Origin of the sequence: Enterococcus sp. AZ119, assembly GCF_050546175.1 — a bacterium.
In the GTDB taxonomy this organism is placed as follows: Bacteria; Bacillota; Bacilli; order Lactobacillales; family Enterococcaceae; genus Enterococcus; species Enterococcus faecalis.
Genome location: NZ_CP172951.1, coordinates 2131983 through 2189653, shown reverse-complemented (window position 1 = coordinate 2189653; position 57671 = coordinate 2131983). Strand labels below are relative to the sequence as shown.

56 protein-coding genes (1 of these 56 only partly in view) are annotated in these 57671 nt (G+C 37.2%); 40 read left to right on the top strand and 16 right to left on the bottom strand.

All coding sequences use genetic code 11. The features are described 5' to 3' along the window. The 5 genes from elrA to elrE form a co-directional block, all read left to right on the top strand. Window positions 1-770: the 3' portion of an enterococcal leucine-rich protein ElrA gene (gene elrA, locus IGL37_RS10635; RefSeq protein WP_033917837.1), read on the top strand. The gene continues 1402 nt to the left of window position 1, outside the view; the window shows 770 of its 2172 coding nt (coding positions 1403-2172); its start codon lies off the left edge, out of view; the stop codon is at window positions 768-770. A gap of 3 nt (window positions 771-773) precedes the next feature. Then, on the top strand, window positions 774-1142 hold the full coding sequence (gene elrB / locus IGL37_RS10630; protein ID WP_002356469.1) for an LPXTG anchor domain-containing protein ElrB: 369 nt from the start codon (window positions 774-776) through the stop codon (window positions 1140-1142). Between the two features lies 1 nt (window position 1143). Then, entirely contained in the window at window positions 1144-1926 is a 783-nt protein-coding gene (gene elrC, locus IGL37_RS10625) for a WxL domain-containing protein ElrC (protein ID WP_002385709.1), read from the top strand. Between the two features lie 39 nt (window positions 1927-1965). After that, complete coding sequence (elrD, locus tag IGL37_RS10620) at window positions 1966-2742, top strand: WxL domain-containing protein ElrD (RefSeq protein ID WP_002362542.1); 777 nt, start codon at window positions 1966-1968, stop codon at window positions 2740-2742. Window positions 2743-2816: 74 nt separating this feature from the next. Next, window positions 2817-3842: a transmembrane protein ElrE gene (gene elrE / locus IGL37_RS10615; RefSeq protein WP_002362291.1), complete on the top strand. Its 1026-nt coding sequence runs from the start codon at window positions 2817-2819 to the stop codon at window positions 3840-3842. A 38-nt stretch (window positions 3843-3880) separates the two neighbouring features. Here elrE and IGL37_RS10610 read toward each other — a convergent pair whose 3' ends face one another. Next, window positions 3881-4594 (bottom strand): HAD family hydrolase, encoded by a 714-nt coding sequence (locus IGL37_RS10610; RefSeq protein WP_002356474.1) that lies wholly within the window; start codon window positions 4592-4594, stop codon window positions 3881-3883. A gap of 327 nt (window positions 4595-4921) precedes the next feature. Between IGL37_RS10610 and IGL37_RS10605 the strand changes: the two genes are divergently transcribed. Further along, window positions 4922-6637, top strand: a complete 1716-nt coding sequence (locus IGL37_RS10605) for an ABC transporter ATP-binding protein (RefSeq protein ID WP_002385712.1) — start codon at window positions 4922-4924, stop codon at window positions 6635-6637. A 43-nt stretch (window positions 6638-6680) separates the two neighbouring features. On the opposite strand, the gene trpS is transcribed toward IGL37_RS10605, so the two are convergent. Then, window positions 6681-7691, bottom strand: a complete 1011-nt coding sequence (gene trpS, locus IGL37_RS10600; protein ID WP_002356476.1) for a tryptophan--tRNA ligase — start codon at window positions 7689-7691, stop codon at window positions 6681-6683. Between the two features lie 359 nt (window positions 7692-8050). On the opposite strand from trpS, the gene spxA reads away from it, so the two are divergent. From spxA to pepF, 4 genes are all read left to right on the top strand, one after another. Then, window positions 8051-8449 (top strand): transcriptional regulator SpxA, encoded by a 399-nt coding sequence (spxA, locus tag IGL37_RS10595; protein WP_002356477.1) that lies wholly within the window; start codon window positions 8051-8053, stop codon window positions 8447-8449. A 342-nt stretch (window positions 8450-8791) separates the two neighbouring features. Next, a complete protein-coding gene (locus tag IGL37_RS10590; protein WP_002356478.1) occupies window positions 8792-9454 on the top strand; it encodes an adaptor protein MecA in 663 nt (220 codons plus the stop codon). An 88-nt stretch (window positions 9455-9542) separates the two neighbouring features. After that, window positions 9543-10721, top strand: a complete 1179-nt coding sequence (locus tag IGL37_RS10585; RefSeq protein ID WP_002356479.1) for a competence protein CoiA — start codon at window positions 9543-9545, stop codon at window positions 10719-10721. A gap of 47 nt (window positions 10722-10768) precedes the next feature. Further along, complete coding sequence (gene pepF / locus IGL37_RS10580; RefSeq protein ID WP_002380671.1) at window positions 10769-12580, top strand: oligoendopeptidase F; 1812 nt, start codon at window positions 10769-10771, stop codon at window positions 12578-12580. 91 nt (window positions 12581-12671) lie between these two features. Here pepF and IGL37_RS10575 read toward each other — a convergent pair whose 3' ends face one another. Together IGL37_RS10575 and IGL37_RS10570 are read right to left on the bottom strand one after the other, a co-directional pair. Then, on the bottom strand, window positions 12672-13331 hold the full coding sequence (locus tag IGL37_RS10575; protein WP_002370511.1) for a ClpXP adapter SpxH family protein: 660 nt from the start codon (window positions 13329-13331) through the stop codon (window positions 12672-12674). Between the two features lie 63 nt (window positions 13332-13394). Then, complete coding sequence (locus IGL37_RS10570) at window positions 13395-13973, bottom strand: CYTH domain-containing protein (protein ID WP_002356483.1); 579 nt, start codon at window positions 13971-13973, stop codon at window positions 13395-13397. A 196-nt stretch (window positions 13974-14169) separates the two neighbouring features. Between IGL37_RS10570 and IGL37_RS10565 the strand changes: the two genes are divergently transcribed. From IGL37_RS10565 to mgtE, 4 genes are read left to right on the top strand one after another with little or no spacing between them, the layout of a single operon-like run. Next, window positions 14170-14844 carry a GTP pyrophosphokinase gene (locus tag IGL37_RS10565; RefSeq protein ID WP_002356484.1) on the top strand — a complete coding sequence of 225 codons (675 nt, stop codon included), beginning with the start codon at window positions 14170-14172 and terminating at the stop codon, window positions 14842-14844. A gap of 12 nt (window positions 14845-14856) precedes the next feature. Further along, on the top strand, window positions 14857-15654 hold the full coding sequence (locus tag IGL37_RS10560) for an NAD kinase (RefSeq protein ID WP_002356486.1): 798 nt from the start codon (window positions 14857-14859) through the stop codon (window positions 15652-15654). Window positions 15655-15661: 7 nt separating this feature from the next. Further along, entirely contained in the window at window positions 15662-16555 is an 894-nt protein-coding gene (locus IGL37_RS10555; RefSeq protein WP_002362281.1) for an RluA family pseudouridine synthase, read from the top strand. A gap of 30 nt (window positions 16556-16585) precedes the next feature. Further along, window positions 16586-17947, top strand: a complete 1362-nt coding sequence (mgtE, locus tag IGL37_RS10550; RefSeq protein WP_002362548.1) for a magnesium transporter — start codon at window positions 16586-16588, stop codon at window positions 17945-17947. Between the two features lie 117 nt (window positions 17948-18064). Here mgtE and cutC read toward each other — a convergent pair whose 3' ends face one another. Then, window positions 18065-18694 carry a copper homeostasis protein CutC gene (cutC, locus tag IGL37_RS10545; protein WP_002359565.1) on the bottom strand — a complete coding sequence of 210 codons (630 nt, stop codon included), beginning with the start codon at window positions 18692-18694 and terminating at the stop codon, window positions 18065-18067. Between the two features lie 129 nt (window positions 18695-18823). Between cutC and IGL37_RS10540 the strand changes: the two genes are divergently transcribed. From IGL37_RS10540 to recD2, 4 genes are all read left to right on the top strand, one after another. Next, the gene (locus tag IGL37_RS10540) at window positions 18824-19669 is read left to right on the top strand and encodes a methyltransferase domain-containing protein (protein ID WP_002372268.1); all 846 of its coding nucleotides are present in this window, start codon (window positions 18824-18826) and stop codon (window positions 19667-19669) included. 311 nt (window positions 19670-19980) lie between these two features. Continuing rightward, on the top strand, window positions 19981-20487 hold the full coding sequence (gene trmL, locus IGL37_RS10535; protein WP_002356493.1) for a tRNA (uridine(34)/cytosine(34)/5-carboxymethylaminomethyluridine(34)-2'-O)-methyltransferase TrmL: 507 nt from the start codon (window positions 19981-19983) through the stop codon (window positions 20485-20487). A gap of 216 nt (window positions 20488-20703) precedes the next feature. Then, entirely contained in the window at window positions 20704-21348 is a 645-nt protein-coding gene (locus IGL37_RS10530; protein ID WP_002365042.1) for a histidine phosphatase family protein, read from the top strand. 26 nt (window positions 21349-21374) lie between these two features. Next, a complete protein-coding gene (gene recD2 / locus IGL37_RS10525; protein WP_002397079.1) occupies window positions 21375-23984 on the top strand; it encodes an SF1B family DNA helicase RecD2 in 2610 nt (869 codons plus the stop codon). A gap of 66 nt (window positions 23985-24050) precedes the next feature. On the opposite strand, the gene IGL37_RS10520 is transcribed toward recD2, so the two are convergent. Then, on the bottom strand, window positions 24051-25010 hold the full coding sequence (locus IGL37_RS10520; protein ID WP_002356498.1) for a diacylglycerol/lipid kinase family protein: 960 nt from the start codon (window positions 25008-25010) through the stop codon (window positions 24051-24053). A 262-nt stretch (window positions 25011-25272) separates the two neighbouring features. Here IGL37_RS10520 and IGL37_RS10515 point away from each other — a divergent pair, with 262 nt between their 5' ends. Both IGL37_RS10515 and IGL37_RS10510 read left to right on the top strand, forming a co-directional pair. Beyond that, entirely contained in the window at window positions 25273-25779 is a 507-nt protein-coding gene (locus IGL37_RS10515) for a QueT transporter family protein (RefSeq protein WP_002356499.1), read from the top strand. 237 nt (window positions 25780-26016) lie between these two features. Continuing rightward, window positions 26017-27243, top strand: coding sequence for an aminoacyltransferase (locus IGL37_RS10510; protein WP_033917838.1), 1227 nt, complete (start codon window positions 26017-26019; stop codon window positions 27241-27243). A gap of 35 nt (window positions 27244-27278) precedes the next feature. On the opposite strand, the gene IGL37_RS10505 is transcribed toward IGL37_RS10510, so the two are convergent. Genes IGL37_RS10505 through IGL37_RS10490 form a run of 4 tightly spaced genes read right to left on the bottom strand, consistent with a single transcriptional unit; the run spans window position 27279 to window position 30250 of the window. Next, window positions 27279-27914 (bottom strand): ECF transporter S component, encoded by a 636-nt coding sequence (locus IGL37_RS10505; protein ID WP_002356501.1) that lies wholly within the window; start codon window positions 27912-27914, stop codon window positions 27279-27281. A gap of 3 nt (window positions 27915-27917) precedes the next feature. Continuing rightward, window positions 27918-28472, bottom strand: coding sequence for a phosphopantothenoylcysteine decarboxylase (gene coaC / locus IGL37_RS10500; RefSeq protein ID WP_002365039.1), 555 nt, complete (start codon window positions 28470-28472; stop codon window positions 27918-27920). Next, window positions 28469-29242: a phosphopantothenate--cysteine ligase gene (gene coaB, locus IGL37_RS10495; RefSeq protein WP_002359575.1), complete on the bottom strand. Its 774-nt coding sequence runs from the start codon at window positions 29240-29242 to the stop codon at window positions 28469-28471. Before coaB ends, coaC begins: the two co-directional genes overlap by 4 nt. Window positions 29243-29257: 15 nt before the next feature. Further along, window positions 29258-30250, bottom strand: coding sequence for a YhdH/YhfP family quinone oxidoreductase (locus IGL37_RS10490; RefSeq protein WP_002356506.1), 993 nt, complete (start codon window positions 30248-30250; stop codon window positions 29258-29260). A 263-nt stretch (window positions 30251-30513) separates the two neighbouring features. Here IGL37_RS10490 and IGL37_RS10485 point away from each other — a divergent pair, with 263 nt between their 5' ends. The 11 genes from IGL37_RS10485 (at window position 30514) to IGL37_RS10435 (ending at window position 41336) form a co-directional block, all read left to right on the top strand. Beyond that, complete coding sequence (locus tag IGL37_RS10485; RefSeq protein WP_002356507.1) at window positions 30514-31056, top strand: helix-turn-helix domain-containing protein; 543 nt, start codon at window positions 30514-30516, stop codon at window positions 31054-31056. 25 nt (window positions 31057-31081) lie between these two features. Continuing rightward, window positions 31082-32167: an ABC transporter ATP-binding protein gene (locus IGL37_RS10480; RefSeq protein ID WP_002356508.1), complete on the top strand. Its 1086-nt coding sequence runs from the start codon at window positions 31082-31084 to the stop codon at window positions 32165-32167. A gap of 18 nt (window positions 32168-32185) precedes the next feature. After that, window positions 32186-32992, top strand: coding sequence for an ABC transporter permease (locus IGL37_RS10475; RefSeq protein WP_002356510.1), 807 nt, complete (start codon window positions 32186-32188; stop codon window positions 32990-32992). Beyond that, window positions 32992-33828 (top strand): ABC transporter permease, encoded by an 837-nt coding sequence (locus IGL37_RS10470; protein ID WP_002356512.1) that lies wholly within the window; start codon window positions 32992-32994, stop codon window positions 33826-33828. The genes IGL37_RS10475 and IGL37_RS10470 overlap by 1 nt, the downstream gene beginning before the upstream one ends. Then, entirely contained in the window at window positions 33825-34898 is a 1074-nt protein-coding gene (locus IGL37_RS10465) for an ABC transporter substrate-binding protein (RefSeq protein WP_002359578.1), read from the top strand. The genes IGL37_RS10470 and IGL37_RS10465 overlap by 4 nt, the downstream gene beginning before the upstream one ends. Before the next feature lie 148 nt (window positions 34899-35046). Further along, window positions 35047-35730: a TVP38/TMEM64 family protein gene (locus IGL37_RS10460; protein WP_033917839.1), complete on the top strand. Its 684-nt coding sequence runs from the start codon at window positions 35047-35049 to the stop codon at window positions 35728-35730. 109 nt (window positions 35731-35839) lie between these two features. Beyond that, window positions 35840-37132, top strand: coding sequence for a GntP family permease (locus IGL37_RS10455; protein ID WP_002359581.1), 1293 nt, complete (start codon window positions 35840-35842; stop codon window positions 37130-37132). Window positions 37133-37153: 21 nt separating this feature from the next. Then, on the top strand, window positions 37154-38302 hold the full coding sequence (locus tag IGL37_RS10450; protein ID WP_002370503.1) for a glycerate kinase: 1149 nt from the start codon (window positions 37154-37156) through the stop codon (window positions 38300-38302). Window positions 38303-38443: 141 nt separating this feature from the next. Next, window positions 38444-39457 carry a CdaR family transcriptional regulator gene (locus tag IGL37_RS10445; RefSeq protein ID WP_002359587.1) on the top strand — a complete coding sequence of 338 codons (1014 nt, stop codon included), beginning with the start codon at window positions 38444-38446 and terminating at the stop codon, window positions 39455-39457. 122 nt (window positions 39458-39579) lie between these two features. Further along, window positions 39580-40482: a diacylglycerol/lipid kinase family protein gene (locus IGL37_RS10440; RefSeq protein ID WP_010713166.1), complete on the top strand. Its 903-nt coding sequence runs from the start codon at window positions 39580-39582 to the stop codon at window positions 40480-40482. A gap of 119 nt (window positions 40483-40601) precedes the next feature. Next, on the top strand, window positions 40602-41336 hold the full coding sequence (locus IGL37_RS10435; RefSeq protein ID WP_002384134.1) for a YcjF family protein: 735 nt from the start codon (window positions 40602-40604) through the stop codon (window positions 41334-41336). Between the two features lie 283 nt (window positions 41337-41619). Here IGL37_RS10435 and IGL37_RS10430 read toward each other — a convergent pair whose 3' ends face one another. The 4 genes from IGL37_RS10430 to IGL37_RS10415 form a co-directional block, all read right to left on the bottom strand. After that, a complete protein-coding gene (locus tag IGL37_RS10430) occupies window positions 41620-43329 on the bottom strand; it encodes an ABC transporter permease/substrate binding protein (protein ID WP_002356521.1) in 1710 nt (569 codons plus the stop codon). Continuing rightward, window positions 43322-44512, bottom strand: coding sequence for a quaternary amine ABC transporter ATP-binding protein (locus IGL37_RS10425; protein WP_002388977.1), 1191 nt, complete (start codon window positions 44510-44512; stop codon window positions 43322-43324). The genes IGL37_RS10430 and IGL37_RS10425 overlap by 8 nt, the downstream gene beginning before the upstream one ends. A 200-nt stretch (window positions 44513-44712) precedes the next feature. Then, entirely contained in the window at window positions 44713-45345 is a 633-nt protein-coding gene (locus IGL37_RS10420) for a GntR family transcriptional regulator (RefSeq protein ID WP_002356525.1), read from the bottom strand. Window positions 45346-45359: 14 nt separating this feature from the next. Continuing rightward, complete coding sequence (locus IGL37_RS10415; protein ID WP_002362558.1) at window positions 45360-47306, bottom strand: ABC-F family ATP-binding cassette domain-containing protein; 1947 nt, start codon at window positions 47304-47306, stop codon at window positions 45360-45362. A 213-nt stretch (window positions 47307-47519) separates the two neighbouring features. Here IGL37_RS10415 and IGL37_RS10410 point away from each other — a divergent pair, with 213 nt between their 5' ends. Next, window positions 47520-48170: a redox-sensing transcriptional repressor Rex gene (locus IGL37_RS10410; RefSeq protein WP_002356528.1), complete on the top strand. Its 651-nt coding sequence runs from the start codon at window positions 47520-47522 to the stop codon at window positions 48168-48170. A gap of 42 nt (window positions 48171-48212) precedes the next feature. Here the strand turns inward: IGL37_RS10410 and IGL37_RS10405 are convergent, their stop codons facing one another. After that, complete coding sequence (locus IGL37_RS10405) at window positions 48213-48866, bottom strand: CPBP family intramembrane glutamic endopeptidase (protein ID WP_010709849.1); 654 nt, start codon at window positions 48864-48866, stop codon at window positions 48213-48215. 18 nt (window positions 48867-48884) lie between these two features. Beyond that, on the bottom strand, window positions 48885-49061 hold the full coding sequence (locus IGL37_RS10400) for a hypothetical protein (protein WP_002356530.1): 177 nt from the start codon (window positions 49059-49061) through the stop codon (window positions 48885-48887). Between the two features lie 232 nt (window positions 49062-49293). Here IGL37_RS10400 and groES point away from each other — a divergent pair, with 232 nt between their 5' ends. The 8 genes from groES (at window position 49294) to nadE (ending at window position 57602) form a co-directional block, all read left to right on the top strand. Next, window positions 49294-49578 carry a co-chaperone GroES gene (groES, locus tag IGL37_RS10395; RefSeq protein ID WP_002356531.1) on the top strand — a complete coding sequence of 95 codons (285 nt, stop codon included), beginning with the start codon at window positions 49294-49296 and terminating at the stop codon, window positions 49576-49578. 57 nt (window positions 49579-49635) lie between these two features. Next, on the top strand, window positions 49636-51261 hold the full coding sequence (gene groL / locus IGL37_RS10390) for a chaperonin GroEL (RefSeq protein ID WP_002362559.1): 1626 nt from the start codon (window positions 49636-49638) through the stop codon (window positions 51259-51261). A gap of 302 nt (window positions 51262-51563) precedes the next feature. Next, window positions 51564-52283 carry a response regulator transcription factor gene (locus tag IGL37_RS10385; protein ID WP_002356534.1) on the top strand — a complete coding sequence of 240 codons (720 nt, stop codon included), beginning with the start codon at window positions 51564-51566 and terminating at the stop codon, window positions 52281-52283. A 23-nt stretch (window positions 52284-52306) separates the two neighbouring features. Beyond that, window positions 52307-53017 (top strand): hypothetical protein, encoded by a 711-nt coding sequence (locus IGL37_RS10380; RefSeq protein ID WP_033917840.1) that lies wholly within the window; start codon window positions 52307-52309, stop codon window positions 53015-53017. Between the two features lie 16 nt (window positions 53018-53033). Continuing rightward, window positions 53034-54581 (top strand): glucosaminidase domain-containing protein, encoded by a 1548-nt coding sequence (locus IGL37_RS10375; protein ID WP_033917841.1) that lies wholly within the window; start codon window positions 53034-53036, stop codon window positions 54579-54581. 218 nt (window positions 54582-54799) lie between these two features. Continuing rightward, window positions 54800-55210 carry a GtrA family protein gene (locus IGL37_RS10370; protein WP_002356537.1) on the top strand — a complete coding sequence of 137 codons (411 nt, stop codon included), beginning with the start codon at window positions 54800-54802 and terminating at the stop codon, window positions 55208-55210. Window positions 55211-55287: 77 nt separating this feature from the next. Next, complete coding sequence (locus IGL37_RS10365; protein ID WP_002397088.1) at window positions 55288-56772, top strand: nicotinate phosphoribosyltransferase; 1485 nt, start codon at window positions 55288-55290, stop codon at window positions 56770-56772. Window positions 56773-56774: 2 nt separating this feature from the next. After that, on the top strand, window positions 56775-57602 hold the full coding sequence (nadE, locus tag IGL37_RS10360; protein ID WP_002356540.1) for an ammonia-dependent NAD(+) synthetase: 828 nt from the start codon (window positions 56775-56777) through the stop codon (window positions 57600-57602). Window positions 57603-57671 lie beyond the last annotated feature (69 nt).

The window sequence follows — 57671 nt, the reverse complement described above, 5'->3', positions numbered from 1 at the left end:
CTGTCAAAGAAGTTTTCTTAAGTGAAACGAAACTATCTTGGTCAAAAGAGCGTATAGAAAAGTCGATGGAAAAAACAATCGATATTGATGACTTTCAAAAAACAGCCCTGCCTTTTTATTGGCAAGATGTCGATGCTGGGAATAGATTACAATTTATTGTCAAAAAAGAGGGCCAAGAAATCCAGAAATTAGCAGATGAAACAACCACTAATTCTAAAACATTTAAGGAAAAAGCCTTGTTATTACCAGAACTAACTTATGGAAAACAGCAGTTGGTCGTGGAAGTCTATGATAAAGGCTACAAGATTGATGAATTAGCGCTAACAGTCACTGTGGTTGGCTCTGTCAGGTTCAAAACGGTACCCACAGCGATTTCCTTTGGGAATGAGCTGCAAATCGCTAGTAGCACGACCCAATATTCAATTGTTTCCATGGATCAACCATTAGTGATACGGGATACTCGTCAAACAGGGAATAATTGGTCGCTTGCACTAACCGTTACTTCTGATTTCAAATCTGAATCAGGTGCTACGTTGCCGAATATTTTAAAATTTAGAACCAACCATCGCTTACAGGACATTCCAGAAGGCCAATCGATTCTTGTTCACAACCAAGTCAATGGACATCAAGAAACAAATATTTCTGATCAATGGAAAGAAAATGACCAAGAGTTGTTATTATCTGTTCCTGGAGGGACGGCCAAAGCAGAAGAATACGAAGCAAAACTAACTTGGCACTTGATGGACGTACCTGATGGCAGTGCAAAATAGGGGGTGAGTCTTATCAAAAAAATAGTTAGCGGTGTATTGCTATTAGGATTGATTTCATCAGTTGATGTATTTGCTGAAACAAATGCCTATCCGACAAATGCAGAAGTTTCTTTTTATGGCGAGTATGAACCACCAGCCAACAAAGAAAAACCAGATGGTAAGATACCACAGCGTTTCCCCAAGCAGTCGGAAGCAATACCAGCAGTGAGTGGAGAATCATTGAAGCATTCAACAAGTAAAACGGTTGATCAAAAAGGCTCAGGCTTCTTACCTCGAACTGGTACTAAACAGCAACAAATGTTTAATTATCTCGGAATAATAGTCATCTTTATGGCTAGTTTTATTTTAAAAAAAAGAAAGAAGGAACAATAAAATGAAAAAAATTATCTTAGCAACAATCCCAGCTATCACTTTAGGCGTAGCTATTGCACCAGAAGTGAATGCAGAAGAAAAAAACTATGAATCAAATGCTATCGTTGAATTTACACCGGATGCCTCTATCAACAAACCAGTCGATCCAGTGAATCCAGATACCGAAAAACCTGTTGAACCCTTTGACCCAACGACACCAGACACAGGCAATAAGCCAAATGAAGGAACAACTGGTCCACTAAGTATCGATTATGCTTCTAGTTTAGACTTTGGCAAAAATAAAATTTCAAATAAAGATGAAAAATATTATGCAAATCCACAATACTTTTTCTTGGCAGACGGTTCTGGTCCTGATTTGACTAATCCTAAACCAAATTATGTACAAATTTCCGACAAACGCGGAACGAATGCCGGTTGGGCCTTAACAGTTAAACAAGAAACACAATTAACAGCGACAAAAGAAACATTAAATAAAGTTTTAGACGGTTCAGAAATTAAATTAAGTCAAAACAAAGCAGTGTCTAATTCCAAAGCAGTCACACCAACTGCGCATGAAGTAACTTTAGTAGCTGGCGATTCATCAAATGTGATGTCTGCCGCTGAAGGTCAAGGTTCTGGAACTTGGCTTAGTGCGTTCGGTGGGATTGAAAAAGTGGAAGTTGACGGTGAAAGCGTAGATAAAAATACAGCGATCACATTAACTGTACCAGGAGCAACACCAAAAGATGCTGTTCAATACAAAACTGTTTTAACATGGACAATCGCTGATTTACCAAGCGTATAATTATTGAAACTATAACAATAGAAGAGAAGGAGCACTAACATGAAAAAAATGACCATCGCAAGCAGCTTAATTTTAGCAACCATCGCGGTAGGCACACTACCAGTTCAAGCAGAGGAAGTGGCTAATCGCGACACAGATGCTATTGTAAAATTTAAAGCACCAGATGAAAAAGATCCTAACAGCAAAAATCCTGTAGTGGATCCAGAAGACAAAGACGGCAAAGATCCTGTGACACCTATCGACCCAGTAAATCCTGACAAACCAGTTGATGAAGGTTCTACAGGCCCCTTAACCTTGGACTATGCTTCAAGTTTAAACTTTGGTGAAAATATCATCAGCACAAAAGATGAAATCTATTTTGCATCAGCACAAGTTTTAAAAGATAAAAATAATGTTGAAAAAACGGGTCCATTATTTGCTCAAATTACAGATAATCGTGGAACTTTAGAAGGCTGGACTTTATCTGCAAAACAAAATTCTGCATTTACTTCTGCTACAAAAGGTCAGACGCTTGAAGGAACTGAAATTGTCTTTCAAAACGCTTCAGCTGTGACAGCAGGACAAAGCGCTGCACCAACAAGTTTAGCGAGCGTAACTTTTGGTACAGTTGGTGAAAGTCATAACGTGATGGTAGCTGCAACAGATCAAGGTGCTGGGAAATGGTCATACTTATACGGCAATGCTAGTTCAATTGCTGAAGTTGACGGCCGTCAAGTAATGAAAGATGTTCAATTAAAAGTGCCAGGTAAATCAGTTAAATTAAATGATGCCTACAAAACAACAATTACTTGGACATTAGCTAATACGCCAGTATAAAAAGAACCTTTTTGGAGAAAGGAAGAGGGGAACTCAGCCTTTCTCCTTTACATAGAAATGGAGTGTAGAGCGAAATGAAAAATAGATATTTTATTCTGATGATCCTAAGTTTTTATTTCTTTGCTTTTGGTATTGAAACCTCAGCAGCAGAATTACGATTTAGTGTTGAAACAGAAATTCCAGAAAACCAAATAGATAAAACAAAAACATATTTTGATTTAATGATGAAACCAGACCAAGAACAAATTTTGAAAGTTCGAGCGGCCAATAGTACAGATGAAAATTTAGTGATTGATGTTAGTGTGAAGTCGGCCACAACAAACAGCAACGGAGTGATTGAATATGGTGAGTCGTTGACAGCTTTAGATAAATCTGCACCAGCAGATTTATCAGAAATCATTCAACTGAAAGACGGCGGTGAGAGTGTTGAATTGCCTGCTAAAAGTGAAAAAGTAGTTGAATTGCGAGTGAAGATGCCTAAAGAAGAGTTTTCAGGGCAACTAGCGGGCGGGATCACGTTTAGTGAAAAAGTCGATGAAACGAAAGACAAGCAAAAAGAAAATACAAACGGCTTAGCAATTGAAAATCGCTATGCCTATACAGTAGCTGTTTTACTTCGAGAAAATGAAACAGTTGTACAACCAGAATTGTCTTTAGAGAAAGTTGAACCGACGCAAAGAAATGCGCGCAGTGTTATTTCTGCAACACTGTTAAACCATGAAGCAGCCTATCTTCAATCGATGAAAGTAACGGCAAATGTTAAAAATAAGAAAACAAATAACGTTATTTTAGAGAAAGAACAAGAAGATATGCAAATGGCGCCCAATTCAATTTTTAATTTCCCTATTCCGTATGAAGAAAATGAAATGGAAGCTGGAACGTATGTATTGGCAATGACTGTGGAAGGCTCAGGAAAAAAATGGCAATTTACGAAAGAATTTACAATCTCAAAAGAGGAAGCAAAAACATTTAATGAGAAAGATGTAACCGTCAAAAAAACGGAATCTAAACTTATTTATCTCTTAATCGGTTTATTGCTCCTTTTACTGATAATCTGCCTGTTCATCATTTTACGTCTGAAAAAACAAAAAAATAAATAAAAAAAAGCCGTTCTTCAATTTGAAGAGCGGCTTTTTTTTTAAAGATTAAATAATTTCTCCACAGTCGGACAAAGTTCGGTGAAACAAGTGACTTCTGCAAGGTGTGATGCAGGTTGGCAACTTGGTAGTTCACGAGAGCGGTGGTTAAACCAAAGAGAATGCCAGCCACCATTACGTGCGCCTACAATATCATTGTCATAACTATCACCAACATATAAAGTATGTTCAGGTTCCATACAAAATTGATTACAGGCTAAATCAAAAATTTCCTTTTCAGGTTTTTGAAAACCCGTACTTTGAGAAATAATGATATTTTGGCTTGGAACCCATTTTTCAAGATTCAATTGTTTAACTTTTTTAAATTGATGGTCTGTTGGACCATTTGTAATAATCCCCATCGGAATTTCTTTCTCTTGTAAAGTATCAAGAAGCTTAGTAACTTCTGGATGCATCGTAATATTATCCAATTCTTCTTCATAAACTTGTTGGAAAATTTTTCCTTCTTCTTGTGAAATTCCTGGATAGTTTAGATCCTTTAATGTTTCATTCATCCGGAAAAACCGCATGAAATCTAGGGACCATTCATTGGCTAAAACTTTCGGAAACGTTTCATCGCTGTGGTGTCTAAAACGAAGATACAATTCATGCATATCCTCTGTCGCAACGTTTGGGAAAATTTTAGTCATCGCATTTCGAAAGGGTTGTTGCTGATCGTACAGCGTGTCATCAACATCAAAAACAATGGTTCTCATTTAACAAGTGCACCTCTTAACTTTTTTACAAAACTTTTCATATGTTATATTGTAGCCGATATTTTCACAAATAAATAGAGTATTTTTCACTGTATTTCAAGGTTTTGTACAGAAATCAAAGCCTTGCGGGAAAAGACAATTATAGTTATTTTTACCGAAAAAATGGAAACGATAAATGAAAAAATATTCTGATAATGAAAAGTTTGTGAAAATGATTTTGAGTCAAAGTTACTTAAATAACACGTGTTCTGATATAAGTTAGAATTTTGCAAGAGACAGTCTTTTTCCGTATAATGAATGAGAATGAAGGGGGAGAGTTAGGGAGTTATGTTAAAGCGTTTTTTTGGGTATTATCGGCCGTATCGTCGATTATTTATTTTGGATTTTGGGTGTGCCGTTTTTGCGGGGCTGTTAGAGTTGGCTTTTCCAGTAGCAGTCAACCAAGTAATTGATAAGATTATGCCAAAAGGAGATTTTCGCCTCATTGCATTAGCTAGTGCGGGCTTATTTGCATTTTATATAATCAATACGTTTTTACAATTTATTGTGGTTTATTTTGGTCATATGTTAGGCGTGAATATTGAAACAGATATGCGTGAAGAATTATATCAACATCTTCAAACACAACCGTTTGAGTATTATGATAATCAAAAAACAGGGAAATTAATGAGCCGTTTGACCACTGATCTTTTTGAAATTTCGGAAGTGGCGCATCATGGTCCAGAAGACGTCTTTATTACGATTATGACGTTAGCAGGTTCTTTTCTATTAATGTTAACCATTCACGTGAAATTAGCCATCGCTACGTTTATTTTATTGCCATTTATCACGATTGCGCTAGGCTATTTTAATAAAAAAATGACAAAAGCGAATACGGATATTTACGATAATTTAGGTGAATTTAATGCTGGGATTGAAGCGTCAGTAAGTGGGATACGTGTCACGCAATCTTTTGCAAATGAACCATTTGAACGAAAACAGTTTAATTATTTAAATCAAATGTATCGAAAATCGAAATTATATTTTTATAAGGTGATGGGTGTCAGTTCCGCCTATAATTACTTATTAATTCGTCTGATAAATTTATTTTCATTAATTTTTGGTGCGTACTATACAATTAAAGGAGAAATTACAGAAGGTCAGTTTGTAGGATTTATTTTATTAGCCAATATTTTTATTCGGCCGATTGAAAAAGTCAACAATATGATTGAAAGCTATCCCAAAGGATTTGCTGGCTTTAAACGTTTTACGGAAGAAATGGACAAACAACCGTCCATCAAAGATTTGCCAGGAGCTGTTGCTGTTTCACATTTAGAAGGAACGATTGCCTATAAAGATGTTTCATTTGCTTATGAAGATGGCACAAAAGTTTTAGACCATATCAATTTAAAAATTCAACCTGGTGAAACCGTTGCTTTCGTTGGCCAAAGTGGTTCAGGAAAAACGACCTTGTGCAATCTGTTGCCTCGTTTTTATGAAGTTAGTAGTGGTGAAATTACGATTGACGGTAGAAATATCCAGCAAATGACCTTGGCTTCATTACGTAAGCAGATTGGAATTGTTCAACAAGATGTGTTTTTATTCCCTGGAACATTACGAGAAAATATTGCTTATGGGAATTTAAATGCTACAGAAATAGACATTCAACAAGCGGTGAAATTAGCACATTTAGAACATGTAATTCAGCTAATGCCAGATGGCTTGGACACAATTATTGGCGAACGTGGCGTGAAATTATCGGGCGGTCAAAAGCAGCGAGTGGCAATTGCGCGAATGTTCTTGAAGAACCCGCCGATTTTAATTCTAGATGAAGCGACTTCTGCATTAGATACAGAAACAGAGCAAGTGATTCAAGAGTCATTAAACTCGTTAGCTAACGGGCGAACAACATTAATTATTGCCCACAGACTGGCAACGATTAAACATGCTGATCGAATAATCGTAGTGAGTGACCAAGGAATTTTAGAAGATGGAACACATGAAACTTTGTACGCGCAAAGAGGTCACTATCGTCGGCTGTACGATGCTCAATTTAGAACATAAAAAAACCCGCGAATAAAACTTCGCGGGTTTTTATTATGTTTAGTTAGCGCCGAACTTTTCTTCCCAAACCAACAGCATTTTTCATTCGTTGAAGTGTTTTGTTGGCTACCAGGCGAGCGTTTTCTGCGCCCTCATCTAAAATCATATCTAATTCTTCTGAAGCTAGAAGCTCTTGGTAGCGCACTTGAATAGGTTCTAATAAGGCAACTACTGCTTCTGCTAAATCTGCTTTGAAGTCTCCATAGCCTTTGCCTTCGTATGCTTGAACAAGTTCCTCAACAGTTTGACCTGTCGCAGCAGAATAAATATTTAGTAAGTTAGTAATGCCAGGCTTTTCTTCTTTATTATATTCAATTACACCAGTTGAATCAGTTACGGCAGAGCGGATTTTTTTGCGAATCACTGCTGGCTCATCAAGCATTGAAATAAAGCCCTTCACATTTGTATCGGACTTACTCATCTTTTTCGTTGGTTCCTGTAAGCTCATAATTCGACTACCTTGCTCAGCGATTTTTACTTCAGGCATCGTTAAAATTTCTTGATTTTTTTGGGCGTAACGTTTGTTGAAGCGTTCCACAAAATCACGTGTTAATTCTAAATGTTGTTTTTGATCATCTCCGACTGGCACTAAGTCAGCGTTGTACAACACGATATCACCAACCATTAATGGAGGGTATGTTAAAAGACCAGCGCTTACGCCAGCACGACCATTTTTTTGCGATTTATCTTTAAATTGTGTCATTCGTTCTAACTCACCAATAGAAGTATTGCACTGAATGATCCAACCAGCTTCTGCATGGGCACTCACTTCAGACTGTATGAAAATTGTTGCCTTTTGTGGGTCTAAACCAACCGCTAGGTAAAGAGCTGCTAAGCTACGAATTTGCTGGCGTAGCTTTTGCGGTTCTTGGGGAACGGTAATGGCATGTTCATCCACAATACAAAAATAACAATTGTATTCGTTTTGTAATTCGATAAATTGTTTCATCGCACCAATGTAATTTCCGATTGTCGGAGTACCACTGGGCTGAATACCAGAAAAAATTGTTTTCATTAAATAACCACCTGACTTTAGACTTAAGATAGTGAATAGTTCTATTATACATTTTATTAGAAAAAAATACATGGGAACTTCTTGAAAAATCACCAAGAGAAGTAAATTATAACAGCAACCATAAAAATAGAAAACTGTATTACTTTTTTACAGAATCATAACGAATATCCATAAAATTTCATAAAAATTAACCCTAATTTTACACGGATGTAATGAAGGAAAAATAAACAAAGTTAATAAAAAATGTTTAAAAACCCCTAGTATTTTTATTAGAAATTAGGTATACTGGTTTTAAATAGAGGAACAGTACAGTTCCCTGTTTCAGAAACGCGATGATTCGCGAAAAGGAGTGATGCACAATGTTGACACTTTATACTTCCCCAAGTTGCACGTCATGTCGTAAGGCTAGAGCCTGGTTGCAAGAGCACGAAATTCCTTTTAAAGAAAGAAATATTTTTTCTGAACCTTTAAATATTGAGGAATTAAAAGCAATTTTAATCATGACAGAAGATGGAACAGAAGAGATTATCTCTACTCGCTCTAAAGTTTTCCAAAAATTAAATATGGATTTGGACGAGCTTCCACTTCAAGATTTATTAGAGTTGGTTCAAGAAAACCCTGGATTGTTGCGTCGGCCAATTATGATTGATGAGAAAAGATTACAAGTCGGTTTTAACGAAGATGAAATTCGCCGATTCTTACCAAGAGATGTTCGACAACTGGAATTGCGCCAAGCACAATTAATGGCAGGTTTATAAAAAATATAAAATTTTGTTCTTTATTTGTTAATTGTAATAAAGAACGATTCATATGAATTTAGGGCCAGGGATTTTTATCTCTGGCTTTTTAATACATATTTAGAACTTGTATTCATTTGATTTGGCAGAACGTGGTCAAGGAAAAATAGTATCTTTTTTGGAGAGACTGCGTTAAGATGAAGAGGTAGAAGGAGCGAAAAACCAATCGTTAAAAAAGTTCAAAGTTTATAAAACGTTCGCTAGTTTTCGAGGATTTATAGACTTTCCACTTTACTTTTGTGTAGTTTTCGCTACAATGAACGTAAGAAGTTTCCTGATTGAAGCAAAGAGAGGTGTAGCGCTATGGAAATGGAACATATTAATGAAAATACGATTCGTGTGTTAATTGGCAACGAAGACCTGGCGGATAGAGGGATTACTTTTCTTGACTTACTAGGAAACCACAAAGATGTTGAAAATTTCTTTTATAGTATTTTAGAAGAAGTTGATGTCGAAGATGAATTCCAAGGTAGTGAAGCAGTCACTTTCCAAGTCTTGCCTAAAAATGATGGTTTAGAACTGTTTATTAGTAAAAATGTCGCTATGGACGACTTGTCTTCCTTAGAAGGTCTGAGCGAAGTCAATGCAGATGTTAGCGAATTAATTCGCAAACAAATTGAAGCAGACAAAGCAGCCGCCGATGAACTTGACGAGATGGAAGCCACAGATGAAACAAACAGAAATGTAATCTTTGAATTAGATAATTTTGAAGCGATGATCCAATTATCCAAAGAAGTCTTCATGCAATCTGTTTTGACTAACTTATACACGTACAACGATCGTTATTACTTACAAGTTTTGTTCTTAACCGATGAATTAGAAAAAACAAATGTTGACAATGAAATTGCACAGATTTTAGAATTTGCTCATAAAACAACTGTCACTCAGGATACTTTAGTCGAATATGGCACTTGTATTATGGAACGCAGTGCGTTGGAATTAACACGTTATTACTTTAATGATTAAGCAAAAAAGCAAAAACTTTCGAGTTTTTGCTTTTTTTTTGATGAAAATTAAGAAACTTTGCGTAGTTTATTTATGAGAGGTGAAAATCATGTTAACAGCTTTAACGGCAGACAACCAAGAGTTATTTTCTTTAATCGATTGCTCGATTGATGAATTAACACAGATACGAAGCGAACAAGCTTTTGTGTGTCCAATGTGTCATCAATCGGTCATTTTGAAGGCAGGCCCCATTAAAATACCCCATTTTGCTCATCGTAAAAAGAATAGTTGTTGGTACGAAGCAGAAGCTGAAACAGAAGAACACCTCCGCTTGAAGCAGCTTTTTGCGGAAAAGTGTTTACGCGAAAAGCTGTCTTTTCAAGTTGAGGCATACTTACCCGCCTTGAAGCAACGCCCAGATTTACTCATTGGGAAGATAGCCATTGAAATTCAATGTAGTCCATTGCCAATTAAACGTTTGGTGGAACGGACGGAGACTTATCAAACTCATGGCTATCAAGTTGTTTGGATTTTAGGTGAACGATTAGTGCCTAAAGACAAGCTCACGCAATTAACGAAACAATTCCTTTATTTTTCGGAGTCCTTGGGATTTTATTTATGGTCGGCCAATAAGAAACAAGAACGAATAGAGTTACTTTGTCATATTGAAGAGAGTCAATGTCAACAATTTTATAGAAGAAAACAATCATGGGATTTTTACGAAAAAAAATTACTAGAAATCTTCCGACTCCCGACCGCTAATTTAAATTTACTGCCAGATAGACGGCACACTGGCCAATTGATGCATGATTATTATCAAAAATTGACTCAACAACTTGGTTACAGAAATGCTCAGTTGCTTAGGACACAGAGCTTTTTATATACGAAAGGTTGTCACCTTCTCCAGTTACCTCCTTGGTTTTACTATCCTGGATTGAAGCTATTACCTTCTTCTGAAGAAGATATTCATTTAAAAATGCTTGTTTGGGAAGCACTAAAAACCAAAGAAGGGCGTTTAGTGACCAAACAGGAACTATGGCGTATCTTGGAAGCTGTTTTTTTTAAAGAAGGGAACTTTGTTTGGCAACCGCTACCGAATATTGGCTTAAAAAAGCTTTTTAAAATTGTGGGAAATAACTTATTGAGATGGTTACAAGAATGTTATGTGTTAATTAAAGTAAACAATAAGTACCTAATAACTAGTATTTTCCTAAGAGAAGATCCTGAAAAGCTCATTCATTGGCTAAAAAAAGTGAAAAAACAACATTTTTTTAGTCACACGTGTTAAATTATGATAGTATAATGAGTAAAACGTTTCTTAAAGGAGAGTAAACTATGAGCGAAATTAAACAATTACCAACACGTGATGAAGTTCCAACTCCATTAACTTGGGATTTAACCAAAATTTTTAAAGATGATGCTGCTTTTGATGTTGCGTATAATCAGTTGACAGAAGAGCTAAATCAAGCAGAATCATTTAAAGGAACCTTAGGGAATGGTGCAGAAGCTTTTCTAGCTGCGCTAGAATACGTTTTAGATGTCTATAGAAAAGTGGAAACATTATATGTCTATTCTCATTTAAAAAATGATCAAGACACTACAAATACAGCTTACCAAGCTTTATATGCCAGAGCTAGTTCTTTATATGCACAAGTTAGTGAAGCTGTTTCTTGGTTTGATCCAGAGGTTTTAACATTAAGTGATGAACAAATTTGGGGATATTTTGAAGAGCAGCCGAAATTAGCTGTTTATCGTCACTATATTCAAAATATTTTAGATGAACGTCCCCATGTTTTATCGATGGAACAAGAAGCTTTACTGGCGGGGGCTAGTGAAATTTTTGGGGCCTCAAGTAATACATTTTCAATTTTAAATAATGCAGACTTAGAATTTCCAACTGTGCAAAATGCTGAAGGCGAAACGATTCAACTTTCTCATGGCGTTTATGGTCAATTAATGGAAAGTGTCGATCCATCTGTTCGTGAAGCAGCATTTAAAGGGTTGTACAAAGTGTACAAACAATTTAGAAATACCTTAGCCTCAACTTTAGGTGCACATGTTAAAACGCATAATTATAAAGCAAAAATTAGAAATTATGATTCTGCTCGGGCAGCATCTTTAGCAAGTAATCATATCCCTGAAAGTGTTCACGAAACATTAGTAGCTGTAGTAAATAAACATTTACCTTTGCTACATCGTTATGTAAAATTAAGAAAAAAATTATTAAACGTAGAAGAATTACACATGTACGACTTGTATGCGCCTTTGCTAGGTGAAGCACCAATTCGTTACAGCTATGAAGAAGCAAAAGAAAAAGCAATTGAGGCTTTAAAACCACTAGGTGAAGACTATTTATCTATTGTTAAAGAAGCTTTTTCAAGTCGCTGGATTGATGTGATTGAAAATCAAGGAAAACGAAGCGGCGCATATTCTTCAGGAGCTTATGACACAGCCCCATACATTTTAATGAATTGGCATGATAGTTTGGATCAACTATTTACATTAGTCCATGAGATGGGCCATAGTGTTCATAGTTACTATACAAGAAATAATCAGCCGTATGTTTATGGCGACTATTCAATTTTCTTAGCTGAGATTGCTTCAACCACAAATGAAAATATTTTAACAGAATATTTATTACAAACAGAAACAGATCCTAAAGTACGTGCGTATGTCTTAAATCACTATTTAGACGGCTTTAAGGGAACCATTTTCCGTCAAACGCAATTTGCGGAATTTGAACATTTTATTCACACGGAAGATGCTAAAGGCACGCCATTAACGAGTGAATATTTGAGTGAGTATTATGGCGAGCTCAATGCTAAATATTATGGACCAGAAGTAGTTAGAGACGAAGAAATCAGTTACGAATGGGCGAGAATTCCACATTTTTATTACAATTACTATGTTTATCAATATGCAACTGGCTTCTCAGCCGCTTCGGCATTGTCTAAACATATTTTAGCTGGAGAAGAAGGAGCTTTAGAGAAGTACCTTAACTACTTGAAAGCAGGAAGTAGTGACTTCCCAATTGAAGTGATGAAAAAAGCGGGCGTGGATATGACACAAGCCGCGTATATCGAAGATGCAATGAAAGTTTTTGAAGAACGTTTAACGGAATTAGAAGCTTTGGTTGAAAAATTATAGACAAAAAAGTGGGATATAAGTCCAGATGACTTATATCCCACTTTTTAACTCTTAAGATAATTGGTTAACAGCTTTCGTCGCAGCATCTTTTTTATAATAAATGTAAATGTCCATTTGGAAAATGATAATTGGAGCGACATTTAAATTCAAAGGTTGCGTCACCTTGGTCCAGCAACGGTTCGTTATGTGGATGGACACGACAAAGTTGTTTAATTTCATCCATGTTTTCAAAATTTTCGACTAAAATGCCGAAATCGTTCTCGCAAGTATAGTTGTAAACGACTGCGGTAGGATGTTGTTTAATCCCCATTTCTCGAGCAACTTTTTGGTCGGTTTGGAAAGATTCTTTGACAAAATCTGATTGTCGGTCTTTACGATACATATCAATATCCCCGCCGGCCGCTAGAAGTAGTTCTTCTGATAACTCAGGAGAGTAAGCTAGACCGTCTTCAGCTACTGCTTTTTGTAAGCCAATCAACAATTGTCGGCCTTTTTTTCGGCCTTGTAACTGTGCTGCTTTATAGTCAAGAGCGGCTGAGTATAAATCTTCAAAAATTCGATTCCGTCGTTTAATGTCATTAATCGGAATATGTTGACGACTTAAAAATTCATTGATCGTTTTCATGTTTAATAAAGGAATAAAGCGCAATTGTATTTTCTTCTTGTCGTTAACAGACAATTGTATAATTTCTTTTTCAATTTCTAAACAGACGCCGCCTAAAGGATTGACGAACAAATAAATTTCAACCATTCATACTTCCTCCAATGCCATGCTTTTTCAAATACAGGTGCCAGAACGTCAGTGCTTCGAATACTAAGGGGCAGTGGTCCGCATCATGCGTTGAATCTTGTTAGGTGCAAGCGTAATGGGAATGTTCAAATCAGCCATTAATGTTTGAAACGCTTGCTTGCCGCTTTCAGCTTCAGTAACTTCTAACTCTAATTCAAAATCGTGCTGTTGGTTATACCAACTTTCGTCTAACGCAAGTAGTCCTTGAGGAATTTGTTTTTCTGCACGTGCTGTTTTTAATGAACCAATTAAATGGATCGAGGCGATTTCAATACCTAATTCTTGTAATTTCTTCGCCACAGCCCCCTCAGTAGGGAGGTGATTCCTTTTGATAAAGTGGTTCGCCGTCTCAAGCGATAAAGGGTCATTGATTTCTAATAATCCTTCTGGCGCAGGAACTTTTAAGGTTAACTCACCACGATCTGCTAATACGCGAATTCTTAAGCCCATTCGTTGTGCTTTTAATTGAAAATCGTCCGTATCAAAATAATGATTTGTTTGCGTAAAAAAGTCCGTTTTTTGAATAGCAAAATGGTCGATTAATCGTTTGAAATCTTGCGGACTAACTAATGTTTTAAATTCAATTTCTAAGTGCTCACTCATGGGGTTCTCTCTCTTTCTTAAATCACTCCAATTTTCACATATTATATAGGTTTCCGTCAAGAAAAGTGGTCTTCTCTGTGAAAAATTTTTCTAATGAAAGGCGTTTGGAAATCAAATAGCGAATAACACCCTATTTTAGGGAGGACTGTGGTAAAATAATCAGTGAATGAAATTCAAGGAAATTGAGGGATCTACCATGGAACGAGAGTGGGAGCTGTTTTTAGCGCCATATGAACAGGCGGTCAGCGAATTAAAAGTAAAACTACGAGGTATTCGTAAACAATTTCGGGAGCAAGATAAACACATACCAATTGAATTCGTTACAGGACGTGTGAAACCAGTAGATAGTATTTTGACAAAGACGGCAATTCGGCATATTCCTTTAAATCGGATTGAAGAAGAAATGCAAGACATTGCTGGTTTGCGGATTATGTGCCAATTTGTGGAAGACATTTACCAGGTAGTCGCACTTTTAAGAAATCGTAAAGACTTAAAAATTGTGGAAGAACGGGACTACATTGAAAATAAAAAAGAAAGTGGCTATCGTTCGTACCATGTGGTGGTGGAATATCCTGTGCAATTAGTCACCGGGGAAAAGATTATTTTGGCCGAAATCCAAATTCGGACACTCTCCATGAATTTTTGGGCAACGATTGAACATTCTTTGAATTATAAATATCAAGGTGTCTTTCCTGAAGAAATGAAAGAACGCCTTCAGCGAGCGGCAGAGGCAGCCTATTTATTAGATGAAGAGATGTCATCTATTCGTGAAGAAATTCAAGAAGCACAACATTACTTCTCTCATGGCCGTGGATTGCTAGAAAACGAATACTATAAGCAAATTAAAAACGAAACACCAGAAAATCAGTAAAGGAGTCTGCTTATGAAAGTGGCGATTGTTCATAACTCGGAAGAAAAATCGAAACAAGTCACAAAACAACTGACAACACTATTAGAGCAAAACCAAATTCAAATAGACAATCGTCAACCTGAACTTGTGATTTCAGTCGGCGGAGATGGTACGCTTCTTTCCGCTTTTCATCGATTTAATCATCTGTTAAACGAAGTAAGTTTCTTAGGTGTACATACCGGACACTTGGGTTTCTATACAGATTGGCGTGATTATGAATTAAAAGAACTAGTTGAAAGTTTGTGTATTCATCGTGAAAAAAGTACGAGTTATCCATTATTAGATGTGCGGATTCGGTTTAGAGATGGGAAACCGGATAAACATTTTTTAGCATTAAATGAATCGACAATTAAACGAGGAAACCGGACGATGGTGGGCGATGTGTTTATTAAAGACGAACTGTTTGAACGATTTCGTGGTGATGGGTTGTCGATTTCGACCCCAACCGGCTCGACTGCGTATAATAAAAGTATTGGTGGGGCTGTTTTGCATCCTAGCATTAATGCGTTTCAGTTAACCGAAATCGCCTCCTTAAACAATCGTGTCTTTCGAACATTGGGGTCACCGATTGTAATCGCACATACGGAGTGGCTGGAGATTAAATTACAGGAAAGTGATGATTATTTTGTCACGGTGGACCAATTAGATATTTATCAAGAAAATATCGCTTCTGTCTGCTATCGAATTGCAGACGAACGGATTCATTTTGCCTCTTATCGGCACATGCATTTTTGGCATCGAGTGAAAGATGCCTTTATTGGTGAGGATTAATTAAACGATGGAATTTCAATGGACATATGACAAAGAAACAACACAACAAGTGAAATATTTTTTAAAGGAACAAGGCGTTTCAAAAGGGTTATTAGCTAAGGTTAAATTTCAGGGTGGTAAAATTCAAGTGAATGGGACCGTTCAAAATGCCATCTATCCTTTACAAACTGGCGATGTCGTTAAAATGACGATTCCAGATGAAGCGGAACATGAGACATTATTAACAGATGATGAACCGATTGAAATTGTGTTTGAAGATGATCATTTTTTAGTAGTTAATAAGCCCGCTGGCATTGCCTCAATACCTGCTCAGTATCATCCTTCAGGAACGATGGCGAATCGTGTTAAGGGGTATTACAAGCGACAAAATTACGTGAATCAAGTTATTCATGTCGTGACTCGTTTAGATCGAGATACTTCTGGGCTGATGTTATTTGCGAAACACGGCTTTGCTCATGCTTTAATTGACCAAGAATTACGAGAAAAAAAGGTGACAAAAATTTATTATGCCCTTGTTGGTGGAGCGATTGAGCAGTTAAACGAGCATCAATTGATTGAAAAGCCAATTGGGCGCGACTTGTCCTCTTTATTAAAACGCCAAGTTATCGAAACAGGTCAATTTGCTAGTACAGAATATTGGCTCGCAAAAAGAGGAGCCCAAGCAGCAGCTGTGCGCATTCAGCTCCATACAGGACGAACACATCAAATTCGGGTACATTTTGAAGCAATTGGCTGTTCATTGTTAGGGGATGAGATGTATCATGGAAAGATGGATCAAGGAATTGAGCGGCAAGCGTTGCATTGCATGGAACTAATTTTTACTCATCCTTTTACCAAAGAAACGGTTCATCTGATTTCCCCACTAGCGGAGGATATGAAAAGTGTAGATGATACGTTATAATAATAAAGAGGCAGGAGGGGAAAGTGTAAGATGAATGAAGGCCAAGAAATGGAAGAGCAATTTGCCCTTCTTTTAGAAACGCTAAAAAATCAACAAATGAACGAATTTCGTGAGCTATTTTTAGCGTTACACATTTATGAACAAGGACAATTTTACCAATCGTTAGATGAAAAAGACCGACAACATTTATACAATTACCTATCTCCGAAAGAACTAGCGGATATGTTTGATGTTATCGAAGAAGATAATGAGAATATGAAAGATTATTTAGCTGAAATGCGTCCAAGTTATGCAGCCGATATGTTAGCTGAGATGTATACCGATAATGCGGTGGATTTACTAAATATGTTAGATAAGAGTCAAAAGGCGAAATATCTTAGTTTGTTAAGTAGTGAAGAAGCAGGCGAAATTAAAGAGTTACTTCATTACGAAGATGAAACTGCTGGGGCGATTATGACCACCGAATTTGTTTCGATTGTGGCGAATCAAACAGTGCGTTCTGCGATGTACGTCTTAAAGAATCAAGCGGACATGGCGGAAACAATCTATTACGTTTACGTAGTCGACCAAGAAAATCATTTAGTCGGCGTTATTTCGTTGCGGGATTTAATTGTTAATGATGATGATACCTTGATTGCTGATATTTTGAATGAACGGGTTATTTCAGTTCATGTTGGCGATGACCAAGAAGATGTCGCGCAAACAATTCGTGACTATGACTTCTTAGCTGTGCCAGTTACAGATTATGATGATCATTTGTTGGGGATTGTAACAGTTGATGATATTATTGATGTTATCGATGATGAGGCCGCTAGCGACTACTCTGGTTTAGCCGGGGTCGACGTTGAAGAAGTTAGTGAGAACCCTTTAAAAGCCGCTTCTAAACGATTACCTTGGTTAATTACGCTATTGTTTTTAGGAATGTCTACGGCCTCGTTAATCAGTAATTATGAGTCGTTAGTTAGCGAAGCGAGTATTTTAGCCGTTTTTATTTCTTTAATTACCGGAACAGCCGGCAATGCCGGGACACAATCATTGGCGGTCGCGGTACGCCGTTTGGCTATGAAAGATGAAAAGGATAGTAATTTTGGTCGCTTAATCTTAAGTGAAGTACTCACGGGACTAGTGACGGGGGCTGTGACAGGTTTAACCATTATGATTGTGGTTGGCGTGTGGCAACATAATCTTCCGCTTGGATTTGTGATTGGGATGGCAATGCTCTGTGCAATTACTGTGGCGAATTTAGCAGGGAGTTTAATCCCAATGTTAATGGATAAATTAGGGTTTGATCCCGCAGTTGCCAGTGGTCCGTTTATTACTACCTTAAGTGATTTAACCAGTGTATTAATTTATTTCAATATTGCCAGCATGTTTATGCGTTATTTTGTTTAAAAAATTGCACTTATTTATCATGAGACTGAGGTAAAAGGATTCGTTGGTTTGCTTGAAATCAAAAAAGTGAGATAGCCGATAATACGACGGCTACCTCACTTTTTTAGATACAAGAAATTAAACAATTTTTGTGCCATGGACTTCTGTGACTTTTAAAGTGTCCATCACAGTTTGAACGTTTTCTGTGGAAATACCGCCACCTGGTAAAATAAGAATCCGTTGATCTGCGTAGGCAATTAATTCTTTTAAATGATCAAAGTTGTCTTCGATAGGGGTACCAGCTGGCCCGCCATGAGTTAAAATACGTGTCACACCACGCTCAGCTAACCAGTCGATCGCCTTAAATTGGTTTTCTTTCGACAAGGCATCAAAAGCCATATGGAAAGTGATTTGCAAGCCTTCAGCTGTTTCAATGAATAAGTCCAAAGCTTCTTCATCTAACCAACCGTCCTCAGTTAAACAGCCAATAACAATGCCGTCGGTTCCTAATTTCTTTGCTTCGATTAAATCGGTATGCATAATTTTTAATTCAATATCATTATAGACAAAATTGCCGCCACGAGGACGAATGATTGTCATCACTGGTACAGAATGTTCGCCAGCGTATGCTAAGACTTCTTCAATAACACCAGTACTTGGCGTCGTTCCACCCACGGCTAAGTTATCGCATAATTCGATGCGATTCGCACCTTTTTGAATGGCTTGGGGAATCTTAGTGAAATTTTCGGCACAGAATTCTTTAATCATTTCTTATCGCTCCTTGCTTTTTCTTCACAGGCATTGTACCATAATTCTGCTTACTACCATAGCCCTGAAAAAAAGAGTGCAACTTTTTATAAGAGAAAATGTTCATTTGATGAACGTAAGGAGTTTTAAATGTTAAAGAAAATTGAACGAGCACAACAATTATTGAAAAAAGAAGCAGCCGTATTTCGCTGTCCAACTTGTCATGAACCAATGCATGTAGAAGGGGTTGGTCTGATTTGTCAACAGAGGCATCAATTTGATTTATCCAAGAAAGGCACGCTATACTTTCTAAATCATGGCGTTCAGACAGAATATAATAAAAAAATGTTTACTTCTCGGGGAAAAATGATTCAAAGTGGCATGTACGCGCCTGTTTTAAACAAAATTATGCACTATCTTCCTCAAAATAAAACAGTAGTCGATGTTGGTTGTGGTGAAGGGAGTTTTCTTGCTGAGTTAAGTCAAGCAGGCTTATCTGGACTGAAAATCGGGTTTGATTTATCAAAGGAAGGAATCTATTTAGCAAGTAATCAGCCAATTGATGCGTTTTGGTGTGTGGCGGATTTAACGAATTTGCCATTTGCGGATCAAGGGCTTGATACGATTTTAAATATTTTTTCTCCTTCACATTATCAAGAATTTCGGCGAGTACTAAAAGCTGACGGGACTGTGATTAAAATTATTCCTGAAGAGAATTATTTAAAGGAATTACGAGCGGCTTTTTATCCCAATGACGAAAAGAAACAAAGTTATTCCAATCAAAAAGTAGTCCAACGTTTTGCCGAGGAATTAGCAGTGGAAGTAGATGAACGAATAACTTATTGCTTTGACATTCCCGAGGAAAGACGGTTGGATTTATTAGAAATGTCGCCATTAGAGTGGCAAGTTTCTCAAGAAGTTAAAGCCAAACTACAACAGCGACCATTGGAAAAAATCACGATTGACGTCCGCTTGTTAGTAGGTCGTAAAAGATAGACTTTTTTGTGAAGAAAATCCTAAAAAAGTCTTGCAATAAAGTGACATTGGTGTTATATTACTTACAAGTTGTTTTTTCATTGGTTTTTATCAGGGTCCTGTTCTGATAAAAGTTAGTGAAGAGACCTTCACTAACGTAACGACTCGCCGTGCTAGACACCGAGACGGTACGTTTTTTTTATTGGTTAGAATAGCTGCCGCCTGACATCATCGCGTCATGCGGTTTTTTTTGAAAATAAGTATTGTGGGCGCTATTTATTTTGAATTTATGCTAAAATGAACACGATTGATATTTGAGGAGCTGAAGATAGTTGACGAACCATATTGTTTTATTTGAACCACAAATTCCAGCAAATACTGGAAATATTGCACGGACATGTGCAGCGACGAATACACCGTTGCATTTAATTGAACCTTTAGGATTTTCAACAGATGATAAACACTTAAAACGTGCCGGATTAGATTATTGGAATGATGTAAATATTACGTATCATAAAGATTTGGCTGCCTTTTTAGCCCATGTGGCAGGCAAACACTTGCATTTAGTAACCAAATTTGCTCACCAAACGTACAGCGAGGTCAATTATAATGATGGCGAGGACCATTATTTCCTTTTTGGAAAAGAAACAACGGGCTTACCAGAAACGTTTATGCGAGAAAACGAAGAAAAGTGTATCCGAATTCCTATGAATGATGAACATGTGCGCTCATTGAATCTTTCTAACACTGCCGCACTAATTGTTTATGAAGCCTTACGTCAGCAAAATTTTCCGAACTTAGAACTGACGCATCATTATGAAAATGATAAATTGGATTAAAAAAAGTTAAGACAGTAGCGCTTTTTTCAAAAATGTCAGAAGAAAGTGGTTTTATTTTTACTGTTGCCCAATTTTCAAGCCTAGAACAAAAAACAATTTAGATTTTTGTTCTAGGCTTATTTTGCTTGGATTACTAGAAACTTCCATGGATATTTTCGCAGGGAAGTGATAAACTAGAAAGACATATGAAGAGATAAAGAAGTTTGGAGAAGTTACATGAAATTATATTTTACACGACATGGAAAAACTGAATGGAATCAACAGAAACGATTTCAAGGAATGACAGGAGATTCGCCGTTATTACCAACTAGTTATGACGAAATTAAACAATTAGGCCAATATTTACAAGATATTCCGTTTGAAAAAATTTATTCTAGTCCGCTATTACGTGCCAAAAATACTGCGCGGGGAATTCAACAAGAATTGAATCGTCCAGTTGAAATTGTTTATACAGATAGCTTAAAAGAATTAGGTTTAGGTCGTTTAGAAGGACAATATATTGAAGAAATGCGTAATTTTTATGGAGAAGAATTAGATCATTTACGGCATCGTTTAGATTTGTATGATCCAACAATTTTTGATGGTGAACCAATCGAGCAAGCGATTCAACGGATTTCAGAAACAGTTGCTGAAGCGGCGAAGCAGCACGAAGGTCCAGTTCTATTTGTCGGACACGGAGCAGCGCTGACGGCGGCAATCCAAGCGATGGCTGGTAAACCATTATCAGAATTACGGACAATGGGCGGGCTGTTAAACAATAGCCTTTCAATCCTTGAAACCAAAGAGGCATCAAGGAACATGCCGTACGACTTAACGTTATGGAATGATACGTCTTTTTTAGCTAAAGAAAAAGCACAATAAGCGCACAACAGAAAGGAGGGCTTGTAGTGGTAACACTTTTTGGTGAGGACGAAGAAAAAGCCTTTATTGTTGGGACTGTACAAGCAATCTTTTTTGAAAATCCCAGTAATTTTTATAAAGTCGTTCTTGTAAATGTGACCGATACAAATACAGATTATTTAGAAAAAGAAATTGTAGTAACTGGAAGTTTTGGCCAAGTTCAAGAAGAGGAACCCTATCGTTTCTTTGGTCATTTTGTGGACCATCCTCGTTATGGGAGACAGTTTCAGGTGGATAGTTATCAGCAAGAAAGACCGACTTCGGCTAGTGGGGTGGTTAACTATTTATCAAGTGACAAATTTCCTGGCATTGGTAAACGAACCGCTGAAAAAATTGTTGAAGTATTAGGGGAAAGTGCGATTGACCGAATTATTGATGATCCTAGTGTTTTGGAAGAAGTTACTGTTTTAAATGAAAAAAAACGTCAAGTAATCGTCGAAACAATTCGCTTGAATCACGGGATGGAGCAAGTGATTGTGGGACTAAATCGATACGGCTTCGGTAGTCAGTTAGCTTTTTCAATTTATCAAACCTATCAAGAAGAAACCCTTTCTGTGATTCAAGAAAATCCTTATCAGTTAGTTGAAGATATTGAGGGAGTCGGATTTAAACGAGCGGACAATATTGCTGAACAAATCGGCATTCAGGCGGATTCTGCTGTTCGAATTCGAGCGGCGATTTTACATGAAGTGTTTGAACACTCCATTCGTTCAGGCAATACGTATGTTCAAGCAGATGTTTTATTAGAAGAAGCGATTCGGACCTTGGAAGCAAGTCGCCCAGTGGAAATCTCACCTGATCAAGTGGCCAATGAAATCATTACGTTAGTCGAACATGGAAAAATCCAACAAGAAGAGACTAAACTTTTTGAGAACAGTCTCTATTTTTCTGAATGGGGCATTGGTACTTCGATTCAGCGTTTACTTTCTCGTAAAAAAGAAATTCATTATGAGGAAGAAGAAGTCCAAAAAAATATCCGAATGATTGAGAAACGTTTAAATATTCAGTATGGCGACTCGCAACAAGCAGCGATTGAAGAAGCGATTAAATCACCGTTATTTATTTTAACTGGAGGGCCCGGAACAGGGAAAACAACTGTTATTAATGGGATTGTCTCGTTGTTTGCGGAACTAAATGGTCTTTCATTAGATCTCAAAGACTATACGCAGGAGATGTTTCCAATCTTGCTAGCGGCGCCAACTGGGCGAGCAGCGAAACGTATGAACGAAACGACAGGTTTACCTGCAAGTACCATCCACCGTTTGTTAGGCTTGACAGGTCGTGAAAAAAATCCGAGTTTAACCGCCAAAGAATTAGAAGGCGGTTTGCTAATTGTAGATGAAATGTCAATGGTGGATACTTGGTTAGCCAATACGTTATTAAAAGCTATTCCGACAAACATGCAAGTGATTTTTGTTGGTGATAAGGATCAGCTACCGTCTGTCGGTCCAGGTCAAGTCTTACATGACTTATTGCAAATTAACGAAATTCCCAAATGTGAGTTAAACGAAATTTATCGTCAAGGAGACGGTTCAAGTATTATTCCTCTTGCCCATGAAATTAAAGAAGGAAAATTGCCTACTGATTTTCAAAAAAATCAAAAGGATCGCTCGTTCTTTGCAAGTGATATTGGTCATATTGAAGAATACATTCGACAAATCGTCACAAAGGCAAAAGCAAAAGGGTTTACGCCACAAGATATTCAAGTTTTAGCGCCAATGTATCGTGGCGCAGCTGGCATTGATGCCTTGAATAAAATGATGCAAGAAATCTTCAATCCAAATGAGGGGAAGAAAAAAGAAGTCAAGTGGAATGACACCGTCTATCGGATCGGGGACAAAGTTTTGCAACTAGTCAATACGCCAGAATTAAATGTGTTCAATGGAGATATGGGAGAAATCGTCGGAATTACTTTAGCCAAAGACTCAGAGGACAAAGTGGACGAGTTGGTTTTACAGTTTGATAATAATGAAGTAACGTATAAAAGAAATGAATGGAATAAAATTACGCTATCGTATTGTTGTTCGATTCATAAAGCGCAAGGTAGTGAATTCCGCATGGTGTTACTGCCAATGGTTCATCAGTATAGCCGAATGCTGCAACGAAATTTGCTGTATACAGCAGTGACACGTAGTAAAGAATTATTAATTCTACTAGGTGAGGTTTCTGCTTTTGAAACATGTGTCAAAAACGAATCGGCTAGTCGCATGACGATGCTAAAAGAACGAATCGTGAACGCAGAACAAATGACCTTAACGACTAGAACTCAGTTAGAAGCCTATGAAGAAGGTTTAACGGCAGACCATCCATTTACTGAAAAAGAAACAAAAGCTGTCTCTTATGAAAATGAACAGCAATCAACGAAAGCCGATCAGATCAAAGAAACAGACGAGCAATTAGTTGACACAACGGTACAAGAAGTTTCACTATTTGCTGATGAAGGGGAAGAGTCAACCCCAGAAACAGCAAAGAAAGCGACAAAAGTTGTCGAAGAACCATTACCAAAAGAACCACGACTAACAGTCGAAATTATTCAAACAAATGCTGTTGATCCAATGATTGGAATGAAGGATACGACGCCTTATCAATTTATGTGAGAAAAGGAAAGAGTGCCATAAGTCGTTTTGACTTATGGCACTCTTTTTCAACCTTAAGGGACTCAGTTAAAACCAAAACAAACGTTTTTGTGTGGTATAAACCATATCAATACTTCGTTTGCCTAAAATCTCGCCATCTGCGTGAATGGTTTGTGGAATCGTCGAAACAATTCGAATTTTACTTGATTGAAAATGATGAAAATGTTTAGATTTCCCTTGTTTTTGGCGAAGCAATAGGAAAATAAGCCACAAAATTTTAAAAATATTGATTCGTTCCACGACAACTAAGTCCACGACTGCTTTGCGAGGATTGGCCGTCGGCATAATTGATACGCCCCCGCCAAAATAAGGATGATTTGTGACCGTACATAGGAAAGCACGATTAAATGTGTATTGTTTACCATTCATTTCAACTAAAATTGGAAAGCCTTTTTGTTTAAAAAAGACATGAATGATTGAAGAAATATAGGAAAGCGAGCCAAGCTTAAATTTATTTAAGGCTTTTTTTGATGACGATTCGTTGGTTTTTTCCACGATTGCCGCATCTAATCCTAAGCCAACATTATTGGTGGCTAAGCCGATTTCTTCTTGGTTGGCTTCTACATAATGAATCGTTTGAATTTCTTTTGGTCGTCTGGTGCGCAGGATTTGATGCAATGCTTTATCAATATTTCTTGATAATCCCACCCCTCGTGCAAAATCATTTCCAGAGCCGCATGGAATATAGCTTAAAGGAATAGCTGAATCATATGGAAGTAATGAATTAATGACATTATGTAGTGTGCCATCGCCGCCTAGCACGACTAGGATTGGAAAAGTTGAAACGTCTAAGTCTTCAGACCAAGGAAGTAAAGTTGTTTCTGCAAGTTCCTTCGTCAATTCTTTTTCATGTCCAGCGTAATCAGTGTAAAGAGCCGTATATTTAAGTTCTTGTTGCTTGAGTTGTTGAATCACTTTTCTAGCGACTTTTCGGCCATTGCCGCTACTTGCCTGCTCGTTGATAATAAGATAGTAGTGAATGTTCATTGAGCTCCTCCTTTGAATCGCTATTGTCCATTATACCAGAGGGAGGAACTTCTGCGAATAAAGATTGCTTAAAAAAGTAAAAAATGACTAGAAAAAGGCACGAAACAATGCATGAGAGGTGAAAACTGCAAATAAGTGCAAAGTAAAACAGGGCTTTCATTGACTATTTTGACTTTCCATATTAGAATGTGAACTGTTGCAATTGTAACCAAGGTTCATCAACCATCCCTTGTAAAAAAACTCGGAGAAAGAAGGAAAAAGTATGCAAAATTCGTTTCAAGCCAATCGAAAGCTAAGAACAGTCTTAGCCAATGGTATCATTATGGGCTTATATATTGTCCTCTCTTTATTGGTTCGGCCAGTTTCTTCTGGTATGATTCAATTTAGAATTTCAGAAAGTTTGAATCACCTAGTCGTTTTCAATCGCAAATTGATGTGGGGTGTTTTAGGCGGCGTTATCTTTTTTAACTTATTTTTTGGTTTCGGTGTAATGGATGCTCTGTTTGGTGGTGCGCAAACATTATTTGCGTTGAGCTTAACAGCTTTTTTACAAAAAAAGGTACCAAGTATTCCTGTTAGAATGTGTCTAAATAGTCTATTTTTCACTGTAAGTATGTTTTTTATTGCCTTTATGCTAGTACCAAGTGGCGGTCAAGCATTTTGGACAACTTATGGTTGGTTAGCATTAAGTGAAGCGATTATTATGACGATTTCAGCACCAATCATGTATTTTATCAACAAGTCATTAAAATTTGAAACACGTATTTAATTGAAAAGATGTGGATAGAAATGATTCATCCTTTGAATGGCAGTGAAGAAAAGTGTTGTTGCTATTAGTGAACTAAGTGATAGAATGAACTGTTTCTACCTCGTCTTTTTTACATAAAGAATAAGATCTACATTTTTTCTAAAAATTTTCATGTAAAACTTTACTAGTCTGTTGGAATACACTATGATAGTGTAAGATAAACGGACTATTGGAAAGTCACAGCAGAGGAGTTTGAACATGTACACATTTAAAATCGGTATTCCGGCAGAAGTACACGATACATTTGTTAAAAATCACCCATTATGTAATTTACTACAGTCATCTTCATGGGCAAAAGTCAAGGATAACTGGGGTTCTGAAATTGTTGGGGTTTATGAAAAGGATACATTAGTCGCATCAAGTTTAGTTTTAATCAAACCATTACCAGCCGGTTTTACGATGTTATATACACCAAGAGGTCCAGTAATGGACTATACAAATGAACGTTTGGTCAGCTACTTTATGGCTGAATTGAAAAAATTTGGCAAGAAAAAACGAGCTTTATTTATAAAAATGGATCCAGCGGTTCACTATCAAGATTTTCATTTGGGAGAAGAACATCAACCGCATGCTGAAGCGACAGCTATTATTGAGACCTTGAAAAAAGCAGGGGCCAAATATCAAGGACTGACAATGGATATGGGGGCCACCATCCAGCCCCGCTTCCAAGCGAATATTTATCGTGAAGATTTTAGTGAGGAACAATTGTCAAAAAGTACCAAGAAAATGATTAAAACAGCTGAAAAAAAAGGGGTCGTTGTGCAGCAAGGGCATGTTGACTTTGTTGATGAATTTGAAAAAGTCATTCAATCAACCATGGAACGCCAACATATTTCTTTACGGAATAGTGATTACTTTAAGAAGCTGTTGAACATTTACCCAGAAGACTCCTTTATTATGCTGGCGCAAGTCAATTTAAAGGAACGCATAGATAGCACGCGACAACGCTATGACAAAAATCAAAAAGACTTGAGTAATTTGAAAGAAAATCAAGTGAAAAAGCGCCATAATTTAGAAGAATTAGATGCTTCCTTGACTCGGGAACTAAAAGAATTAGAAGAAAATATCGCAGAAGCTGGTGAAATCGTCACGGTTGCTGGCGCTTTGGCTGTGACATTTGGTCCAACAAGTGAAATCCTTTATGCTGGCTTAGATGATCGTTATAAACGCTACATGCCAACATATGTGACTTGGCGAGATGCCATTCAAGAATGTTTTAACCGTGGCTGCGAAAGCTGTAATATGGGCGGCTTAGAAGGTAGTTTAAATGATGGCTTAATTAAGTTTAAAGCGAACTTCAACCCAACGATTAATGAATTTATTGGGGAATTCGATTTACCGGTTAATAAATTATTATTTAAAGCCAGTGAATATGCCTATAAATTACGAAAACAAAAAAACTATAGAAAAAACCACAGGGACTAAAAATCAAACTTGATTTTTAGTCCCTGTGGTTTTTTCTATAGTTTTTGCGTTGCATTCCGCTTCATTAAGCGAAGCAAAACGCTAGCAATTGCTGAAGCAGCTACACCAGCAACAAGAGCTTCTGGCACACCAGAACTGAAAATCGTCGCAATAATAGCTAGGTAAACAGCAGTACCAGCTTTACCAATAATTTCAGCATAAGCTGAATTAAAAAGAAAATAAATCATGTTCATGACTAAAATGGTATTCGTTGCTGAGCCTAAAACACCAGCCACAAATAAGGAGACAGGTTGCGCTTTTTCCTTCGTTAATTTATTTAGCCATTTGTAAGCGAAATAAGGAACGACCCCAATTAAAATCCGCGGAATGAGCACAATTAAAAGTGCCTTCCAACTACCATGATCGGTACCGATCACAGGAATAAATGGAGAAAAAACAAACGACAAAGGTGTTGGTGCTGTCGTATTTTTAATTAAGCTAATGATCCCAAACGTGCCGCCCAACATACTACCGATTTTTGGCCCTAAAACAATGGAACCAATAATTACAGGAATATGCATCGTGGTCGAATTTAAAGGACCTAATGTGATAAATCCTAGTGGGGTTAAAGCCAGTAAAAGTAAGATAGCTAAGAACATTGCTGTTAACGTAAATTTTTTCGTGTTATTCATAAATTACTCCTTGTTATCAGATGCTAAAATTTTCATCACTGTTTGAAGGATATCTTCAACAGTGGCAAGTGCGCCACGACCATAATCGCCACAAGCTAAAAGAGCCTCCCGTGGGATTATTTCTTGATAGCCGACTTCTTTTAAAATGCCAATATTTCGTTGGACAATGGGGTTTTGGTACATATACGTATTCATCGCGGGCGCAATAATTTTGGGTGTTTCAGGATAAAGTGCCAAAGCAACTGTTGATAATAAGTCGTCGGCAATCCCATGGGCTAATTTCCCAATTGTATTGGCCGAAGCAGGTGCTACTAAAAATAAATCCGCTTTTTTAGCTAACTCAATGTGATTAATTTTACTGGGATCAATTTCCATCATGACATCCGTATGCACTGGATTCTTAGAAAGTGATTGTAAGGTAAGCGGAGTGATGAACGCTGTGCTGCTTTTAGTCATTAAAATTTCCACATTGTAGCCAAGCTTAGTTAGTTGACTTGTAATATCTGCTGCTTTATATGCAGAAATGCTGCCAGAGACGCCTAATAAAATAGTTTTCATTGTTGTTCTCTCCATTTCTTTTCAACATTTTTAACGATCATTGAACCAATCCCTTGTTTTGAACAAGCTTCTTGGACAATGCCCGTTTCGTTAATTAATAATCCTTCGTGTTCTGTTTCATGAACGTTCATCAAGTCATTGGCTAAGACAAAGTCACACCGATTTTTAACCAAAGCGGCTTGTGCAACCTGGACAAGTTCTTCTTGTGAAACGTCGACAAGTAATTTAAAGCCCACTAAAACAGTTTGGGGTTGCTTGTCACGAATCATTTGGATGACTTTAGGATTTTTCTTTAGAAAAATTAATAATCGGTCCGTATCAGATGAAATTTTTGTTGCTGTTTGAGGAATATCAGCAATCTGATTCAATGTGTTTTGAACGATAGTTACCAAGGCTTCTTTGGTCTTTGGCAATGTTTGTTCGCTTAATTGTTGCGCAAAAGAATCAATAAATTGTTCTTCCGTTTGCGCGGTTTCCGTCGTAAAATCACTGACTGCCATTGCGTGAACAATCGCATCAAATTGCTTTTCAGCAAAGAGTTGTTCTAACGTAGTAGCTAATTCAACCGTTGTTTCTATTTCTTTAATTGATAAGTCCAATTGTTGGGTTGGACGTAATGCATGTTTGGTTGTTACGTAGGTTACGGTGTGTCCAGCAGCTAAAAAACTTTCAGCAATTGCTTTTCCTAGTCCGCCAGAAGAATGATTGGTAATCGAACGAACATTATCAATCGGTTCTGACGTTCCGCCAGCAGTAACTAAAACATCCATAATCAAAACGCCTCCTTAAGAAATTCGGACAATGGTCCGTCCAATATGTTGGCCTGCTTGTAATGCTTCAAAAACAGGGGGAAGTTCTTCTAAAGTAATCTCTTGATACACAGCTTTTTCAGTGATGTCTAAATCAGTGGCAAGACGTTGCCAAACTATTTTTCGTTTGTCCATACCAACATTAACCGAATCAATGCCCAATAAATGAACGCCCCGTAAAATAAAGGGTAAAACGGTTGTCTCTAATGTAATTCCAGCAGCGCGGCCACAAATGGCTGAACGGCCATCATAACGAAGTTGTGGTAAAACAGCAGAAGTAATTTCCCCACCAGTGGTATCAATTGCAAAAGCAAAACGCTGTTTCATTAATGCTTTAACAGGAGTTGCTAAGAAATCTTCTACTAATAAGCATTCACTAACACCTAACTCTTTTAAAAGCTCAAAAGAATCTGGCTTTCTAGTTAATGCAGTGATTGAAGTGTAGCCTAATTGATGCAACATCGCAATAGACAATGTCGCAACACCGCCTGTCGCACCAGTTACAATAATGGGGGCTTCTTTGTCGTCGCGTAAGCCATCGTCTTCTAAAGCTGTGACAGATAATCCGGCCGTAAAGCCAGCAGTTCCGAAGATCATTGCTTCTTTGAGACTCATTTTTTCAGGAAGTGGAACTACCCAATCGCCAGGAACACGCACATATTCAGAATAACCACCAGTATGACTAACCCCTAATTGATAGCCTGTTACGATCACTTTATCGCCTTCTTTGAAACGAGGATCTTCCGATGTGACAACAGTGCCACTGACATCAATTCCTGGAATCATTGGATAATTGCGAATCACACCGCCGTCTTTTTTTGAAGCTAAAGAGTCTTTAAAGTTAACTGAGGAGTAGGCTGCTTTGATTACTACAGTGCCTTCTGATAAATCGTCTAAAGTAATGGTTTCTAGTTGACCAATAACAGATGTATCTTGTTCTCTTAACGTAAATGCTTGAAATGAATTCATATAAAAACTCTCCTTCCAATTATGTAAAAAAGCAACTCGTCTTATTTTATCATATTCTGATTTTTTCGTATCATTTTTCTTCTTATAAACAGTAAGTTATACAGAAAAGAAAGATTGTGTGACAATTAGACTAGAAAAATAAAGAAAAATGGTTGAAATTTTTCAAAAAGTTCGTATACTAAAAAAGGTAAAACTAAACTGTAAGTTTAGTATTACAAAACTTTTGTTGAAAAGATTAGCTGAAAATAGAAACGAGGTGTGCCATGGAAATTGGTGAGAAGTTGAGAAATTTACGCATTCAGAAAAATTTAACACAAGAAGAATTAGGCGAAAGAACGGATTTATCCAAAGGCTATATTTCCCAATTGGAGCGGGATTTAAGCTCACCATCAATGGAAACATTTTTCTCAATTTTAGAAGTACTAGGCGTGACGCCAGAGCAGTTTTTTAGTCAGCAACCGCTTGAACAGAAAATTGTCTACAATGAAGAAGAAAGTACCCTCTATTATGATGAAGAACATGGCTATGAACTAAAATGGTTAATTCCAGCCTCAAATGAAAAAGAAATGGAACCTGTCATTATTACTTTTGATAAAAATGGCGAATACAAAACGTTTGAACCTTCTCTATCAGAAACATTTATTTATGTGATTGATGGCTCCATTCGTTTGACATTAGGGGAAGCCACGTATATTGCTAAAAAAGGTCAAACCATGTATTACCAAGCAACAGAACCTCACCAAATTAGCAACAATGGTCGAGGAAAAAGTCGTGCGTTAATTGTGGCGACAGAATCGTATTTATAAAGGACGAAATGGAGGAGTTTATCCAGTGAGAAACCATGTGATTTCATTTGAAAATGTTGTCAAACAATTTGACGATGAACCAGTATTAAAAAATGTCAGCTTTGAAATTGAAGAAGGAAAATTTTATACGTTATTAGGACCTTCAGGATGTGGCAAAACAACGATTTTGCGTATTATTGCGGGATTCAATGACGTGACTTCTGGCGATGTTTATTTTGATGGTAAAAGAATAAATGATGTACCTGCCAATAAACGCCAAGTCAATACCGTGTTTCAGGATTATGCTTTGTTTCCTCACATGAATGTTTTTGATAATGTTGCGTTTGGTTTAAAAATCAAAAAACTATCCAAAGCAGAAATTGAAAAAAAAGTGAAAGAGGCATTACGTTTGGTTCAATTACCCGGCTACGAAACACGTGAAATTAGTGAAATGTCTGGGGGCCAGCGTCAGCGGGTCGCAATTGCACGAGCGATTGTCAATGAGCCAAAAGTATTGCTTTTAGATGAGCCGTTATCCGCTTTAGATTTGAAATTACGCACAGCGATGCAATATGAACTACGTGATTTACAACAACGTTTAGGAATTACTTTTATTTTTGTGACCCATGATCAAGAAGAAGCATTAGCGATGAGTGATGAAATTTTTGTCATGAATAAAGGTCATATCGTGCAAAGTGGCACACCAGTCGATATTTATGATGAACCGATTAATCACTTTGTTGCTGACTTTGTGGGGGAAAGTAATATTGTGGATGGCGTGATGCTGGAAGATAATTTAGTTTCATTTGTGGGCAAAAAGTTTGAATGTGTCGATGGCGGCATGCGGAAAAATGAACCTGTAGAAGTCGTTTTACGTCCAGAAGACTTAACGATTACCACGCTTGAAAAAGGCAAGCTAACCGTAACGGTGGACACGCAGTTATTCCGCGGCGTTCATTATGAAATTATTTGTTTTGATGAACAAGGAAACGAATGGATGGTGCATTCCACTCGAAAAGCCAAAGAAGGCGCTCAAGTAGGGCTCTCTTTTGAGCCAGAAGATATTCACGTGATGCGCTTCAATGAATCAGAAGAAGACTTTGATGCCCGTTTAGAAAGTTACGACGAGTAAACGAAAGGGGAAAATAAAATGAAAACAATGCGTCGAATTTATTCGATTCCCTATGTAATGTGGTTACTTTTATTCGTCATTGCGCCAGTGCTAATGATTATTTATCAATCATTTTTCGATATGAATGGCCAGTTTACCTTGGCGAATTACCAAACGTATTTTACATCAGGAACGTATTTAAGTATGACCATTAATTCGGTTTGGTATGCTTTTCTGATTACCATTTTTACGTTATTGGTAAGTTATCCTACGGCTTATTTTTTGACAAAGCTCAAGCATAAACAGTTATGGTTAATGCTCGTTATTTTACCAACATGGGTGAATTTATTATTAAAAGCTTATGCCTTTATTGGGATTTTCAGTATTCATGGGAGTATCAATCAGTTTATGAGTTTTATGGGTTTGGGTACGCACCAGATTCTGTTTACAGATTTTAGTTTTTTATTTGTCGCAACGTATATAGAAATTCCATTTATGATTATGCCGATTTTTAATGCCTTAGAAGAGATGAATCCTTCATTGATTAGTGCTAGTCGGGACTTAGGAGCTAGCAGTGCGGAAACATTCCGCCGTGTCATTTTTCCTCTCTCCCTAAACGGTGTGAAAAGTGGCGTTCAAGCTGTCTTTATTCCTTCGCTCTCGCTCTTTATGTTAACGCGTTTAATTGGCGGCAATCGGGTGATTACGTTGGGAACGGCGATTGAGGAACACTTCTTAGTAACGCAAAACTGGGGCATGGGTTCAACAATTGGTGTGATTTTAATTGTTGCCATGTTTATTGTGATGTTGCTGACGGGTGAGAAGAAGAAAGGGCGTGGCAAATAATGCAAAAGAAAAAGTTTAAATGGTCTTATGTGTATTTATTCGTTGTCTTTGCGCTACTGTACGCACCAATCTTTTATTTGATTTTTTATTCGTTTAACGACACGCAAACGATGAATCAGTTTACTGGTTTTACGTTAGATAATTATCGGAACGTTTTCGAAGACACACGCTTGTTAACCATTGTTCTGAATACGTTTTTGCTAGCTTTCTTATCGGCTTTAATAGCAACCATCATTGGAACATTTGGTGCGATGGGGATTTATTATACAAAACGTCGTAAAAACCGGAACACGTTGCTTAGCTTTAATAACATTTTACTCGTTTCACCAGATGTTATTATTGGAGCCAGTTTCTTAATTTTCTTCACGGCAGTAGGGTTTATCAGTTTAGGTTTTACAAGTGTATTATTGTCGCATATTGCCTTTAGTATTCCAATTGTTGTTTTAATGGTTTTACCAAAACTACAAGAGATGAACGATTCTATGGTAGATGCGGCACGGGATTTAGGGGCCAATAATGTTCAAGTGATTAAAAATATTATTTTGCCTTTTTTAGCGCCAGGAATTATTGCTGGCTACTTTATGGCCTTTACTTATTCGTTGGACGATTTTGCCGTAACATTCTTTGTGACAGGCAATGGTTTTTCAACATTATCTGTTGAAATTTATTCACGAGCACGTCAGGGAATTAGTTTAGAAATCAATGCCTTAAGTGCGTTAGTATTCCTATTCTCAATGATTCTAGTTGTCGGTTATTACTTTATCAGTAAAGACAATACGCCAAAACGTTTAAAGAAAATGCGTCGGGAACAAAGTGAGGTGGCCAAGTTAAAATGAAAAAATTACAGTCACTTTTTATTGGAATTATCGCTATTATTGTCATCTTGTTTTTTGGCGTGCGCCAATTGGAGAAAGCAAGTGGCATGGCAGGAGCAGATACCTTGACCATTTACAATTGGGGGGACTATATAGATCCGGCCTTGATTAAGAAATTTGAAAAAGAAACAGGTTATAAAGTCAATTACGAAACCTTTGATTCTAATGAAGCCATGTATACAAAAATTCAGCAAGGTGGTACAGCCTATGATATTGCCATTCCTTCTGAATATATGATTCAAAAAATGATGAAAGCGAAGATGCTTTTACCACTTGATCACAGCAAATTAAAAGGCTTAGAAAACATTGATGCACGCTTTTTAGATCAATCCTTTGATCCAAAAAATAAGTTTTCCGTTCCATACTTCTGGGGCACGTTGGGGATTATTTATAATGATAAATTTATTGACGGCCGTCAGATCCAACATTGGGATGATTTATGGCGCCCGGAATTAAAAAATAATGTCATGCTGATTGATGGCGCTCGCGAAGTGTTAGGATTATCTTTGAACAGTTTAGGCTATTCGTTAAACAGTAAAAACGACCAACAATTACGTCAGGCTACCGATAAGTTAAACCGATTAACGAACAATGTCAAAGCAATTGTTGCCGATGAAATCAAAATGTACATGGCTAATGAAGAAAGTGCAGTTGCTGTAACTTTCTCTGGTGAAGCTGCTGAAATGCTAGAAAACAATGAACATCTACATTATGTGATTCCCAGTGAAGGCTCTAATCTCTGGTTTGATAACATTGTGATGCCTAAGACAGCCAAAAATAAAGACGGCGCCTATGCATTTATGAACTTTATGTTACGACCAGAAAATGCAGCACAAAATGCAGAATATATTGGTTATTCCACACCAAATAAAGAAGCTAAAAAACTATTACCAAAAGAAGTTGCCGAAGATAAACAATTTTATCCAGATGATGAAACCATCAAACATTTAGAAGTTTACCAAGATTTAGGTCAAGAATACTTAGGAATTTATAACGATCTGTTCTTGGAGTTTAAGATGTATCGGAAATAAAAAAAGTATCTTCGTAACTTTCGAATCGCCCCTAAAAGTTAGATTTTTAGTCTAACTTTTAGGGGCGGCTTTTATTCATACAAGCTTCTAATTGAGGCACGAAGAAACCTGTGCTACACTTTGTATAAAGCATAAAAGGAGCAAAGAAATGAAGAGGAAAACAATCCGAATACTACTAATCAGTAGCGGTCTTATTTTAATCCTGTTGGTTGGTTACCGTTTGTATCTAGAATATCAAACAGATATTCAATTATTTTTGAATCCTAAAGCCAGTAAGACACAATTATTAGAGCGAATTCGTTCACATGGTTTTTCAGCAGCGCTGTGGTTAGTTTTTTTGACAGTAATTATGTGTGCAGTACCAGGGATTCCGACCTCGGTAATCGGTGTGATTGCAGGATTGAGTTTTGGTCCATTTAGTGGCACACTCATTAATGTTTTAGGGAATAGTATGGGAAATTTGGTTGCAATCTTTTTGATGCATCATATAAAATTTTTAGATAAAAAAACGGAGACCAATCATTGGGTCCAGTCCATTCGACGGATGAAGCATCCAAAAATTGGGATTATGGTAGGCTACATGATTCCAATTATTCCTTCTTCTGTGATTAATTTTGCTGCAGATACTATGCAGTTGCCATTAAAAAATTTAATAGCCGCTATATTCATTGGTGTAATTCCTTCCTCAATACTTTACGCATGTGGAGGCGAAGCACTATTTCATGGATATAATAAAACGGCAGTATTGTTAATTGTGAGTGTTCTTTTGTTCGTTGGCTTGGTGGTCATTATTGAGAAAGATAGAAAAAGATTTCAAAAAACTGTTCTTTAAGAACGGTTTTTTTGTGCATTTGAACAATAAATCCTGTTAAATTTACAATTTTAAAAAGAAAGGACTTTGATAAAATGAAAGCGTAAACAATTTAAGGAGCTGATTTTGAATGCCAGATATTACAATATCTTGGGTTGCTGCAATTTTAGGATTAGTTGTAGCGATAGTATTAATTTTGAAAAAATTTAATCCTGTGTATTCCTTGTTTTTTGGTGCAATTGTTGGTTGTCTTATTGGAGGCGCTTCCCTGTCAGATACAGTCGCTGTTCTATTAAACGGAACACAAAGTATTATGGGAACCGCAATCCGTGTCTTAGCAGCCGGCATGTTGGCGGGTGTGATGATGGAATCTGGTGCGGCAGAATCAATTGCCAACGCCATTGTACAAAAGCTTGGCGAGAAAAAAGCTATTTTATCTTTGGCATTATCCACAATGGTAATTACAGCAGTGGGCGTATTCATTCCTGTTGCAGTGTTGATTGTTGCCCCGATTGCTCTATCTGTTGGGAAAAGTACGGGTATCAGTAAGTTATCATTATTGATTGCCTTATCAGGTGGCGGCAAAGCGGGCAATATTATTTCGCCTAATCCAAATACTATTGCAGCGGCGAACGGCTTTGATTTACCTCTAAGTGACGTTATGATTGCTGGCTTTATTCCAGCCGTATTTGGCTTAATTACAGCTGTTGTTCTTGCAAATATCATGAGAAGCAAAGGATCAATGGTCAAAGAAACGGATCTTGTAGAGGAACAAACAAAAGAATTATTACCTTTGAAAAAGGCGTTGATCGCGCCAGTGTTAGCGATTGTCTTATTATTACTTAATCCGATTGGCGCCGTTTTAAATATTTCTTTCATCAAAAGTTTGAATATTGATGCTCTGTATATTTTGCCGTTCGCCTCAGTTGTTGGGACAATTGCGATTGGGCAAACAAAACAACTGGCCTTTTATGCATCTTCTGGCTTGAAGAGAGTAACCGATACCGTTTTAATTTTAATTGGTGCAGGTGCAATTGCTGGATTAATTTCTGTTTCTGATTTATCAACACAAATTGTCCACTTAATTTCTGTTATGGGAATTTCTGGAACCTTCTTGGCACCGATTTCTGGTATTTTAATGGGCTTAGCAGTTGGTTCAACATCCACAGCGGTTATTTTAGCGACAGGTTCTTTTGGACCAGCGATTTTAGATATGGGCACATCTTCACTTTCAGCAGCAGTCATGGTGCATACTGGGGCAACTGTGATTGATAGTGTTCCTCAAGGCAATTATTTCCATATTACGGCACAAAGTATGAATATGACGATTAAAGAAAGAATTCGAGTGATTCCTTATGAAATGTGTGTCGGTGGGGTAATGACGATTGTTGCAACCATTTTATATGGCTTTATTTTAAACTAGTTGGAAAGTAGGCGCGAAAAGATGACGAAAAAATTTGTTTTGGCTCCAGACTCATTTAAAGAAAGTATGAGTGCAAAAGAAGCCTGTCTGGCAATGGAAAAAGGGATTTTAGCTGTATTTAAAGATGCAGACATTCAACATGTCCCGATGGCAGATGGCGGGGAAGGAACGGTGGATTCCTTAGTGGATGCAACAGGAGGCACAAGAATACCAGTGCGTGTGGCAGGACCGCTTCCTGATCAAATCGTTGAAACCTATTACGGCTTATTAGGTGACCAAGAAACGGTGGTCATTGAAATGGCGAAAGCTAACGGAATTGAATTGGTCAAAGCAGCAGAACGTAATCCCTTGATCACTTCTACTTATGGTACAGGAGAAATGATTCAACATGCGCTCAATCATGGGGCAAAAAAAATCATTATCGGCATTGGTGGTAGCGTGACAAATGATGGGGGTGCAGGTATGATTCAGGCACTTGGTGCGCGTTTGTTAGACAAGGAAGGGCAAGAATTGACACGTGGCGGTGGTGCATTAGATAAACTGGCGCAGATCGATTTAACACAGTTTGATCAACGTATTTTTGCTACCGAAGTTCTAGTAGCAAGTGATGTGAATAACCCACTAACAGGGCCAACAGGGGCGTCTCATGTCTTTGGTCCGCAAAAAGGTGCGACAGAAGAAATGGTGGCTCAATTAGATAAAAACTTAGCCCATTATGCAGCGATCATCAAAAAAGAGATCGGCATTGATGTTGAGATGATGCCAGGTGCAGGAGCTGCTGGTGGTTTGGGTGCAGGGTTACTAGCATTCACAAAAGCTCAGTTACGCCCAGGGATTGATATTGTCGTAGAAGTGAATCAATTAGAAGAAAAAATAAAAGCCGCTGATTATGTCTTTACTGGTGAAGGCGGTATGGATTTTCAAACAAAATTCGGCAAAGCCCCTTATGGCGTCTCACGTTTGGCCAAGAAGTATCAAAAACCGGTTTTCGCTTGTGCTGGCTATATCGGCAAAGATGTGGATGTCCTCTATGAAGAAGGGATGACGGCTATTTTTGGAATTTTGGCCAAAGCCGAACCATTGGAAGCAGCATTGAAAAATGGACCAGTTAACTTAGAAAGAACCGTTGAAAATATTGCTCGTACATTACAGCTAGTGCCTTGTGACTAAGAACTAACCATGGTATCATCAGTAATGAAAGCTGAAATAAAAATGTTCAGTCGTTGATCTGAAGAATTAAGCGTTTGGGACATAAGTCATTGCGGCTTATGTCCCAAACGCTACTCGCTTTTTAGAAAGTTGGCGATAGCAATGTTAAAATTAGACAAAATCCAAGCAAATAAAATTGTTGAAAAGTTGATGGCAGATATTCCTTATAACATCAATATTATGGATGAACGAGGAAAAATTATTGCGAGTGGAGATTCTGCTCGAATTGGGGAACGCCATCGTGGTGCAGAAAGAGCCATCAATGAACGAAAAAATATTGAAATTTATAAAGATACTTCTTTAGAGAAAAAAGGCACCAATGAACCGATTATTTTGAATGATCACATTTTAGGTGTCGTAGGCATTTCGGGAGAACCAGACGAGGTGCGCAAATTTACCAAGCTTGTGCGCTCGATTGTTCTTTTACTGACAGAAGAATTAAATACACAACAAGAACGCGAAAAAAAGAAAAAACAAAAAAATCAGTTTATCCAGCACTTAATGCATGTTGATTCTGCTTACTCAGAAGCCTTAAAACTTGAAGCGTTGGAACTATATAACCTTCAATTAGATGACCAGAATCATTGTGTACTGACCAAGGACAAGCGCTTATTATCCAGTTATTATCCTGGCCATGAAATATTTGAATGGGAAAATTGTTATCTGGTGATTACTTCTGAACTACCTCAGATAACAAAGCCAGTAACAGAATACCTTGTGATAAGTTCGGAAAAAGCCACGATTCAACAAATGGTCCAAGAGGCACAAAACACGTATTTACTTCTATCGTTTCTCCAATTAGAAAAGGCTAAGTTTTACCAAGCAGAAGATTTTTTCATTCAAGGAATTTTTAATTTTCCTTTTCATATTGAATTGGATTTTTTTGAAACCATCCAGACGATTTATGATGAATACTATGAAACCGTTATTTTTTTCGCCAATCATAACTTAAACATCAATGAAACCTCACAAGTATTACATATCCATCGAAATACATTGAATTACCGTTTGAAACGAATTCATGAATTGACGGGGATGGATCCAAAAGTTTGGCAAGATTTTTGGAAATTGTTCTATTATTTTGCCTATTGCTTTAAAGAACGTTTTGAAAAGTAGTGAGGAGCAGGAATGCTTGTTTGTTAAGCAAGTGTCAGCATATTTTTCGCCAGAATCAAAAATATCTTTTATAATAATTGTAAGGAATCAAACGATTTAGATATCAATGAGGAGTGGTACCAGTGAAAAAAGCAGTTTTAATTGTTAACCCCAGTTCTGGTGGTGAAAAAGCCAAAGAATTTGAAACGTTAGCAGAAGAAAAATTAAAGCAGTTATTTGATGAAGTTGTAGTGAAACAAACAGAAAAAGGCGGCGATGCAGAACAATTTGCCCGTGAAGCTGCGGAAAGTCACTTCGACAGTGTTTTCGTAATGGGGGGAGATGGAACCGTTAATGAAGGAATTAGCGGGTTGGCAGAACAAGCTTACCGCCCGAAATTTGGCTTTTTTCCTTTAGGAACGGTGAACGATTTAGCGCGAGCCTTGAATTTACCGATGGACCCTGAAGAAGCGATTCAACAATTAGATTTAGAAAAAACCAGTGCTTTAGACGTGGGGAAAATCAATGACGACTACTTTATGAATGTCGTTGCAATTGGGACGATTCCAGAGTCAATTAACGACGTGGACGTTGAACAAAAAACGAAGTTAGGAAAACTCGCTTATTTTATTTCAGGTGCCAAACATTTAGCGAATGCTCAAACGTATCCTTTTCATTTAAGCTTGGATCAAAAAGAACAAACCATTGAAAGTAGTACCGTTTTAGTTGGCTTAACGAATTCAATCGGTGGGTTTGAAACATTATTACCAGAGGCCCAAGTGGATGATGGCAAACTTCATTTAGTTTATTTAAAAGATCAATCATTGTGGGATGCAGTAAAAGCAGTCCCAGATTTGTTAAAAGGCGTCGACCAGTCCACTGATAATTTAGTTTACCTAACCTTTAAAGAAGGAACAATCTCCTTAGAAAACCAAGAAGAATTAACCACTAATGTGGATGGTGATGAAGGAGCTGCTTTGCCAATTACGCTGGAAATTTTGCCTAAACACTTGACGGTCTATTGCGGTGAAGAACAAACAAAATAGCTGATTTTTTGAGAAAAGCTAGAACATTTCTATTTGTTTAAAAAACAGATAAGTTCTGGCTTTTCAAATCATCTAAAAGAGAATCAATCAGGGGCTATGCTATACTTTGTTTCTACATATTGATAGATAAGGGAGTTAATGAGATGAGAAGAAAAAAACATAAAAACAAAAAGAAACAAGAACTTTTTGAAGAGATTGAAAAACAAGAATTAGCAGAACAAGAAACTAAGCAATTGAATGAAGAAATCGAAGACCCAGAATTTCGTTCTTTTTTTCAAGATGTCTTGAAAAAATTTCCACAAAAAACGTCTACGGCCATAATGAATGCTTTCGCAACTTCTAAAGGTAAAGCAGAACAATTAGTGACGAACAGTCAAACACAACTCGACAAAGTATTTGATGAATTTTTGGCTGGTGTTTCACCTGATGTGAAAAAGAAAAGTCATCAAACGATTCATTTTGCTGCATTGTCAGCAGCAATTATTGGGTTTTCACCAATTCCATTTTCGGATGCTTTTTTACTGGTACCTGTTCAATTAACTATGATGTCACGGCTGCATAAAATTTTTGGTCAGTCTTGGTCTGAAAGCTTAGGGAAAAGTTTAACCAAAGAATTAGTAGTGGTTAGTTTAGGTAAGAGCGCAGTCGGGAATATTCTAAAAGTGATTCCTGTTGTCGGAACTGTGACTGGTGGCATGGTCAATGCTTCAGTTGCGGTAGCAATTACGGAAGCGCTTGGCTGGGTGACCGTCAAAATGTTAAACGATGGTGTTGATATCTTTGATGATGTGATGTCTTTCAAAGGACAATTTTCAACATTATTTAAAGCCATCCAAAATGCTAAAAAGAAATAATCACTGTATCGATTAACTAGGGTGAGACACATTTAAACTTTTTTAAGTAATTCGTAGCAAATTTCCAAGGTTTTCGTCACAAATTATTCACAGGTTCTCGTTAATATATAAGCATACCAACAAAACACCCAACATAAACACTTTTCATTTTTACTCCTCAAGTAAAAATAACTCCTTTCCACTCAGTCTACCCAACTGAGTGGTTTTTTTGGCGAAAAAAGAGGGCGTTGAACAATTTGTTCAACGCCCTCTTTTAATAGATGGGGAAGTCATTTGTTAAGAATTATTTTTTCCATTCTGCTACTTGGTCTTTATGTGAATCAACCCAATCGCGTGCAGCTTCTTGTGGGTCTTTGCCTTCGTTAATTTCTAACATGACAGATTCCATATCCTTAGTTGTCCAATGGAAATTATCTAACACTTTGTAAGCTTCTGGTTGATCTTCTTTTAGGCCTTGGCGAGCCATTGTGTGAATCGCTTCTTCGCCGCCCATAGTGCCTTTTGGATCAGCTAAATATTTTAAATCATATTTTGCAAACATCCAGTGAGGAGACCAGCCAGTAATAACGATGTCTTCGTTGTTTTTAATTGCTTGTCCTAAGGCGACAGTCATGGCACCTGATGAAGAAGTTTCAACAGACCAATCTTTCAAATTAGGATAAGCTTCTTTAGTTTTCTCTGCTGCTGCAACAACACCAGCCCCAGGTTCAATTCCAGTAATCTTTTTCCCAGCTTGATCAGATAAATCTTCGATAGAATCAACATCCATATAAGAAGGGACGACAATTCCTAGCTTCGCACCTTTAAGGTTTTCACCAAGGTCGTCTAATTTATCTTTATATTGTTTATATTGCTCTGCGTGTGTTCCTGGCAGCCACGCACCAACCATGGCATCTGTTTCACCTTTAGCTACAGATTCCCACATAATTGCGTTATCTAAAGGAGTCGTTTTAACATCATATCCCATATCTTTTAAGACTTCGGCAACCACATGTGTGGAGGCTACTTCGGTATCCCATTCCACATAAGAAAGGGAAATTTGCTTATCATTTGTTGTTGTAAAAATTGAAGCACCAACTAAGCCAGCGACAATTACAACAACCGCTGCAATAATCCCATATTTTTTCTTTTTAGAGGTGGCACCAGCTGCTTTAGGGGCTGCTTTTTTATTATTTAAATGTTGAGTAAAACGGTCAATGATAATCGCTAAAATAACTAAAGCCACACCATTTACGAAACCGTTCCCGACTTGCGCACGTTGTAAAGCGGAAAGGACGCCACGTCCTAATCCAGGCGCACCAATCATTGAAGCAATAACTACCATTGATAGGGCTAGCATGGTTGTTTGGTTAACACCAGCCATAATCGTGTTTTTGGCTAAAGGTAATTCTAATTTGAATAATTTTTGCCAGCCAGTACTACCGTAAGAATCAGCTGCTTCAACAAGTTCATTTGGCACTTGTCGAATTCCTAAGTTCGTAAAGCGAACGGTTGGTGGTAAAGCGAAGATAACAGAGGCGAAGACCCCAGGAACCATACCAATTCCGAAGAATGCAACGGCTGGAATCAAGTAAACGAAACCAGGCATTGTTTGCATGAAGTCCAAAATCGGTGTAATAATACTCTTGGCTTTTTCGCTTTTCGCCATTAAAATCCCTAGTGGCACACCAATGATAATGGAAATAACACTAGAAAGTAAAACTAACGTAACGGTACTCATTAAATCGTTCCATAAGTTTTGATTATAGATAAACATTAAGCCGATAAACGTGAATAAACTTAAGCCGATTTTTTTATTAGAAATAAAGAAAGCAGCAATCGTTAATAGCACAATCAGCACAAGTGGTGGTACGGCTGTTAGTAAGGCAGTAATGTTGTCCATTACACTTTGACCAATTGTTTGTAAAAAGCTGAATAATCCAGCAAATGTTGAAGTTAACCAATCAGTAAAACTTTCAACCCAAGACGCGACAGGTAATTGATACTTATTCATGTTCGTTCACCTCTGTTTCTGCAAGTGCTTCAAGTACGCTACCACGGATGACCACGCCTAATAGTTTGCCGTTATCAGTCACGGCAAGAGGTGTTTGTGCATCATAAATCAGTGGAAAAATATCATTCACTAACATATCTTTGTCGATTGTTTGAATTTCTGGATCCACACATTCTACAAGAGAAGTCCCGTTTTTACGCGCTTCTAAAGCTTTTTCTGCGCGTACAACGCCTTTTAGTTGGCGTTTTTTATCCACGGCAAGTAACATACTCACTTCTTCTTGACGCATCCGTTTTAAAGCAACAGTTGGACCATCAATTTCAATGTTAGTAGTTAAAGCAGGTACCATAATATTTTGGGCAGTTAAGACTTTTGAACGATCCACATCTTCCACGAAGGTTCGCACATATTCGTTGGCTGGGTTGGTTAAAATTTCTTCTCCAGTCCCAATTTGCATAATTTGACCATCTTTCATCAAAGCAATCCGGTCGCCGATTCGTAAAGCTTCATTCAAATCATGTGTGATAAAGATAATGGTTTTTTTGACATTTTCTTGTAAATCTAATAGTTCGTCTTGCATTTCACGACGAATTAACGGATCAAGAGCAGAGAACGCTTCGTCCATTAATAAAATTTCTGGATCGTTAGCCAAGGCACGAGCAAGGCCGACACGTTGTTGCATCCCACCAGATAATTGACTTGGTAATTGGTCTTTAAAAGCAATTAAGCTAGAATTTTCTAAGGCTTTTTCAGCTTTTGCTTGGCGTTCTTCTTTAGGAACACCACGAATTTCTAAACCATATTCCGTATTTTCTAAGATAGTTCGGTGGGGGAAAAGACCAAAGTTTTGGAAAACCATGCTCATTTTATTTCGACGTACTTCACGTAATCCTTCTTTATCTAAAGAAGAAATATCTTGTCCATCAATATAAATATTTCCTGAAGTTGGTTCAATCAAACGATTTAATAAACGAATTAATGTTGATTTCCCACTTCCTGATAACCCCATAATAACGAAAATTTCGCCTTCTTCAACTTCGAAATTTACATCATAAACACCGACTGTGGCACCCGTTTTTTCTAAAATTTCTGTTTTGCTTTTGTTGGCACGAATCATTTCAAGTGCCGGTTTGGTTTTCTTACCAAAGATCTTGGTAAGGTGATTTACTTTTACTTTTGGCAAATCATTGTTCCTCCTCATTAAAAAAAGTGACTACATCAGACTACTATAAAGTTGTCACTTTGTCAAATTAGATGAAAATCTTTCTGAAAATGAAGAAAAACAGTATTTTAACTAGGTTTTATAGTGGTTTTTTATGAAAAATAGAAATAATAAATAAAAAAAGTGACTATTTACCGCAAGATAAGTAGTCACTTTTTTGTTTAAGGATAAAAGAAATTCTGCACTCGTTGTAAGGTTGATTCGTCATGTCCAACAAAATAAAGTGTGTCGTTCAACGAAATCTTTGCATATGGACCAGGTGAGACCAGAAGTTCTTCTTTGTGTTTGATGGCGATAATCGTTGCCGAAGTGTTTTGCCAAAAATTCATTTCGCTAATCGTCGCCTCAAGATAAGCAGCTTCTTCTGTTAAAACTAATGAATAAGGATTCATTGGATTGAAAGAATCAAAACGCTTTGTTTGTTCAACAAGAGTATCTAGAATGCTAGAAAAATGAGTAAGTTCTTCTTTTTGTTTCGCTACGCTATCTAGCAATTCTTCTTTAATTTCAGCAATCGTTTGAACGTCTTGATATTGTGTCACAAAGTCCTGCGCTTTTTCTTTTGATGCCACATAGAAGCCGCTGCCGTGTTTGGCTTTAACGATTTCTAAATCGACTAAAACGATAATGGCTTTGCGAGCTGTTTCTGGCGACACTTGGTATTGGTTAGCTAGGGTGGAACGGGCATGGATTTTATCTCCAACATGTAATTTGCCTTCTGCAATTTTTTCCGCAACATCAACGGCGATTTGTTGATATTTGGGCTTCGTTAAACTGATTTTTTTGGAAGCCATAGTGAATCCCTCCGTTAATTGTTATTTTCCATTTCTTCTAATTCTAAACTGAAATTTTCCCATTGCTCAAGTAGTTCATCTTGTTGCTGACGAGCGTCATCTAATTGTTGGTTTAAAGCCAGCAATTCAACATGATTTTCTAGAATGTCTGGTTGACTCATTTGTGCTTCTAATTGTGCAATTGTCGTATCTAACTGAGCAAGATTTTCTTCGACTTGTGTTATTTTTCTCTGCAAAGTACGGAGTAATTTTTGTTGCTCCTTATTTTGATAAAAGGTATTTTTGGCTGTGACTGGTTCGGGTTTTTTCGCCGCTTCTTCATTAGCTAAGAGGGCAGCGATTTCTTCTTCCTCTTGTTTCTTTTCTAAATAATAATCATAGTCGCCTAAATAAAGTTTGCTGCCTTTTTCAGAAAGCTCAACAACTTTTGTTGCAATTCGATTGATAAAGTAACGGTCATGGGAAACGAAGAGGATGGTTCCTTCATAATCAATCAGCGCATTTTCTAAAACTTCTTTATTATCGATATCCAAGTGATTGGTTGGCTCATCGAGAATCAAGAAATTGTCACGATCCATCGCTAGTTTTGCTAATGCCACACGGGCTTTTTCGCCACCACTTAATAAAGGAATCGTTTTTTCAACATCATCTCCACTGAAGAGAAAGCCACCTAAAATACTTCGAATCTCTTTTTCAGGTGTGGTTGGGTGTTCATCCCATAATTCCGCTAAGACCGTTTTATTGCCATGTAAATTGGCTTGCTCTTGGTCATAGTAACCTACAGAAACATTGGTGCCAAAAGTTTTACTTCCTTTAATGAAAGGAATCCGGTCAATAATTGATTTCAAGAGAGTGGATTTACCAATTCCGTTCGGTCCGACTAAGGCAATGGCTTCTTTGCGACGAATATCCAAGTGAATAGGTTCGGATAAAATATGTTCTTGGTCGTAACCAATGGCGGCATCTTCGACTTGTAAAACAACATTTCCCGAGACTTTTTCACTATCGAAAAGAAAATGCGCCGATTTTTCATCTCCTTGAGGTCGGTCTAAACGGTCCATTTTTTCTAATACTTTTCGGCGACTTTGTGCACGTTTCGTTGTAGATGCACGAACCAGATTTTTGGCAACGAAATCTTCTAACTTATTGATTTCTTCTTGTTGCTTTTCATACGCTTTCCATTCACTGGCTAATTGTTCTGCTTTTAACTCTAAGTATTTGGAATAGTTTCCTTTGTAGTGAGTCATTTTTTTGCGGCTCAGTTCATAAACTTCATTAACTACCTTATCTAAAAAATAACGATCGTGGGAAACAATCAATAGGGCGCCGGCATAGCTTGGCAAATAAGATTCCAGCCAAGAAAGCGTCTCGATATCTAAGTGGTTTGTAGGCTCGTCCAGAATTAAAATGTCTGGTTTTTGTAAAAGCATTCTCGCTAATGCAAGCCGGGTTTTTTGACCACCAGATAAGGTTTGAATATCTTTCGTGTAAAAGGATTCATCAAAGCCAAAGCCGTGAAGGACTGAACGAATTTCATTTTCATAGCCGTAGCCATTTTTTTCAGAAAACGTATGTTGCAATTGATCGTACTCTTTTAAAATTCCTTCATAAACGGAAGTGGTTGGATCCATTTCACTAATTTTAGTTTCTAATTCTCGCATACGCTGTTCCATTTCTAGGATGTCAGCAAAGGCTTTTGTCATTTCTTCCCAAACGGTTTTATCTGATTCTAAGCCGGTATTTTGAGCTAAATAACCTAACGTAGCAGTTTTATTTTTGGCAATGGTTCCGCTATCGGGAGCATCAATGCCTGCAATGATTTTTAAAAAAGTCGATTTTCCAGCACCATTACGACCAACTAAGGCAATCCGACTTTTTGTTGCAATTTCTAAATGTATGTTTTCAAACAATGTTTCCGAGCCAAAATGCCGGGCAACTTGATTTGCTTGTAATAAAATCATCAGTAGTCCTCATTTCTAAATTCATTGCCCTTAGTGTAGCATAAAATCTGCTAAAATAGCACGTATCAAAAAATGCTTTGTGAAGGTTTATACCTTTTATCACAAACTTTTGAAGAAAAATGCTATTTTTGAGCCATAGAATTGCTTTTTATTGTGAAAAACTGCTATTATGTTAATGGATAAGATTTAAGTGAAAGTATTGGAGGTCCAATTGTGAAAGATCAAGTTATTCCAAAAGCAACGGCGCGACGCCTTCCTTTATATTATCGCTACTTAAGAATGTTACATGATACAGGAAAAAATAAAGTCTCATCAACTGAATTAAGTGAAGCGGTACAAGTAGACAGTGCGACTATTCGTCGTGACTTTTCATATTTTGGTGAATTAGGTAAACGTGGGTACGGCTATGATGTTGAAAACTTAATGAACTTTTTTGCAAAAACATTGAATGAAGATGAGTTAACCAATGTCGCATTAATCGGGGTTGGTAATTTAGGAAGTGCTTTATTAAAGTACAAATTCCATCAAAGCAACAGTATTCGTGTAAGTTGCGCATTTGATGTGAATGAAGATATTGTGGGACGCATTGTTGACGGTATTCCGGTTTATCCAATGGAAGATATGATGGAACAAATCCGTGTTCAACAAATCGAAGTAGCTATTTTAACTATTCCAGCTCGCAAAGCGCAAGAAGTTGTGAACAAACTTGCCGAAGCAGGGGTTAAAGGAATTCTAAACTTTACGGCTGCGCGTTTAGTAGCGCCACCTGAAGTATTAATTCAAAATGTTGACTTAACCAACGAATTACAAACATTAATTTATTTCTTACATCATGACAACGAATTGATTGACGAAGAAGAATAAGCAAAAGAAAAGGGCCTAGTCGTTTAGACGAAGGCCCTTTTCTTATTGAATTGTACCATTATGCAAAAGTAGTTGAACAATAATCACAATCGTATTCATGCCGCAATGGGCAATAACTGAGGTCCAAATTTTTCCAGTTTGCTTGTACAAAAGAGCAAAGAAAAATCCCATAAAGAAATAAACAAAAAAGTGACCATCGGCATGTGCGAGTGAAAAAATCGCCGAACTAACAGTAGCCGCAATCCAGAAATTTGTAAAAGGCTGGATTAAATGGATAAATGCATAACGAAAGACGAATTCTTCCATAATCGGACCACCGATAGTAGTTGCCAAAATAAATAAAGGATTTGCCAAAATCACCGCTACAATAGCTTGTGTATTTTGAGAAGTAGCTTGTTCTCCTGTGATGGCTACTTCAATGGCAAAAGTAACCCCTTGAATCAGCATGGCAATGAAAATCCCACTAACACCTAGTAAAAAAATAAAAATAGGTGATTTCAAGGTTGCTGTTTCCTCTAAAGGAGAAGGTTCTGTTGTTTTTAAAAAGATGCCAATCATTACAAGGGCGCCAATAATGTAGAGAGCAGTTGTCACATTAATCGCTGCATTGGGGGAAATACCCGAAAAAAGTAACGGCCCGAAAAAAGCGATAATGTATGTGACTAAAATAAATAAACTTGATTTTCTTAAGGTCATGGTTAATCCTTTCTATAATTATTTTTTACGATTATTGCGATATCCTAATAAAAGAAAAACGAATAAGAAAAAGAAAAGAGATTCCCAAAGTGTCGAAACAATTCCTTCTGTGACACTGAAAACAAGATTTCCTAAATTCGCTATCACAAAATAAACGAAGGTTGCTATTAGTGCTGTAAGTAAACGTTGTTTCATTTTATTCGCCTCCAATCGTAGTCAATTTATTTTACCATGAATTAAAGGATTGGAAAAACATTCCATGAAAAAAGAATACTCAATAAAAAATGCGTATCTTATAATTGACAAGAAAAAGAGAGAAAAGACTTGCATTTTTAGAGTGAAATGAGTATTATAAATAGTGTGAGTTAGCACTCTTATGTATCGAGTGCTAAAATAAGCGAAAACTTTTTATTTGGAGGGATTTATTGTGTTAAAACCATTAGGCGATCGCGTCGTAATTAGAGTCGCGAAAGAAGAAGAAAAAACTGTTGGAGGAATTGTTCTTGCATCCGTTGCAAAAGAAAAACCACAAACAGGTGAAGTTATCGCAGTAGGTGAAGGTCGTGTGCTTGAAAATGGCACAAAAGTTCCGATGGAAGTAAAAATTGGTGACACAGTAATGTTTGAAAAATATTCAGGAACAGAAGTGAAATACGAAGGCGTAGAATACTTAATTGTATCAGCCAAAGACATTATTGCCACTGTTGAATAATAAACAACTTTTACAGAATAATATAATAGAAGAAAAAAATTATGAGGTGAAGAAATCATGGCAAAAGAGATTAAATTTGCAGAAGATGCACGTGCAGCAATGCTACGCGGAGTAGATGTATTAGCAGATACAGTGAAAGTGACATTAGGCCCTAAAGGTCGTAACGTTGTTTTAGAAAAATCATTTGGTTCACCATTGATTACTAACGATGGAGTAACAATTGCTAAGGAAATTGAATTAGAAGATCATTTTGAAAACATGGGCGCAAAATTAGTTTCAGAAGTTGCTTCTAAAACGAATGATATTGCTGGTGACGGAACAACAACAGCGACTGTTTTGACACAAGCCATTGTTCGTGAAGGCTTAAAAAACGTAACTGCTGGAGCTAACCCATTAGGTATTCGCCGTGGGATTGAATTAGCAACAAAAACAGCAGTAGAAGAATTACACAATATTTCATCTGTAGTTGATTCAAAAGAAGCGATTGCACAAGTCGCTGCTGTTTCATCAGGTTCTGAAAAAGTCGGCCAATTAATTGCTGATGCAATGGAAAAAGTTGGTAACGACGGCGTAATTACCATTGAAGAATCAAAAGGGATTGAAACAGAATTAGATGTGGTTGAAGGAATGCAATTCGACCGCGGTTATTTATCTCAATACATGGTTACTGACAACGATAAAATGGAAGCTGTTTTAGAAAATCCATATATCTTAATTACCGACAAAAAAATCTCAAATATTCAAGATATCTTACCTTTATTAGAACAAATTCTACAACAAAGCCGTCCACTATTGATCATTGCGGATGATGTTGATGGGGAAGCTCTACCAACATTAGTATTGAACAAAATCCGTGGTACATTTAATGTTGTCGCAGTAAAAGCGCCAGGATTTGGTGACCGCCGCAAAGCGATGCTTGAAGATATTGCTATTTTAACAGGTGGTACAGTAATCACTGACGACTTAGGGTTAGAGTTAAAAGACACAACTATTGAAAACTTAGGAAATGCTAGCAAAGTAGTTGTCGACAAAGATAACACAACAATTGTTGAAGGTGCTGGTTCAAAAGAAGCCATTGATGCCCGCGTTCATTTAATTAAAAACCAAATCGGCGAAACAACGTCTGATTTTGATCGTGAAAAATTACAAGAACGTTTAGCTAAATTAGCTGGCGGGGTTGCTGTCGTTAAAGTCGGTGCTGCAACTGAAACAGAATTAAAAGAATTAAAATTACGAATTGAAGATGCATTAAACGCAACACGTGCCGCTGTAGAAGAAGGCATGGTTTCTGGTGGTGGTACCGCACTTGTCAATGTAATTGGTAAAGTCGCTGCGCTAGAAGCTGAAGGCGATGTGGCAACAGGGATTAAGATTGTCGTTCGTGCATTAGAAGAACCAATCCGTCAAATCGCTGAAAATGCTGGCTATGAAGGATCAGTGATTGTTGACAAACTAAAAAATGTTGACTTAGGTATCGGATTCAATGCAGCTAACGGTGAATGGGTAAACATGGTTGAAGCCGGTATTGTTGACCCAACAAAAGTAACTCGTTCTGCATTACAAAATGCAGCTTCTGTGTCAGCTTTATTATTAACAACTGAAGCAGTTGTTGCAGACAAACCAGAACCAGCTGCACCAGCTCCTATGATGGATCCATCAATGGGCATGGGCGGTATGATGTAAAAATAAAAAAGTATTCTAAAAGCTTACGATTGAAAAATCGTAAGCTTTTTTTTACATAAAGAATAAATAATCTAAATAATATCTTTGCTTATGGTATTTTCTCAAATATTTACTCAATTAACAAAAAAGATGATAATTTAAAGGCTTCGTTTTAGCTAGACAGCCTTGTTTTTATTCGATAAAATTTAGTAATAACAATCATTTTTTGAAAACTAGTAGTTGGTAATTTTTATTTATTAATAGAATATAAATAAAAATTATTATATTTTGAAGGGGAATATTAGGAAGATTGAGGTGGAAAAATGGAAAAATATACAATTGGTGTCGTTCCTTTGACAATTGAAACAAAAGAATACTGTCAAAATTGGTTTGTTAGTAATCAAGTAGAATGTCAGATCATCCAAGGAACAAATATACTTCTTCATTTGCACCATATTGATGGATTAGTGATTGAAGTTACTGACCACCAGCAAGTAAATACTTGTTGTGAGTTATTAATGACGATTCGCAAGCAGTCAGATTTACCGATTTGGTTATTTTCTCGGACAGAAGTAATTAGTAAAGTCAATCGAATTATTTATTTACAATTAGGTGCAGATGGCGTTTTTGATCATTCTTATGATCGTCAAGAATGCATGTTAAGCATGAGTAATTTATTGCAACGTGTAAAAAGACGTTTTTATCCTAAATTAGCTATTGCAAACGAGGAACAAACAGTTACTAAGAATCTTTCTGAGAGATTGTATTTAATTGCGCCAAATTTGAGTGTTTGCTTGGGAAGTGGAGAAGAAATTCTTTTAACAAAATTGGAATTTTTCACAATAGAGTATTTATACAAACACGCAGGACAAACAATTACATATGAAGAACTCTACAAAAATGTCTGGAAAGATACTGCGAATGAACGAAAATATCGTGTCGCTAATGTGATTTTCCATTTGCGTAAAAAAATTGAACAAGATGTGAACAAACCACAATATATCAAAACAATTCGCTCAAAAGGCTATATGTTAACGGTGTAAAAGGTACGAAGGAGGAGAAACAAATGTGGCAATTTTTGACTAAAAACAATGAAGATGAGGAGTATGAGAAGATGCCGGATTTTGAAAATGAACAATCGATGAAAGCACAACCAACGGTAACAGAGGAAGCAAGCTTTGATGACGAGGTTGTTTATGCAAAAGAGCAATCCGCAAAAGTTAAGCAGGTCCAGCAACAAGTGCCGACTGAACTGTCAGAAGAGTCATTTTCTTTTGTTGAAAAACTAGAAGAAGAAAATCAACTATATCAGCAATCCATTAAAAAGCTAACGGAGCAATTATTAATGCAAACCAATGAAGTGGAAGCATTACAAAAACAAGTAGTCGAAAAAGATGTTCAACTTAAACATGTTAAAGAAACATTAAGTGATAAAGAAACAACTATCACTTCTTTACAGAAACAATTGTCTGAAGAAAAGATGCAACAGAGACAGACCAGTGAAGAGAATTTAGACACAGCCGTTACGCTTTCTCAAAAAGAAATTGGCGAAGTGTTATTGGAAGCCAAACGTCAAGCAAAAGAAACAATTAGTCAAGCCAAACAACAAGTTGCAACAGTTCATGAAGAAATGGAACAACGTTTAGCAACTTTAACACGCATGAAGCAAGTGGCAAGAGAGTACCAAGCTTATTGTGAACAAATGCTGACAATCAAGAATGAATCAACAGGAACGTACCAACAGATAGAGCAGTTATTAGCAGAAATAAAGAGGTAAATGAAGGAGAAATGCGATGAAAAAAAGAAAGGCGAGATATTTGAAGTTGGTATGTATTGGAATTTTAGGGATTTATGCGGGCGCCAGTTACTACAATTCGGAACCATTAATCGCTCAAGAAGAGACCGAAACGAGGGACGAAAGTCGACAGCTATCGCTGGAAGAAAAAAGAGCGGACCAAGCCAATCAAGATCAAGGAACCCTTACTTCTTCAACGCTGAACGAAACAATAATAAGTTCGTCTGAACAACAAGAAAGCTCAACACAAAATGACACCAGTGACCATCCAGAAAATAATGTGGAACCTTCAGAATCTGAAAATAGTTTACCGCCACAAGAAAAGCCAATTGCTAGTACTAAACCAACCGAATCGTTACAAAGTGAGCAACCAGCGTCTGAAGAGCGTAAAGCACTCACTGAAAAGCCGCCTCATAATCAGGAACCACAAAATTCTACATTAACTGAAAAGACCAAAGAGCCGTTGGTACATTCAGAGATAGACAATAGTCAAGAAAAGGAAAAGCAAGCAGGAATTCAACAACAAGCCGAGGCAAATTTTGTTGTCCAAGAGAATGCTTCTACTTCTGAGTTTATTAGAAAAATCGGTGAAGAAGCACGAGTTATTGGTCAGCAACATGATCTATACGCTTCTGTCATGATAGCTCAAGCTATTTTAGAAAGTGGCTCGGGCAATAGTGCGTTAGCAGCGCCGCCTAATTATAATTTGTTTGGCATTAAAGGCGCTTATCAAGGTCAAAGTGTCAGCTTTCCCACACAAGAAGATGATGGTAAAGGGAAGATGACCACCATTCATGCCGATTTTCGTCAGTATCCATCCTATAAAGAGTCATTAACAGACTATAGTAAATTAATCATCAATGGGCTGGCGGGTAATCCAACGTTTTATCACGGCGTTTTGAAAGCAAACACGACGAATTATCAGCAGGCAACAAAATTTTTAACAGGTCGTTATGCAACGGATACATATTACGATAAAAAATTAAACGCGTTGATTGAAACCTATCAATTAACTGAATACGATCAAGAAAAGAAGAAACCAGTAGTGACTAATTTGGCAGAAGAAAAGAAACCTTCGTTTGATAAGGAAGCAGTCAAAGAACAGCTAAAAAAAGAAGCAGTCATCTATGAAGTAAGCAAAGGAGATTCTCTCGCCACCATTAGCCAGACGTTTGGTGTGTCAGCAACAGCCATTTTAAAACAAAATTCAAAGACTCAAGAAATGTTTTATATTGGCCAAAAAATCACGATTCCTCAGCATACAGCGGCGACTTCTCTAGAACCGAAAGAACAAGCGTTACTTCAATCACTAATAATCAGTAAATCGGTGACTAATGCTTTGGAAACAGCAGAGCAATCAAATGGTACAGCGAATGCCTCAAAAACAGAGTCTACTGAGTATTATGAAGTAAAAAGAGGAGAGACACTCGCAAAAATTGCTAAAAAAACGGGCTATTCCTTAACCGCCCTCAAGCAGGCAAATGACTTAACGTATTCTGTATTAACCGAAGGACAAACGATAGCACTTCCTAAGCTAAAGGACTAATGCTGATTTAACTTATCGGTCGATGGAGTCAATATATTATTAGAGTAAGAGTAGAGGGTAAGTTCATTCATGGATGAACTTTTCCTCTACTCTTACTATGTTTTTCATAAATACTTAATAAATAGTAAAATTAGCAAGAGAATTGTGTCTTTACACAAAATAGATAGGTTTTCTTGTCGAAGTTTGATAAAATGATTAGTTGAAAGGATGCGTGAAAATTGAAAGAATTATTTCGTAAATACCGAGAAGTACTGGCTTATTTATTTTTTGGTGGTGCAACGACTGTCGTCAACTTAGTTGTGTTTTTTGTTTGTCAAAATGTGTTAGGGTTGGATTACAAGATAAGTAACACAATTAGTTGGTTTTTATCTGTTCTATTTGCCTTTTTCACGAATAAATATTGGGTATTCGCAAGTAAGCATGAAAGCATAGCTGGTTTTTTTAAAGAAATGGGCTTATTTTATTGGTACCGAATTTTATCTTTTGTGGCTGATATGGGTTTAATGATTCTCCTAATTGATGGCATTCATTTTTCATCGTTTTGGGCGAAAATGATTACACAAGTTGTAGTAGTGATTTTAAATTATTTCTTCAGTAAATTTTTCATTTTTAAAGAAAAAGAGGTCTAAGCAGATTTTAGGCTAAAAAAAATTTTTTTGTTATAATATAAACAAGTTTTTAATACAAAGAATAGAGGTAGAAAACGATGGACTATACATATGCAGATGATAGTTTGACATTGCATACAGATATGTATCAAATCAATATGATGCAAACATACTGGGAATTAGGGAGAGCAGATTTACATGCTGTTTTTGAATGTTACTTTAGAGAGATGCCCTTTAATCATGGCTACGCAATTTTTGCAGGTTTAGAACGTTTAGTCAATTATCTCGAAAATTTAACGTTCACAGAATCTGATATTGCATATCTCCGAGAAGTTGAAGAATATCCAGAAGATTTCTTGACGTATTTAGCAAATTTTGAATTTAAATGTACTGTACGCTCTGCTTTAGAAGGGGATTTGGTTTTTAATAACGAACCGTTAATTCAAATTGAAGGTCCTTTGGCACAATGTCAATTGGTAGAAACTGCCTTGCTAAATATGGTGAATTTCCAAACATTAATTGCGACAAAAGCGGCTCGAATTAAATCCGTGATAGGCGATGATCCTTTATTGGAATTTGGAACACGCCGGGCACAAGAATTAGATGCTGCCATTTGGGGCACAAGAGCCGCCTATATTGGTGGGGCGGACGCGACAAGTAATGTTCGTGCTGGTAAAATTTTTGGTATTCCGGTTAGTGGGACTCATGCCCATTCATTGGTTCAGTCGTATGGAAATGATTATGAAGCATTCATGGCGTATGCCAAAACACATCGGGATTGCGTTTTCCTTGTTGATACGTATGATACTTTGAAATCGGGAGTGCCAAGCGCAATTCGAGTAGCTCGAGAAATGGGTGATAAAATTAATTTCCTAGGTGTGCGGATTGATAGTGGCGATATGGCTTATATTTCTAAACGAGTTCGTGAACAACTGGACGAAGCTGGCTTTACTGAAGCAAAAATTTATGCATCGAATGATTTAGATGAAAATACGATTTTGAATCTAAAAATGCAAAAATCAAAAATTGATGTATGGGGCGTGGGTACCAAGCTGATTACCGCCTATGATCAACCGGCTTTAGGAGCGGTGTTTAAATTAGTTTCAATTGAAGGTGAAGATGGTCAAATGAAAGATACCATTAAACTATCTAGCAATGCTGAAAAAGTGACAACACCAGGAAAAAAACAAGTCTGGCGCATTACACGTAAATCTGATAAAAAGTCAGAAGGGGACTATGTGACACTTTGGAACGAAGATCCTCGCCAAGAAGAAGAAATTTATATGTTCCATCCCGTTCATACCTTTATTAATAAGTATGTCCGTGATTTTGAAGCACGGCCAGTACTCCAAGATATTTTCGTTGAAGGAAAACGTGTGTATGAATTACCAACTTTAGATGAAATTAAACAATATGCAAAAGAAAATTTAGATTCACTTTGGGAAGAATACAAGCGGGACTTGAATCCGCAGAAATATCCAGTGGACCTTTCAACAGATTGTTGGAACCACAAAATGAATTTATTGGAAAAAGTGCGTAAAGACGTTAAACATTTAACGGAAACGGTGAATAAGGAGGCCTAGAAATGACAACACTTCAAGAAAAAATCATTCAAGAGTTAGGTGTTTTACCGACAATTGATCCAAAAGAAGAAGTTCGTAAAAGTATTGATTTTCTGAAAGCTTATTTAACTAAACATCCTTTTTTAAAAACCTTTGTCTTGGGAATTAGTGGCGGACAAGATTCAACATTAGCTGGGCGCTTAGCACAATTAGCGATGACTGAAATGCGCGAAGAAACAGGAGATATGTCGTATCAATTTATTGCGATTCGCCTTCCATACGGTGAGCAAGCAGATGAAGCTGATGCACAAGCCGCGCTAGCCTTTATCCAGCCAGATGTTTCTTTACGAGTGGATATTAAACCAGCAGTGGATGCAATGGTTGGTTCGCTAGAAAACGCTGGCGTTCAAATTAGCGATTTTAATAAAGGGAACATGAAAGCACGTCAACGTATGATTACACAATATGCAGTAGCTGGCGAAAATGCTGGCGCAGTAATTGGCACAGACCACGCAGCCGAAAATGTCACAGCTTTCTTCACCAAATATGGCGATGGCGGAGCGGATATTTTACCGTTATTTCGTTTAAATAAGCGCCAAGGAAAAGCTTTGCTGAAAGAACTTGGGGCACCAGAAGCCTTGTATCTAAAAATACCAACAGCTGATCTAGAAGATGACAAACCGTTAGTTGCAGATGAAGTTGCCTTAGGTGTCACGTATGATGCCATTGATGACTATTTGGAAGGCAAAAAAGTCTCGGAAACAGATCAACAAACAATTGAAAACTGGTATAAAAAAGGACAACACAAACGGCATTTACCCATTACAATTTTTGATGATTTTTGGAAATAAAAACACAGACCATCGGCGAATGAACGATGGTCTGTGTTTTTTTTACATAACTACTTTTCAGAAAGTAAA

Coding starts and splice junctions, on each gene's coding strand:
- elrC (WP_002385709.1), top strand. CDS start 1,144: ATGAAAAAAATTATCTTAGCAACAATCCCAGCTATCACTTTAGGCGTA.
- elrD (WP_002362542.1), top strand. CDS start 1,966: ATGAAAAAAATGACCATCGCAAGCAGCTTAATTTTAGCAACCATCGCG.
- elrE (WP_002362291.1), top strand. CDS start 2,817: ATGAAAAATAGATATTTTATTCTGATGATCCTAAGTTTTTATTTCTTT.
- IGL37_RS10610 (WP_002356474.1), bottom strand. CDS start 4,594: ATGAGAACCATTGTTTTTGATGTTGATGACACGCTGTACGATCAGCAA.
- IGL37_RS10605 (WP_002385712.1), top strand. CDS start 4,922: ATGTTAAAGCGTTTTTTTGGGTATTATCGGCCGTATCGTCGATTATTT.
- trpS (WP_002356476.1), bottom strand. CDS start 7,691: ATGAAAACAATTTTTTCTGGTATTCAGCCCAGTGGTACTCCGACAATC.
- spxA (WP_002356477.1), top strand. CDS start 8,051: ATGTTGACACTTTATACTTCCCCAAGTTGCACGTCATGTCGTAAGGCT.
- IGL37_RS10590 (WP_002356478.1), top strand. CDS start 8,792: ATGGAAATGGAACATATTAATGAAAATACGATTCGTGTGTTAATTGGC.
- IGL37_RS10585 (WP_002356479.1), top strand. CDS start 9,543: ATGTTAACAGCTTTAACGGCAGACAACCAAGAGTTATTTTCTTTAATC.
- pepF (WP_002380671.1), top strand. CDS start 10,769: ATGAGCGAAATTAAACAATTACCAACACGTGATGAAGTTCCAACTCCA.
- IGL37_RS10575 (WP_002370511.1), bottom strand. CDS start 13,331: ATGGTTGAAATTTATTTGTTCGTCAATCCTTTAGGCGGCGTCTGTTTA.
- IGL37_RS10570 (WP_002356483.1), bottom strand. CDS start 13,973: ATGAGTGAGCACTTAGAAATTGAATTTAAAACATTAGTTAGTCCGCAA.
- IGL37_RS10565 (WP_002356484.1), top strand. CDS start 14,170: ATGGAACGAGAGTGGGAGCTGTTTTTAGCGCCATATGAACAGGCGGTC.
- IGL37_RS10560 (WP_002356486.1), top strand. CDS start 14,857: ATGAAAGTGGCGATTGTTCATAACTCGGAAGAAAAATCGAAACAAGTC.
- IGL37_RS10555 (WP_002362281.1), top strand. CDS start 15,662: ATGGAATTTCAATGGACATATGACAAAGAAACAACACAACAAGTGAAA.
- mgtE (WP_002362548.1), top strand. CDS start 16,586: ATGAATGAAGGCCAAGAAATGGAAGAGCAATTTGCCCTTCTTTTAGAA.
- cutC (WP_002359565.1), bottom strand. CDS start 18,694: ATGATTAAAGAATTCTGTGCCGAAAATTTCACTAAGATTCCCCAAGCC.
- IGL37_RS10540 (WP_002372268.1), top strand. CDS start 18,824: ATGTTAAAGAAAATTGAACGAGCACAACAATTATTGAAAAAAGAAGCA.
- IGL37_RS10530 (WP_002365042.1), top strand. CDS start 20,704: ATGAAATTATATTTTACACGACATGGAAAAACTGAATGGAATCAACAG.
- IGL37_RS10520 (WP_002356498.1), bottom strand. CDS start 25,010: ATGAACATTCACTACTATCTTATTATCAACGAGCAGGCAAGTAGCGGC.
- IGL37_RS10515 (WP_002356499.1), top strand. CDS start 25,273: ATGCAAAATTCGTTTCAAGCCAATCGAAAGCTAAGAACAGTCTTAGCC.
- IGL37_RS10510 (WP_033917838.1), top strand. CDS start 26,017: ATGTACACATTTAAAATCGGTATTCCGGCAGAAGTACACGATACATTT.
- IGL37_RS10505 (WP_002356501.1), bottom strand. CDS start 27,914: ATGAATAACACGAAAAAATTTACGTTAACAGCAATGTTCTTAGCTATC.
- coaC (WP_002365039.1), bottom strand. CDS start 28,472: ATGAAAACTATTTTATTAGGCGTCTCTGGCAGCATTTCTGCATATAAA.
- coaB (WP_002359575.1), bottom strand. CDS start 29,242: ATGGATGTTTTAGTTACTGCTGGCGGAACGTCAGAACCGATTGATAAT.
- IGL37_RS10490 (WP_002356506.1), bottom strand. CDS start 30,250: ATGAATTCATTTCAAGCATTTACGTTAAGAGAACAAGATACATCTGTT.
- IGL37_RS10485 (WP_002356507.1), top strand. CDS start 30,514: ATGGAAATTGGTGAGAAGTTGAGAAATTTACGCATTCAGAAAAATTTA.
- IGL37_RS10475 (WP_002356510.1), top strand. CDS start 32,186: ATGAAAACAATGCGTCGAATTTATTCGATTCCCTATGTAATGTGGTTA.
- IGL37_RS10470 (WP_002356512.1), top strand. CDS start 32,992: ATGCAAAAGAAAAAGTTTAAATGGTCTTATGTGTATTTATTCGTTGTC.
- IGL37_RS10465 (WP_002359578.1), top strand. CDS start 33,825: ATGAAAAAATTACAGTCACTTTTTATTGGAATTATCGCTATTATTGTC.
- IGL37_RS10460 (WP_033917839.1), top strand. CDS start 35,047: ATGAAGAGGAAAACAATCCGAATACTACTAATCAGTAGCGGTCTTATT.
- IGL37_RS10455 (WP_002359581.1), top strand. CDS start 35,840: ATGCCAGATATTACAATATCTTGGGTTGCTGCAATTTTAGGATTAGTT.
- IGL37_RS10450 (WP_002370503.1), top strand. CDS start 37,154: ATGACGAAAAAATTTGTTTTGGCTCCAGACTCATTTAAAGAAAGTATG.
- IGL37_RS10445 (WP_002359587.1), top strand. CDS start 38,444: ATGTTAAAATTAGACAAAATCCAAGCAAATAAAATTGTTGAAAAGTTG.
- IGL37_RS10430 (WP_002356521.1), bottom strand. CDS start 43,329: ATGAATAAGTATCAATTACCTGTCGCGTCTTGGGTTGAAAGTTTTACT.
- IGL37_RS10420 (WP_002356525.1), bottom strand. CDS start 45,345: ATGGCTTCCAAAAAAATCAGTTTAACGAAGCCCAAATATCAACAAATC.
- IGL37_RS10415 (WP_002362558.1), bottom strand. CDS start 47,306: ATGATTTTATTACAAGCAAATCAAGTTGCCCGGCATTTTGGCTCGGAA.
- IGL37_RS10405 (WP_010709849.1), bottom strand. CDS start 48,866: ATGACCTTAAGAAAATCAAGTTTATTTATTTTAGTCACATACATTATC.
- IGL37_RS10400 (WP_002356530.1), bottom strand. CDS start 49,061: ATGAAACAACGTTTACTTACAGCACTAATAGCAACCTTCGTTTATTTT.
- groL (WP_002362559.1), top strand. CDS start 49,636: ATGGCAAAAGAGATTAAATTTGCAGAAGATGCACGTGCAGCAATGCTA.
- IGL37_RS10385 (WP_002356534.1), top strand. CDS start 51,564: ATGGAAAAATATACAATTGGTGTCGTTCCTTTGACAATTGAAACAAAA.
- IGL37_RS10380 (WP_033917840.1), top strand. CDS start 52,307: ATGTGGCAATTTTTGACTAAAAACAATGAAGATGAGGAGTATGAGAAG.
- IGL37_RS10375 (WP_033917841.1), top strand. CDS start 53,034: ATGAAAAAAAGAAAGGCGAGATATTTGAAGTTGGTATGTATTGGAATT.
- IGL37_RS10365 (WP_002397088.1), top strand. CDS start 55,288: ATGGACTATACATATGCAGATGATAGTTTGACATTGCATACAGATATG.
- nadE (WP_002356540.1), top strand. CDS start 56,775: ATGACAACACTTCAAGAAAAAATCATTCAAGAGTTAGGTGTTTTACCG.